This is a genomic window from Rhizobium sp. NXC14, from assembly GCF_002117485.1.
In the GTDB taxonomy this organism is placed as follows: Bacteria; Pseudomonadota; Alphaproteobacteria; order Rhizobiales; family Rhizobiaceae; genus Rhizobium.
In genome coordinates this window covers 4,350,677-4,407,061 of sequence record NZ_CP021030.1, presented here as the reverse complement: position 1 = coordinate 4,407,061, position 56,385 = coordinate 4,350,677, and the positions used below count along the sequence as shown (strand labels likewise).

General features: G+C 61.5%; 53 protein-coding genes and 1 riboswitch (2 of these 54 only partly in view). Of the genes, 16 read left to right on the top strand and 37 right to left on the bottom strand.

Features of this window, described 5'->3' with window-relative positions; genetic code table 11:
* From NXC14_RS21475 to NXC14_RS21465, 3 genes are all read right to left on the bottom strand, one after another.
* A protein-coding gene (locus tag NXC14_RS21475) for an aldehyde dehydrogenase family protein (RefSeq protein ID WP_085779849.1) crosses the window boundary here: on the bottom strand, positions 1-256 show its 5' end (the start). The gene continues 1,283 nt to the left of window position 1, outside the view; only the first 256 of its 1,539 coding nucleotides appear in the window; its start codon is at positions 254-256; its stop codon lies off the left edge, out of view.
* A 45-nt stretch (positions 257-301) separates the two neighbouring features.
* Positions 302-1,585 (bottom strand): FAD-binding oxidoreductase, encoded by a 1,284-nt coding sequence (locus NXC14_RS21470; RefSeq protein ID WP_085779848.1) that lies wholly within the window; start codon positions 1,583-1,585, stop codon positions 302-304.
* Between the two features lie 66 nt (positions 1,586-1,651).
* A complete protein-coding gene (locus NXC14_RS21465; RefSeq protein WP_085779847.1) occupies positions 1,652-3,064 on the bottom strand; it encodes a VOC family protein in 1,413 nt (470 codons plus the stop codon).
* 101 nt (positions 3,065-3,165) lie between these two features.
* Here NXC14_RS21465 and NXC14_RS21460 point away from each other — a divergent pair, with 101 nt between their 5' ends.
* The 3 genes from NXC14_RS21460 to NXC14_RS21450 all read left to right on the top strand — a co-directional run bounded on the left by NXC14_RS21460 (position 3,166) and on the right by NXC14_RS21450 (position 5,701).
* Positions 3,166-4,074, top strand: coding sequence for a LysR family transcriptional regulator (locus tag NXC14_RS21460; RefSeq protein WP_085779846.1), 909 nt, complete (start codon positions 3,166-3,168; stop codon positions 4,072-4,074).
* 68 nt (positions 4,075-4,142) lie between these two features.
* On the top strand, positions 4,143-4,379 hold the full coding sequence (locus NXC14_RS21455; RefSeq protein ID WP_003567502.1) for an Lrp/AsnC ligand binding domain-containing protein: 237 nt from the start codon (positions 4,143-4,145) through the stop codon (positions 4,377-4,379).
* Positions 4,380-4,522: 143 nt separating this feature from the next.
* Positions 4,523-5,701, top strand: coding sequence for a glycosyltransferase family 4 protein (locus NXC14_RS21450; protein ID WP_085779845.1), 1,179 nt, complete (start codon positions 4,523-4,525; stop codon positions 5,699-5,701).
* Positions 5,702-5,723: 22 nt separating this feature from the next.
* Here NXC14_RS21450 and NXC14_RS21445 read toward each other — a convergent pair whose 3' ends face one another.
* The 9 genes from NXC14_RS21445 to epmA all read right to left on the bottom strand — a co-directional run bounded on the left by NXC14_RS21445 (position 5,724) and on the right by epmA (position 18,632).
* The gene (locus tag NXC14_RS21445; protein WP_085779844.1) at positions 5,724-9,035 is read right to left on the bottom strand and encodes an alpha/beta fold hydrolase; all 3,312 of its coding nucleotides are present in this window, start codon (positions 9,033-9,035) and stop codon (positions 5,724-5,726) included.
* Between the two features lie 191 nt (positions 9,036-9,226).
* The gene (locus NXC14_RS21440; RefSeq protein WP_085779843.1) at positions 9,227-10,405 is read right to left on the bottom strand and encodes a glycosyltransferase family 4 protein; all 1,179 of its coding nucleotides are present in this window, start codon (positions 10,403-10,405) and stop codon (positions 9,227-9,229) included.
* A gap of 42 nt (positions 10,406-10,447) precedes the next feature.
* Positions 10,448-12,928 carry a glycoside hydrolase family 2 protein gene (locus NXC14_RS21435; protein ID WP_085779842.1) on the bottom strand — a complete coding sequence of 827 codons (2,481 nt, stop codon included), beginning with the start codon at positions 12,926-12,928 and terminating at the stop codon, positions 10,448-10,450.
* 16 nt (positions 12,929-12,944) lie between these two features.
* Positions 12,945-13,922, bottom strand: a complete 978-nt coding sequence (locus NXC14_RS21430; protein WP_198175483.1) for a DUF1839 family protein — start codon at positions 13,920-13,922, stop codon at positions 12,945-12,947.
* Complete coding sequence (locus tag NXC14_RS21425) at positions 13,913-14,821, bottom strand: amino acid--[acyl-carrier-protein] ligase (RefSeq protein WP_085779841.1); 909 nt, start codon at positions 14,819-14,821, stop codon at positions 13,913-13,915. Before NXC14_RS21425 ends, NXC14_RS21430 begins: the two co-directional genes overlap by 10 nt.
* A 4-nt stretch (positions 14,822-14,825) precedes the next feature.
* Complete coding sequence (locus NXC14_RS21420; protein ID WP_085779840.1) at positions 14,826-16,007, bottom strand: acyl-CoA dehydrogenase family protein; 1,182 nt, start codon at positions 16,005-16,007, stop codon at positions 14,826-14,828.
* Positions 16,007-16,258, bottom strand: a complete 252-nt coding sequence (locus tag NXC14_RS21415) for an acyl carrier protein (protein WP_085779839.1) — start codon at positions 16,256-16,258, stop codon at positions 16,007-16,009. The genes NXC14_RS21420 and NXC14_RS21415 overlap by 1 nt, the downstream gene beginning before the upstream one ends.
* Before the next feature lie 263 nt (positions 16,259-16,521).
* A complete protein-coding gene (locus tag NXC14_RS21410; RefSeq protein ID WP_085779838.1) occupies positions 16,522-17,574 on the bottom strand; it encodes a lysine-2,3-aminomutase-like protein in 1,053 nt (350 codons plus the stop codon).
* Entirely contained in the window at positions 17,571-18,632 is a 1,062-nt protein-coding gene (epmA, locus tag NXC14_RS21405) for an EF-P lysine aminoacylase EpmA (RefSeq protein WP_085779837.1), read from the bottom strand. Before epmA ends, NXC14_RS21410 begins: the two co-directional genes overlap by 4 nt.
* A 147-nt stretch (positions 18,633-18,779) precedes the next feature.
* Between epmA and efp the strand changes: the two genes are divergently transcribed.
* Positions 18,780-19,349: an elongation factor P gene (gene efp, locus NXC14_RS21400; protein ID WP_064696465.1), complete on the top strand. Its 570-nt coding sequence runs from the start codon at positions 18,780-18,782 to the stop codon at positions 19,347-19,349.
* Positions 19,350-19,518: 169 nt separating this feature from the next.
* Here the strand turns inward: efp and NXC14_RS21395 are convergent, their stop codons facing one another.
* Positions 19,519-20,187: a GntR family transcriptional regulator gene (locus NXC14_RS21395; RefSeq protein ID WP_157131437.1), complete on the bottom strand. Its 669-nt coding sequence runs from the start codon at positions 20,185-20,187 to the stop codon at positions 19,519-19,521.
* Positions 20,188-20,335: 148 nt separating this feature from the next.
* On the opposite strand from NXC14_RS21395, the gene NXC14_RS21390 reads away from it, so the two are divergent.
* The 4 genes from NXC14_RS21390 to NXC14_RS21375 are packed head-to-tail and all read left to right on the top strand — an operon-like array spanning position 20,336 to position 24,064.
* Positions 20,336-21,253, top strand: a complete 918-nt coding sequence (locus NXC14_RS21390; protein ID WP_085779835.1) for a transporter substrate-binding domain-containing protein — start codon at positions 20,336-20,338, stop codon at positions 21,251-21,253.
* A 9-nt stretch (positions 21,254-21,262) separates the two neighbouring features.
* The gene (locus NXC14_RS21385) at positions 21,263-22,006 is read left to right on the top strand and encodes an amino acid ABC transporter permease (protein WP_085779834.1); all 744 of its coding nucleotides are present in this window, start codon (positions 21,263-21,265) and stop codon (positions 22,004-22,006) included.
* A gap of 3 nt (positions 22,007-22,009) precedes the next feature.
* On the top strand, positions 22,010-22,810 hold the full coding sequence (locus NXC14_RS21380; RefSeq protein ID WP_085779833.1) for an amino acid ABC transporter ATP-binding protein: 801 nt from the start codon (positions 22,010-22,012) through the stop codon (positions 22,808-22,810).
* Between the two features lie 57 nt (positions 22,811-22,867).
* Positions 22,868-24,064: an FAD-dependent oxidoreductase gene (locus NXC14_RS21375; RefSeq protein WP_085779832.1), complete on the top strand. Its 1,197-nt coding sequence runs from the start codon at positions 22,868-22,870 to the stop codon at positions 24,062-24,064.
* Positions 24,065-24,113: 49 nt separating this feature from the next.
* Here the strand turns inward: NXC14_RS21375 and NXC14_RS21370 are convergent, their stop codons facing one another.
* The 6 genes from NXC14_RS21370 to metA all read right to left on the bottom strand — a co-directional run bounded on the left by NXC14_RS21370 (position 24,114) and on the right by metA (position 30,006).
* Positions 24,114-24,842, bottom strand: a complete 729-nt coding sequence (locus NXC14_RS21370; RefSeq protein WP_085779831.1) for an SIS domain-containing protein — start codon at positions 24,840-24,842, stop codon at positions 24,114-24,116.
* 17 nt (positions 24,843-24,859) lie between these two features.
* The gene (nagA, locus tag NXC14_RS21365) at positions 24,860-26,011 is read right to left on the bottom strand and encodes an N-acetylglucosamine-6-phosphate deacetylase (protein ID WP_085779830.1); all 1,152 of its coding nucleotides are present in this window, start codon (positions 26,009-26,011) and stop codon (positions 24,860-24,862) included.
* A complete protein-coding gene (locus tag NXC14_RS21360; protein ID WP_085780237.1) occupies positions 26,011-27,042 on the bottom strand; it encodes an SIS domain-containing protein in 1,032 nt (343 codons plus the stop codon). Before NXC14_RS21360 ends, nagA begins: the two co-directional genes overlap by 1 nt.
* Positions 27,035-27,811 (bottom strand): GntR family transcriptional regulator, encoded by a 777-nt coding sequence (locus NXC14_RS21355; protein WP_085779829.1) that lies wholly within the window; start codon positions 27,809-27,811, stop codon positions 27,035-27,037. Before NXC14_RS21355 ends, NXC14_RS21360 begins: the two co-directional genes overlap by 8 nt.
* Positions 27,812-27,941: 130 nt before the next feature.
* The gene (locus NXC14_RS21350) at positions 27,942-28,964 is read right to left on the bottom strand and encodes an aldose epimerase family protein (protein ID WP_085779828.1); all 1,023 of its coding nucleotides are present in this window, start codon (positions 28,962-28,964) and stop codon (positions 27,942-27,944) included.
* Positions 28,965-29,082: 118 nt separating this feature from the next.
* On the bottom strand, positions 29,083-30,006 hold the full coding sequence (metA, locus tag NXC14_RS21345; protein WP_085779827.1) for a homoserine O-succinyltransferase: 924 nt from the start codon (positions 30,004-30,006) through the stop codon (positions 29,083-29,085).
* A 49-nt stretch (positions 30,007-30,055) separates the two neighbouring features.
* Positions 30,056-30,133: riboswitch (SAM riboswitch) on the bottom strand.
* A gap of 113 nt (positions 30,134-30,246) precedes the next feature.
* On the opposite strand from metA, the gene NXC14_RS21340 reads away from it, so the two are divergent.
* Positions 30,247-32,145, top strand: a complete 1,899-nt coding sequence (locus tag NXC14_RS21340) for an ABC transporter ATP-binding protein/permease (RefSeq protein WP_198175482.1) — start codon at positions 30,247-30,249, stop codon at positions 32,143-32,145.
* 61 nt (positions 32,146-32,206) lie between these two features.
* Here NXC14_RS21340 and NXC14_RS21335 read toward each other — a convergent pair whose 3' ends face one another.
* The 3 genes from NXC14_RS21335 to NXC14_RS21325 all read right to left on the bottom strand — a co-directional run bounded on the left by NXC14_RS21335 (position 32,207) and on the right by NXC14_RS21325 (position 35,273).
* On the bottom strand, positions 32,207-34,027 hold the full coding sequence (locus tag NXC14_RS21335) for an ABC-F family ATP-binding cassette domain-containing protein (RefSeq protein ID WP_085779825.1): 1,821 nt from the start codon (positions 34,025-34,027) through the stop codon (positions 32,207-32,209).
* Between the two features lie 2 nt (positions 34,028-34,029).
* Complete coding sequence (locus NXC14_RS21330; protein WP_085779824.1) at positions 34,030-34,680, bottom strand: thiamine diphosphokinase; 651 nt, start codon at positions 34,678-34,680, stop codon at positions 34,030-34,032.
* A 65-nt stretch (positions 34,681-34,745) separates the two neighbouring features.
* Positions 34,746-35,273 (bottom strand): MarR family winged helix-turn-helix transcriptional regulator, encoded by a 528-nt coding sequence (locus NXC14_RS21325; RefSeq protein ID WP_085779823.1) that lies wholly within the window; start codon positions 35,271-35,273, stop codon positions 34,746-34,748.
* A 115-nt stretch (positions 35,274-35,388) separates the two neighbouring features.
* Here NXC14_RS21325 and NXC14_RS21320 point away from each other — a divergent pair, with 115 nt between their 5' ends.
* Complete coding sequence (locus NXC14_RS21320) at positions 35,389-36,927, top strand: MDR family MFS transporter (protein WP_085779822.1); 1,539 nt, start codon at positions 35,389-35,391, stop codon at positions 36,925-36,927.
* 381 nt (positions 36,928-37,308) lie between these two features.
* The gene (locus NXC14_RS21315; RefSeq protein ID WP_085779821.1) at positions 37,309-38,853 is read left to right on the top strand and encodes a M48 family metalloprotease; all 1,545 of its coding nucleotides are present in this window, start codon (positions 37,309-37,311) and stop codon (positions 38,851-38,853) included.
* A gap of 50 nt (positions 38,854-38,903) precedes the next feature.
* On the opposite strand, the gene NXC14_RS21310 is transcribed toward NXC14_RS21315, so the two are convergent.
* The 5 genes from NXC14_RS21310 to NXC14_RS21290 all read right to left on the bottom strand — a co-directional run bounded on the left by NXC14_RS21310 (position 38,904) and on the right by NXC14_RS21290 (position 45,227).
* On the bottom strand, positions 38,904-39,767 hold the full coding sequence (locus NXC14_RS21310) for an RNA polymerase factor sigma-32 (RefSeq protein ID WP_011427212.1): 864 nt from the start codon (positions 39,765-39,767) through the stop codon (positions 38,904-38,906).
* Between the two features lie 372 nt (positions 39,768-40,139).
* Positions 40,140-40,712, bottom strand: a complete 573-nt coding sequence (locus tag NXC14_RS21305) for a CarD family transcriptional regulator (RefSeq protein ID WP_011427211.1) — start codon at positions 40,710-40,712, stop codon at positions 40,140-40,142.
* Between the two features lie 393 nt (positions 40,713-41,105).
* Entirely contained in the window at positions 41,106-41,444 is a 339-nt protein-coding gene (gene fdxA / locus NXC14_RS21300; protein WP_011427210.1) for a ferredoxin FdxA, read from the bottom strand.
* Positions 41,445-41,637: 193 nt separating this feature from the next.
* Positions 41,638-42,042, bottom strand: coding sequence for an RNA-binding S4 domain-containing protein (locus NXC14_RS21295; protein WP_085779820.1), 405 nt, complete (start codon positions 42,040-42,042; stop codon positions 41,638-41,640).
* A gap of 2 nt (positions 42,043-42,044) precedes the next feature.
* Positions 42,045-45,227 carry a helicase-related protein gene (locus tag NXC14_RS21290; RefSeq protein WP_085779819.1) on the bottom strand — a complete coding sequence of 1,061 codons (3,183 nt, stop codon included), beginning with the start codon at positions 45,225-45,227 and terminating at the stop codon, positions 42,045-42,047.
* Between the two features lie 796 nt (positions 45,228-46,023).
* Here NXC14_RS21290 and NXC14_RS21285 point away from each other — a divergent pair.
* The 3 genes from NXC14_RS21285 (at position 46,024) to NXC14_RS33085 (ending at position 46,812) form a co-directional block, all read left to right on the top strand.
* Entirely contained in the window at positions 46,024-46,179 is a 156-nt protein-coding gene (locus NXC14_RS21285; RefSeq protein ID WP_003543790.1) for a DUF3309 family protein, read from the top strand.
* Positions 46,180-46,205: 26 nt separating this feature from the next.
* The gene (locus NXC14_RS21280; protein ID WP_009991900.1) at positions 46,206-46,466 is read left to right on the top strand and encodes a glycine zipper domain-containing protein; all 261 of its coding nucleotides are present in this window, start codon (positions 46,206-46,208) and stop codon (positions 46,464-46,466) included.
* Positions 46,467-46,653: 187 nt separating this feature from the next.
* Complete coding sequence (locus NXC14_RS33085) at positions 46,654-46,812, top strand: hypothetical protein (RefSeq protein WP_198175481.1); 159 nt, start codon at positions 46,654-46,656, stop codon at positions 46,810-46,812.
* 69 nt (positions 46,813-46,881) lie between these two features.
* Here NXC14_RS33085 and NXC14_RS21275 read toward each other — a convergent pair whose 3' ends face one another.
* Complete coding sequence (locus NXC14_RS21275; RefSeq protein ID WP_064805631.1) at positions 46,882-47,607, bottom strand: beta-ketoacyl-ACP reductase; 726 nt, start codon at positions 47,605-47,607, stop codon at positions 46,882-46,884.
* 67 nt (positions 47,608-47,674) lie between these two features.
* Positions 47,675-48,856, bottom strand: a complete 1,182-nt coding sequence (locus tag NXC14_RS21270) for an acetyl-CoA C-acetyltransferase (protein WP_085779818.1) — start codon at positions 48,854-48,856, stop codon at positions 47,675-47,677.
* A gap of 237 nt (positions 48,857-49,093) precedes the next feature.
* Here NXC14_RS21270 and phaR point away from each other — a divergent pair, with 237 nt between their 5' ends.
* A complete protein-coding gene (gene phaR, locus NXC14_RS21265; protein ID WP_085779817.1) occupies positions 49,094-49,669 on the top strand; it encodes a polyhydroxyalkanoate synthesis repressor PhaR in 576 nt (191 codons plus the stop codon).
* Here phaR and NXC14_RS21260 read toward each other — a convergent pair.
* From NXC14_RS21260 to mtgA, 5 genes are all read right to left on the bottom strand, one after another.
* Positions 49,664-50,071, bottom strand: a complete 408-nt coding sequence (locus tag NXC14_RS21260) for a hypothetical protein (protein ID WP_085779816.1) — start codon at positions 50,069-50,071, stop codon at positions 49,664-49,666. The genes phaR and NXC14_RS21260 overlap by 6 nt on opposite strands.
* A 140-nt stretch (positions 50,072-50,211) precedes the next feature.
* The gene (gene rpmF, locus NXC14_RS21255; RefSeq protein ID WP_085779815.1) at positions 50,212-50,397 is read right to left on the bottom strand and encodes a 50S ribosomal protein L32; all 186 of its coding nucleotides are present in this window, start codon (positions 50,395-50,397) and stop codon (positions 50,212-50,214) included.
* 156 nt (positions 50,398-50,553) lie between these two features.
* On the bottom strand, positions 50,554-51,201 hold the full coding sequence (locus NXC14_RS21250) for a glutathione S-transferase family protein (RefSeq protein ID WP_085779814.1): 648 nt from the start codon (positions 51,199-51,201) through the stop codon (positions 50,554-50,556).
* A 13-nt stretch (positions 51,202-51,214) separates the two neighbouring features.
* Positions 51,215-51,937 carry a DUF1868 domain-containing protein gene (locus NXC14_RS21245; protein ID WP_085779813.1) on the bottom strand — a complete coding sequence of 241 codons (723 nt, stop codon included), beginning with the start codon at positions 51,935-51,937 and terminating at the stop codon, positions 51,215-51,217.
* A gap of 96 nt (positions 51,938-52,033) precedes the next feature.
* A complete protein-coding gene (mtgA, locus tag NXC14_RS21240) occupies positions 52,034-52,771 on the bottom strand; it encodes a monofunctional biosynthetic peptidoglycan transglycosylase (protein WP_198175480.1) in 738 nt (245 codons plus the stop codon).
* Between the two features lie 136 nt (positions 52,772-52,907).
* On the opposite strand from mtgA, the gene NXC14_RS21235 reads away from it, so the two are divergent.
* Positions 52,908-53,822 carry a polyprenyl synthetase family protein gene (locus NXC14_RS21235; protein WP_085779812.1) on the top strand — a complete coding sequence of 305 codons (915 nt, stop codon included), beginning with the start codon at positions 52,908-52,910 and terminating at the stop codon, positions 53,820-53,822.
* 8 nt (positions 53,823-53,830) lie between these two features.
* Here the strand turns inward: NXC14_RS21235 and hisC are convergent, their stop codons facing one another.
* The 3 genes from hisC to NXC14_RS21220 form a co-directional block, all read right to left on the bottom strand.
* Positions 53,831-54,892, bottom strand: a complete 1,062-nt coding sequence (gene hisC, locus NXC14_RS21230) for a histidinol-phosphate transaminase (protein WP_085779811.1) — start codon at positions 54,890-54,892, stop codon at positions 53,831-53,833.
* Between the two features lie 16 nt (positions 54,893-54,908).
* A complete protein-coding gene (ispG, locus tag NXC14_RS21225) occupies positions 54,909-56,159 on the bottom strand; it encodes a flavodoxin-dependent (E)-4-hydroxy-3-methylbut-2-enyl-diphosphate synthase (RefSeq protein ID WP_085779810.1) in 1,251 nt (416 codons plus the stop codon).
* Between the two features lie 95 nt (positions 56,160-56,254).
* Positions 56,255-56,385, bottom strand: partial view of an MFS transporter gene (locus NXC14_RS21220; protein WP_085779809.1) — the 3' portion only. The gene runs 1,063 nt beyond the window's last position; only the last 131 of its 1,194 coding nucleotides appear in the window; the start codon falls outside the window, past its right edge — the gene reads right to left on this strand; its stop codon occupies positions 56,255-56,257.

Below are 56,385 nucleotides of genomic sequence, written 5' to 3'. Positions count from 1 at the left end.
GCTCCTCGCCGAGCAGGCGGATCAACTCGCCGCGCTTCGGCGCCGGCACATTACGCCATTCCAGGAAAGCCTTGTGCGCCTCTTCGATCGCCGCTTTCGTTTCGGAAACGGAATTTTCTCTCAGTCTGCCGATCTCCTTGCCGGTGACGGGCGAGGAGACGGACAGCGTGCCGCCCTGATAGCGGCCGGCATCGACGCCGAGTTCGGCAAGCAGCTTGGCGGTTTCGGTGGCGAGATCGAGGACGGCGATGGTCATTGTCGTGTTTCCAATCTTATTGTTCTCAGAAGCGCTTGTCGGTTCTCAGAGGCGGGCATCGGCGAAATGGGCGACCTGAGCGCCGGCTTCGTACCATAGTTCCTTGAGCGCACGAAAGCTCGGCTCGGTGGGTGACGTCAGCGGAAGCGGCAGATCGGCCTCGGCTAGCCGGCCGAGAATATGCTCGGCCAATGTGCGGCCGAAGACCGTGCCCGGGGCTATGCCGCGGCCATTATAGCCCGAAAAGCCGATGACATTGGGGGCGAATTTGTGGAAGCGCGGCAGCGCATTGTCGGTCATGCCGATCTGGCCATACCATTCGCATTCGAACTCGACATCGCCGATAACGGGAAAGAGCCGCTTCAGGGCGCGCTTAGCCCAGCCCTTGTGCACCGCAAGGCCGGTATTGCGCAGCGCGCCGACGCTGCCGAAGACGAGGCGCCCAGCCCGATCCATGCGGAAGGAGGAGAGAATGTCCTTGGTGTCCCACGCGCCTTCCCGGCCCGGCAGGATCGACTGACGAAGATTGTGGCCGAGCGGTGCGGTGGCGAAATTGAAATAGGGCAGGTAAACCTGCTCGTTGCGCACCTGCTCGAAGGGGCCTGTGCTGTAGGCATCGGTCGCAACGATGATCCAGTCTGCGCTGGTCTCGCCGCCGTCCGTCTTCACGGCCCAGCGGCTGCCTTGGCGCTCCGTTGCGGTCACGGGGCTCGATGTATGAATGGCGACGCCTGCCTTGACGGCGGCATGGGCGAGGCCGCGTGCATAGGCAAGCGGCTGCAGCGTTCCGGCGCGCAGATCGAGCAGCGAACCGGCATAAGCCTCGCTGCCGATGCGCTTGGCCGTCTCAGCCGCATCCAGCAGTGCGACGGGCGCGCCGCGGGCCGACCATTGCGCCGCGCGCTCCTCGATCTCCTTCAGCCCCTCGGCGCCGACGGCGCAGTGCAGCGTGCCGTTGCGCTCGAGTTCGCAGGCGATCCCATGTTTGTCGATCAGTTCCATGACGAGCTTCGGCGCATTTCCGAGCAAATCGAGCAGCCGTTCACCATGGACTGGGCCGAGCACACCGGGGAGGTCGTTGGGCATCACCCACATGCCGGCATTGATCAGACCGACATTGCGCCCCGCACCGCCGAAGCCGATCTCCTTCGCCTCCAGCAGCACCACCTTCGAACCGGCCTCGGCGAGATGCAGGCCAGCGGAGAGACCGGTATAGCCGCCACCGACGATGACGACGTCGGCCGATACCGCGCCTTGGAGAGGCGAGGTCGCCGGCGGTTCGCCTGCGGTCTTTTCCCAGAGGCCGTGGGAGCGCGGATCATTCAGCATGGCACAGTCCGATCGGATGAAACCGGTGTACTCTAGCGCATAAGAACAGGGGTTGAAGCGGTGATTTCACGCAACGGTCCTCAGCCGCAGATCCGCGAGCCCGAGCGCCTTCATCGCGGCATCCAGCGATGCGGCCTGCCGTTCCGCGTAAAGCGCCAGCTCGTCCTGAACGGTCGCTCCGAGTGCGGTCTCGAAGGCGTCGCGGTTCGATCGTGTCGCATAATTCTGCTGCTGATCGGTGCCGAGATTCGACTGGAAGATGCCGGCCGCGCTGACGGGCAGGAAGTCTTCATAGACGATCGGCGCGAAAGCGAGATAGCCCTTGGCGAGGAGCGCTTCGGGATCGCGCGGCAAGGTCCCGGCGATCGCGGCGGCAATGCCCGCGGGCGTGGCGGAATAACGAAAGAAGGCGAGATCCTGGCTGCGCAGCTCATCCCAGCTGTCCGGCAGCGCGTTGAAGCGCTCAGCCAGTTCCTGGTCATAGGCGCCGGCTTTGGCGCCGCCGGCGCCGACCTGCACTTCGCCGCGAACCGAGGCAAGCAGTCGGTCGTAGAGCGCCCGGCCCTTGGCCGTCAACGCCACGCCGCGCTGTTCGATCTCGCCGAAGCGGGCGGTATGCGTGCCCTGGACCGCACCCTCGTCACCCGAGAAGACGATCGCCTCCTCCAGCGCCTTAAAGCTCGTCTGCCGCAGCAGGATATCGCACTGCCGGCGCGGCGGCCCTTCGATGACTGCCTTCGGAGTGATGCCGCGTTCCGGCATGCCGGCCTGCACCGCATCGATATCGAGCGTGCGCGGCGTCAAGTGGTTGATGTGCGGCCCCTTGAAGCTGACGACATCGGCGATCAGCCGATGCGCGTCGTGCAGGCGCTTGTAGGTTTCGGCACTAACGGTGGCTTCGCCGTGCCAACGGAAGGTTTCAAGCGCCTCGGCGACGAATTCAGTCGCTTCCGCCTCGGTCAGGCCGCCATTCTGCTCGTGACGCTCGATCAGCGCGATGGCACGCGGCGTATAGATGCGCCGCTTGGCCAGAATGGCCTCGGCCTCCCGCCGCAGGCTTTCATCCTCGATCAGTTCCAGGCGCAGCAGAGAGGTGAAGACGCGGAACGGATTGATGTTGAGCGCCGCCTCGTCGATCGGACGGAAGCAGGTGGAATGAACCGGCACGCCGGCGACCGAAAGATCGTAATAGCCGACCGCCTGCATGCCCATGACGGCAAACAGCCGGCGGATGGTGAAAAGCTCTTCCGCCGTACCGAGGCGGATGGCGCCGTGACGCTCGACATCGATGCGTTCCAGCTCGCCGGCGCGGGCCAGGCGTTCGCGCAGATCCGGATTGCTTTCGAGGCAACCGGCATTCACATCCGCCACGAGCTCGATCAGCGTGCCATATTGCGGCACCTCCGTCCGGTACATCTGCGACATCGCGTCGGTGAAGAGCGAGCGGATACGATCTGTTGAAATGAAGGCTTGTGGCATCTAAGGTTCCGGCTCATTCCGATTTTGCAGGATGAAACTCTTTACAAGCACCGCAAAGGCCGAAATATCGACATTTCGGAAATAGCTCATTCTGAAACGGAATGATCATGCTCGCTTCAAGGCGTTTTCTGCCGTCGACTTCACATCTCGCCGCCTTCGAGGCGGTCGCCCGCACAGGCAGCGTGACGGCGGCGGCGCGCGAACTCGACCTGACGCAGAGCGCCGTCAGCCGTCAGGTCAGCGCATTGGAGGAGCAGCTTGGAGTCGAGCTCTTCTTGCGTGAACGCCAGACCATGCGGCTGACGCTGGCCGGCGACAGTTATGCCCGCGAGATTCGCGAGGCGCTGCGCCGGATCTCGAGCGCCTCACTGAACCTGCGCGCCAACCCACACGGCGGCACGCTCACTCTCGCCATCCTGCCTACCTTCGGCACGCGCTGGCTTGCGCCACGCTTGGGGCGCTTTCTCAGCGCCAATCCCGGCGTAACGATCAATCTCGCGACCCGTCTTTCACCTTTTGACTTCCGGCTCGATTCGATTGACGCCGCGATCCATTTCGGCCACCCGCACTGGCCTGGCGCGGAACTCACCTTGCTGATGTCGGAGCGTACGGTGCCGGCCTGCAGCCCTGATTTTCTGAAACAGCACAGGATTTCGCAGCCAGAGGACCTGCTTACCGTTCCACTCCTGCATCTGACCACGCGCCCCGATGCCTGGGAGCAATGGTTCGCCGGCAACGGCGTTTCCTTCGAAAGCGTGCACGGTATGCTCTTCGATCAGTTCGCCACCGCAGCGCAAGCGGCGATCGCCGGCCTCGGTGTCGCCCTGTTGCCGACATTCCTGATGCAGGAAGAACTCAAGCGCGGCGATCTCGTCGCCGCCGTCGACCGGGAGATGGAGAGCCGCGAGCGCTATTATCTCGCCTGTCCCAGCGAGCGCGCCGATTATGCGCCGCTTGCCGCCTTTCGCGACTGGATCGTCGCCGAAGCGGCGGCCGGAGGGACCGTGTGAGGAACGGCTTGCATCGGCACGGCGCTTTCGACCATTATGCGCGCCAAACAACTTTGCAGGAAATCTCCATGAAACCGATCTTCGTCCAGCTCCAATGCGCCCCCGGCAAGACCTATGAGGTCGCCGACGCCATCTACCAGACCGAGCTGGTCTCGGAGCTCTATTCAACGAGCGGCGATTACGACCTGCTGTTGAAGGTCTATATCGAGGAAGGCCAGGACATCGGCAAGTTCATCAACGACAATATCGCCAATATTCCTGGCATCGTCCGGTCGCTGACGACCCTCACCTTCAAAGCCTTCTGAACACCGTCAGACACGATTAACCCTGTTGCGAAGAATCGCCTCCGCAGGACGTCGCTCAAACCACGCCTTAACGCCTGAGATATCTGGTCGTTGCTATAAATCCGCGTCAACACGCGTTTGGCATACGCAGCGATAGGTAGAAAATGGCGATCGTCGAGGCAGACAGGGTGCGCGAGAATCCGCAGCCGCAAACGGCTCCGCTGATCGTCCATGTCGTGCGCCAGTTCCTGCCCAATCGCGGCGGCCTGGAAGACGTCGTCGCCAATCTCAGCCGCCAGACCCTTCGGCGTGGCTATCGTGTCCGTGTCGTTACGCTGAACTCCCTGTTTACCGCGCCAGAGGACAGGCTGCCGTCGCGCGAAAATATAGACGGCATCGAGGTGGTGCGCATTCCGTGGTCCGGCAGCAGCCGTTATCCGCTGGCGCCGCAGGTTTTTCGCCATCTCGGCGACGCCGATCTCGTGCATGTCCATGCCATCGACTTCTTCTTCGATGCGCTCGCCTGGGGCCGGATGCTGCACGGCAAACCGATGATCGTCACCACCCATGGCGGTTTCTTCCACACCCGGAAATATGCGGCGATCAAGAAGATATGGTTCCGCACGCTGACCCGCGCCTCGGCGAGGGCCTATCGCCGTGTGGTTTGCTGCAGCGCCTCCGATCTCAAGCAGTTTTCCGAAATCGTGCCGGACAGCGTGCTGGTCGAGAACGGCGCCGATATCGGCAAGTTCGCCGACACCGCCTCGCGTCGCGCAAGACGCCGCATCGTCACCATCGGCCGATTTTCAGTGAACAAGCGGCTGGACCATCTGCTCGACGCGATAGCCGTTCTGAAGAGCCGCGATCCGGAATGGCATCTCGACATTGTCGGGGCCGAATCCGACCTGAACCGGGTGGATATCGAGGGCGAGATCGAAAGCCGGGACCTGACCGGCCGCGTCACCCTGCATGTGTCGCCAGACAATGAGACCATCCGCCGGATCATCACTGCGGCTTCGCTCTTCGCCTCCGCTTCGGAATATGAGGGTTTCGGCCTGGTCGCGCTGGAGGCGATGAGTGCCGGCCTGCTGCCGGTGCTGAACGCCAACGACGCCTTTCAGACGCTCGCCGATCGGCACCGCGTCATCAGGCTTGCCGATTTCACCAGCCCGGAGAGTGCCGCGACCGCCGTGGAATTGGCCCATGCCGACCTTGCGGGCCGACCGGATGTCCTTCGCTCTGAGCTTCTCGACGCCGCGCGCGGCTATTCCTGGGATATCGTCGCCGGGCGTTACATCGATCTCTACAGATCGCTTGATATCGCCGCCGCGGAAAGCCTCTGACCTACCCCGACAGAAGATCCGCTTACGCCCGCGCGAGACGAATGATCTCGTCGAGGACGAATTTGCGCGATTGCGGTGGCGTCAGATTGTGGTCGGCATCCGGCAGCATCAGCAGCCGCACGTTCGGATAGCGGGAAAGCCTGGCGCCGCGCGGGCCGAAATGGAAATAGACATGGTCGAGGCCGACGTCGCCTTCGCTGTAGATCAGTGTCAGCGGCACCTTTCGCTTGCCGAACAGCGCGAAGGACTGCCGGATCTCACGGGCAATATGGCGCCGGTCGGGAAGCAGTTCGAGCAATGGCGCGACGAAGGGCGACAGCCGCCGGCCACCGGCGATAACGATATTGCGCAGCGCAGACACCACGTCGACTTGACCGCGCAGCAGCCGCTTCAACGTGTCGAGCCGCGCCAGACGCTGGCCGTAATCGTCGAGGCTGCGGGGAACGGAGACGACATGCTCGCGGCGCACCGGCACCTTCGGATCCCAGTAATAGACGAAGGGATTGATCGAGACGACCGCCTTCAGCCGCTCGTCGGCGACGCCGGCGCGGAAAGCTACATAGCCGCCGCTGCAGCGGCCGGCGACCATGATAGGGCCAGCAACGACATTTTCGAGCAGATCGAGCGCGGCGATCGCATCGGCGGTCTGCGTCATCGAATACAGCACCTGCTCCGGCGCATCCGGCCGCGGCGGGCTGTCGCCGACATTGGCGGAATCAAAGCGCAGCGAAACGACGCCATGGCGCGCGAGTTCGCGTGCCATGTCCACCGTTGTCCGTCCCCAGCCGGCATGCCGGTCATAGGCGGTCGACAGGAAGAGCACGGCATTGCCCCTGATCTCGCCAAGCGGTCGGCTGACGACACCGACCAGATGATCGTGACTTCCGAAACGCACCGGCGTTTCCAGGAAACCGTCGCCGGCAAGCGGGATGGTTTCGATCGCGGCCGGCGAATGAACGGCGGATGTCTCCGCGGTCGCCGTCTTCAGCCAGGCCGTCAAAAGCTCGACCACAGCCATGGGTGTCTTGGCGAAGAGCGGATTGGTGACGAGTTCGTCATAGCCGTCGAACACTTTCTGCTCGACATTGGCGCCAAGCGCCTGCAGCGCATCGGCAAAGCCAGTATCTTCGGCCCTAACAGGGCGTTCGAGGATCAGATAGCGGGACGCCGCCAGCCCCTGCGGCGCGACGATGTTGAGCTTGCCGAGCTCGGCGGCGATCTCTTCCGGCATGACGAGCCCGGCGATCTGCACCTTTGCAGCCTGCACATGCTCATGGCCGAGGCCGAGATCGGCGTCGATGATCTTCGACCACATGTTGAGCTCACGCAGATAGGCGCGGCCGCTCAGCACCGGCGCCAGCATGACGAGGCTATCGACGCCCTCGATCGAGGAGCCGATCCGCTGGGCAAGGGTCGCGCCGAGACCTTGGCCGATCAGGATGATGCGGTCGCAGCCGGTAAGCGATTTCAGCTTGGCGGCCGCCGCGCGGATGGAGTTTTCCCAGGTTTCCAGCCTTGCCGGCAGCGCACCAAAATCGAGCGCATCGCCGGTGCCGCGATAATCGAAACGCAGACTGGGCACGCCTATATCGGAGAAATGTTCAGCCGCGACCCGGAAGAACTTGCGGCTGCACATCTCCTCGAAGCCCCATGGACTGACGAAAAGGACCGCGGCCGAGCGCTTGGCAGCTTCAGGATTCTCAGGCATGAACAGCCCGATCGTCCCATCGAAGACAACGGGCAGGGCGGCGCTGCGTCCGGCACCCTCAGCCGGTTCGAGCGAAAATTCGCCGGGCGCCACCTTGGCGCGGTCTGGATCGCCGGGGCGCCCCGGTGCAATGAAGTCGATTACGCGGCTGACCTGCCGCCGCAGTGCCGACGGCATTTTTTCGACAATGGAACGCATCACCTCGACATCCTCGACGGGCACGGCGCGCAGCACTCGGAGTGCGGCGAAATGCGCAATCGTGCCGGCGATTATCGCGAAGATAAGACCGATCGGGCCATGGACGAATTCCAGCACTGAAATCGCCGCGCAGGCGCACAAGACGGAGGCGAGCGTCACCTTCGTCAGGCTTGCGTAGAGACCCGAAAGCTGGGACCCGAATCCTGTCTGTCTGATCATCATCACCGACATCGCAACGAACACGAGAATGCGTACGATTGCGGCCCCCTCGGCGGCAAGCCTAGGTATGATCAGTAAACAACCCGCTACCATGAGGATGCCACCTATCACACTGATGTTGAGGCGGGAGCGGGCCTTGTCCATCGACAGCAGATAGAGGCTGAGGATCTGCATGAATGTATAGGCGGGAGCGACGAGCGCGAGCAGCGCGACCACCGTGCCGCTGCGGCGGAAGGCTTCCCCGAACACGACGAGCACCAGTTCGCTGGAGATGGCAGCCAGCCCGAGGCTCATCGGCAGCACGATATAGGCCATGCTGCGGGTGACGGCGGCGAAGACCTCGACCGGCAAGGTCGAATCGTCGCTGCTGTGCCGCCGTTCGGAATAATAGGGCAGCAGGCTGCCGGTCATCTGGATCGGCAGTTGCAGAGCGATATTGGCAATCGACAGGCCGACCGCATAATAGCCGACCATTTCCACCGACCAGAACTGCTGCAGGAAGAGCAGTTCGAGACGGTTGAGAAAGATAGAATCGATGATGAACTGGATCGACAGGATGATGGAGGAGGAAGCGAGGTACTTGAGTGAAACCCCGCACCAGTCGCGCCGCGCCAGAAGGATCGGCAGTGTGGCGAAAAACAGCACGAGCTGGCCGAGCGCATAACCGACGAGAACGCCCTCGACGCCATAGAGCACGGCGCCGGTGGCGACCCCAGCGAGCTGGATTATCGAGACGGCGACGGTCAGCTTGAAGAAGCTGCCGAGCTTCTTTTCGCCGATCAGGTAGAATTTGACGAAAGATCCGATCGCCTGGATGAAAAACAGCGCGCCGGTGACGAGCGCAACGGAGGGCGCGGTTTCTGCCCAGTGCATCTCCTCCGAAGTCAGGAAGAACAGGGCGTAGAGCGCCAGCAGCAGCACTGTCGAAAACATCATGAAGCTGACGAGGATGGCGGCAAAGCCTCGCCGGCGGCGCGCGTCATAGCCCTCCGCCGAAAGCTGCGGCAGGGTCTTGAGCAGCGTGATGCTGGAGCCGAGTTCGGCGATCGAGGCGCCCGTCATCACCAGCCACAGCGAGAAGGCAACGATGCCGTTGGCCTCCGGCCCAAGCAGGCGCGCGGTGATGATCGAGGAGACGAAGCCCGTCAGCAGCAGCAGCATGCCTGCCGCCGCATTCATCACCGAATTTGCGATAATACCCTTCGACATCTGTCCATCCGCGGGGATCAGCCTAAAGCGCGTCGCGATCTTTCAGATTCGCTCCTCGCGCTTTAGGTTTTTGTTTTACGCATGTCGTTATCGCAAAACTGCTGCACACTTTTGCGCAACATGCTTTGCGGCCGCATGCCCGTCATCACTAATGCGAAAATGTTAAAATAAAGCGGAGTGGTGACCTCACCTTAGCTCGCCTGCATCGCCGCCAGCTTCTGGAGCGCCTTCTCATAACTGTTCTCTGCGAGGTAGCGCAGCAGGAACTCGCGCGCCTTGTCGGCCTTCTCTCGCGCGCGCTCGGGCGCACGGAAGATGTCGCCGAGATGCGCAGCCGCGATTTCGGGAGAAGGATCCGCCCAAACCGCGCCCGGCAGCCCCGCAAATTCAGGATGGGAATCGACGACGGGGATGAGGGGAGAGGCGACTAGCCAGCTGTTCTCGGGGTCGCAGAAATCTTCTGTGCCCGACCAAGCGGTTGATATGACAGGGGTACGATGCATGATCGCCTCGGCAACCGTCAGCCCGAAACCTTCTGAGCGATGCAGCGAGAGATAGGCATTGGAAGAGCGGATGAGGCCGTTGATCTCGGCATTCGAGAGCTTGTCGGTGATGATCCGGATACGGCTATCGCCAGCGACCGAAGCAATCAGTTCGCGTAATCCCTGATCCTTGCCGATATCACCGCTCGCCTTCATCAGCAGAAAGGCGCTCTGGCATTCGGCGCTGAACAGTCTGAAGGCTTCGATGACGGCTTGCGGGTTCTTCCGGTTGATCGAGGAGCCGGCGCTGAAGATGAAGCTGACGAGAAAGGCATCTTTCTCGATGCCGAACTTCTCCCGCATGCCCTCTGCGGCCGGCTTCTCGGTGACGGGATGCGGAACCACGATGACGGGCGCCGCCGTCAGCGGTGCAATCGTCCGTCTGGTGAATTCCGAGGGTACGAAGACGGCATTCATGTAGCGCAACCCGTTGCGCCACTCCGCCGGCGCGACTTCAAGCTCCCAGGCGAAATAGCCGATGTTGAAGGCGCGGGTGAAATTGGCGACACCCATCTTCAGGATGGCGCGCGGCAGCATCGGCGGGTTGAGATGCCAGATACGGCTTCCCGGCGGTTCGGCCGGAAGGTCCGACGACACCCAGCCGTCAAAGGATTTTTCATCCGGATGCGTGCTGACATCTGAGAGCGAAATCGCCCGTCCCGCTTGGGAAAGCGCCCCGGCACAAAGCCTTGCCGATTCACCGACACCAACGGGCATCGAGAAATAGCCGATGATTTCGACCGGCTTGCGCGGATTGAAGGCGAGACGCGACCGCGGGATCAGCCGCTGCAGGAGATGGGCGCGTAGATAGCGGTATATCGTTCTCAAATCACGATCTTTCCGGTGAGCTTGCATTGTTCCCTGCGAGCCTCAGCCCGCGAACCCGGCCCGACGCGAACTGCCTAGACTTCTGATTTCGCCCGTTGGCGGGACATCGCTGTCCGTGCCGGAGAGCGCGGAGAGCTTCACGCGCCGTGCTCGGCCGGGAGCAAGATGGAACCAGTCGTCGTCGGCCCTGTAGCCTTCGACGTCGATATGCACGGATTGCGCCAGCCGGTCGGTCTTGAGATCGATGACCCAGCTGTCGCCGTCTCTGCCGAGTGACGCCTCGATGCTGGCGTCGTGCAAGGCCTTTCCGCGTCCGCAGGGGAAATTGAAGCTTTCCGCGAGAACGACGCCATCGGCGAGGGAGCGCAGGCGCGCCACACTGGCATCATGGGCCGGCGGGCCGAAACGGAAGGCATAGGTCGTATCGAAGAAGGCGCCGAACAGCGCGGTGGTGGCAAAGCGTTCGGCGCCTCTTGCAGCCAGCTTGAAAGCCATGTTGCCGCTGACGACCTGCTGTTTTCCATCACTGAGGCAGAAGACCTCGAGTTCCAGGTCGAGATCGGTGTCCGTCTCGTTGACGACATGCACGTCGAGACCGTTGGTTCCCTCATCGGTGAAGATCGCCTGAACCGGCCGGAAGGCTCGGCGCATCGCATACCAGACAGGTTTCGGCTCGCCGGTGGAATCGATCACGCCCCAGCCGGGGCCGGGCAACAGATCCTGCAGCGTCCAGACGAGTGCTCCGTTGCAGCCGGAGCCCTTGCGCCGCCATTCGGCGAAGGTCTCTTCGATCACCTCGCCGGTCACGGCGCGGGAAAGATCGAGGTAGCGCTCCTGATCTTCGCGGCGCAGCCGGGCCGGGTCGAAACCGTAAAGAAGCTTCAAATAATAGTCGCGAACATCCTCGAAATCCCAGGATGCGCTGCGATCGCGGGGCACACGCGCCTTCCACAGCGGGCTGTGGACGGGGGGCACATCGAGATGGCGCTGCAGCGTCCTTTGCTGCGGCACATGCGCAAAGGCGAGGCTTTCGGAGGCAAAGCGCACATTGGCGCGGCGGGCATCGGCAATCGGCCGCATATAGGCGCCGACCCCGTAATAATGCGCAATGCCGGAATTGGGCGAAAAGGGCATCGCTCCGCCATAGGGCGAATTCGGCACATAGGGCACGTCGGGACGCATGCGCGCGGCGATGGCCGGGATGATTTCGTCGGTCACCGGTCCGCTCCAAAATTCCATGGGCAGGCCGAGCATCGCCGCCTGCTGATGAATCTCGCTGCCGCCGCAGAGAACCGCGAGCGAAGGCGACGCCTGGACGCCGTGCAGGAATTCCTCAACCTCGGCATGCACATGGCCGAGGAAAGCCTTGTCGTTGCGCGGATAGTCGAAATTGGCGAACATGAAATCCTGCCACACGAACAGACCGAGCTCGTCGCAGAGCGCAAAGAAATCGGGCGTCTCATAGGCCATGGTGCCGCCGATGCGGATCATGTTCATGCCGGCTTGGCAGGCAAGCCGCAAGAACGGCTCATAATCCGCGCGCCCGCCCGGCAGCTGCGCAATATCGGCGGTCGTCCAGACCGCGCCGCGGCAGAAGACACGCTCGCCGTTGACAAGGAGCGCGAAGTCTTCGCCATCCGCACCACGGTCGACGTCGATGCGCCGGAAGCCGGTGCTGCCGAGCGAATATTCCTCGCCGCCGGAAACCAGCGTCAGATCGTAGAGACGTGGCGTGCCGTGCGTATGCGGCCACCAGGGCTCGATGTCGGACAGCTTGAGGATAGCCGAATAATGATTTTCGCCGATCTTCTCGAAAGGCTGTTCCATGCCGCCGCAGCGCAGCAGCATTGCCGGGTCTTCTGTATTGTTATGCAAGGAAACGCTCAGCCGGCCGGCGCCGCTTTCCTCCAGTACCGCGCGGATGCAGACATTGTCGATCGATTTGGTATCGCGTTGCACCAGTGAAATCGGCCGCCATGGCCCGACGGCGTGGATATCGGGGCACCAGCCTGGCATATGGCCGAGCAGCGTCGTGCGGAAATTCTTCAGGCCCGCCGGCGTGATCATCTGCGGCCGCCAGCGCGCCCGCGGACCGGGTTCGGACAAGCGGGGGGCGAGCGCCCGGAAGCAGAGCGCCAGCTCGTCGCCACCCGAAAGCGTCACCGGGAGCTCATGCGCCGTGAACATGCTTTCGGAAAAGAGGATTTCCTGACCGTTGAGGAAGACATTGCAGATCGTGGCCAGCCCGCGGAAACGCAGGATGGCTTCGCCGGGCTCCGCATCAAAAAGCCGGCAGAGATACCAGGCGTCTTTCGTATTCAACGGTTCGGGATTTTCGCGATCGAAGAGCCCGGCTTTTTCAAGCGCTGCCGCAACCGTGCCGGGAACGGGCGCAGGGATGAACTGCGCGGAAAGAGGAATATCGTGTGGTACGGCGCAGGCACCCGGCTCCGTCAGGATCAGATTCCAGCCTTCGGAAAGCACGCTTTCCCGGGCTCCGATGCTTGCCAAACGCCCCCGCATTGTCTGATCTCCAGCCTCAGATTCGCTCCGCAAGCGATGCCATCATGGAATCCCATGCATCGGCGGCCGGATCAAGTGCCGCCTGCAGCGGCTCGAACTTCCTGCGGGCAACGGCGCGGGCAAGCTGGAACTGCACGGACTTCGCCGCGTCTGAAATGCGTCGCGCATCCTCGGCGGCGGCCGTAAATTCGGGAGAGAGCCAGAGCAGATGATCGGCCGCCAGCTCGAAATTGGCGCCGACCTGTCGAAGCGTGTTGAAGGCGTATTTGTGGAAGAAGCCAAACGGCCGCTCCGCCACCGCTTCCACCTGCTGGGGGAAGACGCGCGCGAAGGCGCGGATAGGGTTTTCGCGGGGACGCCTGGCGAAGTGAAAACCCGCAAGCCGCCGTGCGGTCGCGCGCAGATGCGCTTCGTCGGCGGGCTTTTCCGGAAACCGGGCAAATTCCGTATAGGGCAGGAAGGGGGCGTCGTTCTCCGTCAGCTGCTGCTGGAACAGCCCATCGAAATCCTCGCCTTCGAGGCGGAAATAGCCGGCATTGTGAAAATACTCGACGCGCTTTGCCGCAACGTCCAGCCGGTTGACTGCAACCGTCGTCTTGCCATGCTCCTGCCGATAGGAGGTGCCGCGCGTATCCGGCATGTAGAAGGAATCCATCTCGATCAAGCAGAGACGACCGCGTGCGATCTGCACTTCGACATGCCTTTCGACGCGGTCGTAGATCGCAAGCTCGGTCGCGCGGATGCCGTAGAGCGCTTCGAGATCTTCGAGCGGCACCTTGAAGAAGGTGAACTGGTCGCCCTCGAAATCCTGCGCCAGGGTGAAGCCCAGCATCGCCTCAGGGGCGACGCCCGCCGTCGCCAGCACCTCGATCCAGAGATCGACATAGCAGTTGGTTTCCGGCCAGGCACGTTCGCCGGAATGCAGCGCGTGCTGCCGGTAGCTTTCCGGTCTGATCCCCGGGAAAACCGATGCCATTGAGTTCATCAGCCCCATAGCGCTTTCCGCACGCTGGCCGGCCACTGCTTCACGTCGAGCCCGTGATGATGGAACAGGGCGAGCGCGATACGCTCCAGGCCGAAGCCGACGCAAGCGGTGTGCGCAACGCTGCCGTCTTCCAGATTGAGACCCCACTTCAGGCCGAAGGAATCCTGGTGATAGTTGAAGCTCATGCAGGCCGTCGGCTTGGCAACTGAGGTAATCGGGATCAGCAGCTCGAACTTCAGGTTCTGGTCACGCTGGTTGTTGACCATCATTTTGCCGGCGCGGCCGAAGAACGGGTCGTTGGCAACGTCGATGGTCACATCGAGGCCGAGTTGCTTCATCATCTCGACACCGCGATCCATCCATTTCTGACGGAAATCGGTGACGTGCTGCTCCGTTCCCATGCAGACATATTCGCGCATGCGGAAGAGCTGCTGGCGGGCCGGGTCCTTGGACGGCTCGTGACGGAAACAATAGGATTGCAGATCGAACAGGCCGCCCGTCTTCGGCAGGTCGCCGCGCTTGGCGACCGTCGGATAGAGCGGGTAGCAGGCAGCCGGTGTCAGCACGATATCGGTCGCTTGCTGGTCCTTGGTCCAGTCCTCGCCGACCTCCATGCATTCAAGCAGGCTCATATGGTCGAGCTCGCTGCCGCAGAAACTGTGCACCGTGCCGGCAAGCTGCGGGAAGCTTTTCATATAACCGCTCTTTTCGAAGAGCGCGCGGTTCATGCCGGGCGGGAAACGCATCGCCTCGGCGCCGTCGGCACCGCCGAACCTGTCGATCAGCCGTTCGAAGGCTGTGATGACATCTTCGAACTGGCCGCTGCGGCCATAGAGACCGTCAACGCCGGTATCGATCAGCAGGCCGGACTCGAAGAGCCGGTCCAGAAACGAGGTCTGCATATCCATGGCTTTACCCCAGTAGGCTAGTGTCCTGCTTGTGGACGAGAAGCATGCTCGATGTGTTGGCGAGGATGCGGTCGTTCGAAATCATGAGCTGTGCGGAATGGGCGTCGCGCAGATGGCGTCCGAGGCTGAAGGGCGTGCCGTTCTTGTAGCCCATGATGCCGCAGATCAGCATGGCGTGATTGACGATCTCCAGGATCGTCTCGGAAGAGGCAATCTTGACGTTGTTCATCGCCACCGCAAAACCCATCGACGACAGCCTGTCCGGGTCTGATTTGGCGTCCTGATAGGCCTTGAGCCCAGCAACGACGTTGGATTTCACCATCTGCAGCAGGTTCGAGACCTCGGCGAGGCGCATCGCGCCCGGCGGCTGGGCGTCTGGCGCCTTGCGGGCAGCGGCGCGCACAAAGGCTTGGGCGCGGGCGACGGCATCGACCGCGATGCCGTACCAGACGCCGCTCCAGAGCAGGTGCGAGGAAGCGAGCATGGATTGCGCGGCAATTTCCGCGAAAGGCTTCGGCAGGATCTGCCGCGCCGGCGCTTGGCCTTTGAAGAGGAAGCCGTCGGAGCAGGTGCCACGCATGCCGAGCGTATTCCAGACATGCGTTTTCTCGAGCGTGTACTGGTCCTTGAGGAAGGCCGTCAGCACCTGATCGGAGGAGGCCGCCTGCGGATGGGCACGCGAAGTGATAAGGATGGCGTCGGCATGCGAGCCGTAGGAAATGACGGTCGCATCCTTTTCGAGGCGGCAGGTATCACCGTCGATCTCGATCGCGCAAATGCTGTTGCGCAGGTTTCCGCCGATGCCGCCTTCGGTGGTGGCCGACGCGATCAGCAGCTGGTCGGCGGCGATGCCGCGCATGAAGCCGCGGTGCCATTCGCTCTCGGCGCCGTGTTCGACGAGGCTGGACAGCTTGATATGGTGCATGGCGAAGACCATGGCGCTTGCCGCGCAGGCCTGGCCGAGCATCGAGCATAATTCGGCGATTTCGGTGGTCGAGGCCGATTCACCGCCGAGCTGGCGCGGCACCTGAATGCCGAGCAGCCTCTCGGCCTTCATCGCATCCACGGCTTCCCGCGGGAAGCGGCCTTCGATGTCGACGGCGTCCGCATGTCTCGCCGCAACTTCGGCGACACGCGCGGCCCTTGCGACAAGACCGTCCTCTATGATCTTGACGGGGAAGTTCATCAGGCGACCTTCCGACCATCCTGGATAATATCGACCGTCTTGGCGATGGCCGAGATGCTCGCGAAGGATTTGCGGTTCAGCAGATTGTCGGGAAATTCGATGTCGAACGCCTCTTCAATGCCGAGCATCAGCTGCACCGAGGCAAAGGACGTCAGACCTGCCGCATAAAGATCGGCGTCGTCGGCGATCTGGTCAACCGGCGTAGGAAGTTTGCCGAATTTGGCTACGAGGTCGCGGATTGTCTTATTCATCCCATCACTCCAAGGTTCTCATGATCCCGAACCGGCGTTCATCGCCTTGTCATGAGCGTCCTTTTAGTGCGGAAAACAGAACATTCCGCTAATAGGTTGGGTTAAAGATGATGGGTCCTCATAGTTAGGATTTTAACGATCCTTCCGGTGACGGCAGGAATATTCATTTTACATCAATGAACTAAGATCATTTCAATGGAAATGCTCGACGCGGCTTCCGACGCGGCGAGTACAGAAATGATACGCAAAAGCGCGACCTCGGGTCAGTCAGCCGGCGGATAGGAATGCTCGCCGCCGCGGTAATCCGAGATGGAATAACACCCGTCGCCCGTCGTCCGAACAGTGCTTCCGCTGACAACGGCTTTACCATGGCCGCCCGGGATGTCGAGAATGTAAGTCGGCTGGCAGAGGCCGGAAATCCGTCCGCGCAGCGCCGCGACGATCCTCTGCCCCTCCTCGATTGTCAGTCTGAAATGGCTGGTGCCGGGCGCGAGATCGGGATGATGGAGGTAGTAAGGTTTGACGCGGATTTCGACGAAAGCCTTCATCAGTTCGGCAAGAATCGCAGGGTCGTCGTTGATACCCTTGAGCAGCACCGATTGGCTGACCATGGCGATGCCGGCATCGACCAAGCGCGCGCAGGCCGCCCGCGCTTCCATCGTCAACTCTCTGGCATGGTTGGCGTGCAGCGCCACATAGATTGTCTTGCCACTTGCCTTCAGCGCGGCAATGAGCGCCGCATCGATTTTCTCCGGATCGACGACGGGGACGCGCGTATGGAAACGCACGATCTTCACATGGGCAATATCAGCGAGCGCCTCCATGATCTCGCGGAGTCGGCGCGGTGAAAGCACCAGCGGGTCGCCGCCGGTCAGGATGACCTCCCAGATATCCTGATGACTCCCGATGTAATCGAAGGCTGCCTCCATCGCCGCCGCATCGAGCGCGCCGAGACCCTGCGGCCCGACCATTTCGCGGCGGAAGCAGAAACGGCAATAGACCGGGCAGACATGCACGGCCTTCAGCAGCACCCGGTCCGGGTAACGGTGCACAATGCCCTCGACCGGGCTGTGGGCGTGATCGCCGATCGGATCGGCACGTTCTTCGAGCCCGACAATGAGTTCGGCCGCATCGGGCACGAATTGCCGGCCGATCGGGTCGCTGGGATCGGCGTGATCGATCAGCCTGGTGACGGTAGGCGTCAGCGCGATGGCGTAACGCGCGGCGACCGCCTCGAGCGCTGCGCGGTCGGCAGGCGCGGCAAGCCCCGCCTTCACGAGATCGTCGACGCTCTTGATCTGTTTGACGGCATTCATCTTCCGTACTCCGCAACCGGCGCCCACAGCACTTGGTCGATCCGCGACGCCCCCGTGGCCAGCATCACCAGCCGGTCGAAGCCGAGCGCGATGCCGCTTGCCTTGGGCATCAGCGACAGCGCGGCAAGAAAATCCTCATCAATCGGGTAAGTCTCGCCATAGATCCGCGCCTTCTCGGCCATTTCGATCTCGAAGCGCCGCCGTTGTTCGCCGGCGTTGGTGAGTTCGCCGAAACCATTGGCAAGCTCGACGCCGCAGGCATAGAGCTCGAAGCGTTCGGCAACCCGGGGGTCGCGCGCCGAGGGACGTGCAAGTGCGGCCTCCGAGACCGGATATTCGTCGAGAATGGTGATACGGCCGAAGCCGAGATGCGGCTCGATCTTTTCGACCAGCACCCGGCTGAAGAGATCGGCCCAGCCGTCGTCATCGGCGACGCGCATGCCGACACGCCTGAGTTCGGCCGCCAGATGCTCGCGATCCGTCGAACCGTCGGCGGCAACGGAGGCAAGAAGATCGATGCCGGCATGCCGCTCAAAGGCTTCTGCGACGCTGATCCGCTCCGGCCCGGCGAAGGGATCGCTTTCGCTGCCACGATAGGAAAGTTTGTCCGTCTTCACTGTTTCGGCCGCCAGCGCCAGGATCCGCACGCTATCCATCATCAGGCTCTCATAGCTTTCACCGGCCCGATACCATTCGAGCATGGTGAATTCTGGATGGTGCAACGGCCCGCGCTCGCGATTGCGATAGACATGGGCAAAACACGAGATGCGTTGTTCGCCCGCAGCAAGCAGCTTCTTGCAGGCGAATTCCGGCGAGGTGTGCAGATAGAACGGTGCCGCCTGACCGTCCGTCGTTATCGCTTGCGTCGCGAAGGCATGCAGATGCGCTTCGTTGCCGGGGGAGACCTGCAGCACCGCCGTGTCGACCTCGATGAAATCCTCGCGCGCGAAAAACCCGCGCAGCGCAGCCTGAATCGCATTGCGCCCGATCAGGAATGGGCGGCGGTCGGCATGCACGGACGGGGTCCACCAGGGGGACGCTTTGGCCGAAAAGTTCATTCCAAGCTTTCTTCGCCGGAGAAGCCGGTATGGGGGTGGCTATTTCCCGGATTTTAGGTTAGTTGCGCCCCCAAAGAAAAACATTTGCGTCTTGGGGCGTCTCGACAGTCCTCTACGACGCCGAAAGCCGAGTTACAAGGAAGTCTTATGGTCAAGGTCATCGCCTCTTCGGTCCGCAAGGGCAACGTTCTCGACGTGGACGGTAAGCTCTACGTCGTTCTCACCGCCCAGAACTTTCATCCGGGCAAGGGCACGCCGGTCACCCAGGTCGACATGCGCCGCATCGTCGACGGCGTGAAGGTCTCCGAACGCTGGCGCACCACCGAACAGGTCGAGCGCGCCTTCGTCGAAGACGTCAACTTCCAGTACCTCTATGAAGATGGCGAAGGTTTCCACTTCATGAACCCGGCGACCTACGACCAGGTGGTCGTCAGCGCGGAAACCATGGGCGACCAGAAGGCCTATCTGCAGGAAGGCATGACCTGCATCCTGTCGATCCACGAAGGCATTCCGCTGGCGCTCGAACTGCCCCGCCACGTCACGCTCGAGATCGTCGAGACCGAACCGGTCGTCAAGGGCCAGACGGCATCCTCGTCCTATAAGCCGGCCATGCTCTCCAACGGCATCCGCACCTCGGTCCCGCCGCATATCGACGCCGGCACCCGCGTCGTCATCGCGACGGAAGACAATTCCTACGTCGAACGCGCCAAGGACTGATCCTGGTTTTCATCGATTGAAGAGGCCGGCTCACGCCGGCCTCTGACTGAAATGTGGAATGCAGGCAGGTGTCGATGCCGCGTCCACTCGCAGCGCGCGATTGTTTCGGACTGCTCGTTTGCCGGAGTATTTTCGCTCAGCCAAAGCTGCACCAATTCCAAGAGCCGAATCAGATTACCTTTCGGACCTCGCTCTCGAAGCTCATGACATGAGCCATTGCGATCTTTTCAGCTTCATCTGAATCCCCTCTGCATACCGCCTCAAGCATGAGGACCTGGTCATGCAACACGTCCTCGAGGCGCGGCACCAAGGTCGGAAACCGTTTCATGGCGACGTACAAAATTCTCAGCGACAGATTGTGGTAGTGATCCAGCGTAGCGGACAAGAAAGGGTTTTTCGCCACCCTGTAAATGAAGCGGTGAACCCGGCGATCTAAAGCAAGGATATCATCCAGCGCCATCGGACCGGTTGTTTGCTTGAGCTCATCGATCAGTTGCCGCGCTTCTTGCCGCTCGAACTCGCGCAGCCTTTCCGCAGCCAGTCGGGTTGCCCAGGACTCGATCCGAGCCCGTGCCTCATAGACCGCCGTAAGATCATTGATATCGATCTTACTGACAAATGTGCCGCGCCGCGCGCTGACGACAACGAAACCATCATACTGCAGACGCTGAATCGCCTCCCGGACCGGCGTGCGCCCGACCTCCATGCGTTTCATGATCTCGGCTTCCCGCAGAAGCGTGCCTGGAGGAAGCAGTGTCGTGATGATGTCGTCTCGCAACCGAATATAGGTCCGCTCCGCCAGCGTTGATTCAGCCGCTTCGTAATCCACTTCGAACATATTCGGCGCGTTCCTCTCTCTGTCCATTTCCGCGCAGCTAAGCACTATTCCGCATAGAAAAAAGGCGGTTAACGAATCTGCTTGACTTCATATCATGTCTGCATATTCTTAATATATCAGCAATATATAACGACCAAGAGGGGTTCAAATGAAACATGCTGAATTGACGAAAAAAGCGCAGGGGTTCGTTCTGGCAATCCTGGGTTTGGGGTTGTTGGCGACGGCTGTGCCGTCCGCGGCCAATGCCGACGATCTGGAACTGATGAAGCCGGGCACGCTCGTCGTTACGGTCGAGCCTTACATGCCCTATACGGCGGTCAAGGATGGAAAGCTGGTCGGCCTCGACAGCGATATCCTGACGGCCGTGGCCGATAAGCTTGGTCTCAAGATGGAAATCAACGTCACCGACTTTCCAGGCATGCTCGCTTCCGTGCAGACGCAGCGGGCTGATATAACCATTGGCGGAATTGCATGGTCCGATGCGCGCCAGAAGGTCGGCCTGTTTACGGATCCTCCGTATTATTCGCCGCCGGCTATGGCCGTAAGCGGCACGACGAGTTTTCCGGATGTTGCGAGCCTGGAAGGCAAGAATCTCGGCACTGTGACGGGGTATGTCTGGGCGAAATCGATCGCGCAGGTCCCTAACGCGTCACCTCATACCTTCCCGAGCGCCGAGGGTGTGTTCCAGGATATTTCTTCCGGGCGTCTGGACGTCGGCTTTCTCGATCCGCTGCTGATCACCTATCAACAACAGCAGCGCCCCGACATGAAGGTACGCATCGAATACCTGAAGCCGCCGACAAACGAGCAGGTGGCCGCTCACCCCGATTACAAATACTTCCAGGCCTACATGACCGGATTCTACCTTCCCAAGCAGTCGCCGAAGCTGGCCAAGGCTGTGTCCGATCAGATCGACGCCATGTACAAGGACGGATCCCTTGCCGCCTTGATCACGAAATGGGGCGGTGATCCCAAGCAGTTCCTGGTTCCATCGCCCGAAATGGCGGCACAGCGGCGCGGCGTTGACCGTCCCGCCGACTGGAACCCGCCCTCCATCGAAAAGTGAGATCGAAGCATGACGGCGTTGTCATCCCTCACCGATATTTTCCAGGTGCCCTGGAATGACTACGTCGGAAACATTGTCGTGGGTCTGCTCAGGACCCTCGGCTACACCGTGGCCGGGTTCATCGGCGCGACGATCCTTGGTCTTGCCCTTGCGCTGATGAGGCTCAATCGGCTGCGCCTGGTCCGTGTCCCCGCAGCCTTTTACACCGAGCTCTTTAAAAACGTACCGCTTCTGGCGATCATTTTTCTCACCTACTTCGGCCTGCCTTCCGTAGGCGTCAGGCTGGAGGTTTTCGAGGCCGGAGTGTTGAGCTTGGTGCTCTTCTACGCCGCTTATCTGTCCGAGATCTTTCGGGCAGCTATCGCCGGCGTACACCAAGGCCAGCAAGAGGCGTCTCAAGCTCTCGGGCTAGGGCGAGGCAAGACATTCAGCCATGTCGTCCTGCCGCAGGCGGTTCGGCTGGCGCTTCCCGGCACCAATACGATGTTCGTCGACTTGATCAAATCGACCTCGCTGCTTGTGACGATCTCCGCTGCTGAACTGATGACGCAAGCACAGTTGATAGCCTCGGAAACATTCCGGGCGCTTGAAGTTTATCTCGTGATCTCCGCGGCCTATTTCGCCATCTGCTACCCGGTGTCACAATGTCTGCTTCTGCTGGAGCGCAAGATCCATGCCGGCGCGCCATTGTCATTGGCCAGAAGGCGACGGCTCAAGTTAGCCAGAACCTATCTCGCCCAGGGGAGAGTCTGACCCATGACGACCACTCCTGCCAAAACCGTCTTCGTATCAAACCAGCCGGCCGGTCGCCCCGCCGTCAAAATTAGCGGATTGCGCAAGTCTTTCGATGGGCGCCTGGTGCTCGACCGCGTCGATCTCGAGGTTCCTGTCGGCAAAATCATAAGTATCATTGGCCAGAGCGGCGGAGGAAAGACCACTCTCATGCGCTGCGTCAATCTGCTTGAACGTCCCGATGAGGGAACGATCAGCGTCGGCGATGAGACGATCTTCGCCGACGGCCAGGTGACCTGCCGCAATCTTGCAAAGCTTCGGCAGCGCGTCGGCATGGTGTTTCAGCGTTTCAATCTGTTCCCGCATCTGACGGCCGTCGAGAACGTCGTTCTCGCTCAGATGCACGCAGCCGGGATCGGCGAGAAAGAGGCTGTGAAACGGGCCGTGAAACTTCTGACGAGAGTGGGCCTTGCCAAACGGGCGATGGCCTATCCGGAACAGATGTCGGGCGGCGAGCAGCAGCGTGCGGCGATTGCACGCGCCTTGGCGCTGGAACCGACGGTTTTGCTGTTCGACGAGCCGACATCGGCGCTCGATCCTGAATCGACCGGCGAGGTCCTCCGCGTCATGCGGGAGCTTGCTGCCGACGGCATGACGATGATCCTCGTCACCCATGAGCTGCCCTTTGCGAAGGAAGTGTCGGATTGGGTCGTTTTCATCGACGGCGGCCTTATCATCGAGCAGGGAACCGCCGCAGATGTGCTTGACCGCCCAACGGAAGCACGCACGGCCGCCTATGTCGCGCGCTACGCTTCGCCAGGTTAGCTCTTGGTCTGATCAGGCATCCAAGCCTCGTTTCACTAAAAGATAAATCCACATCTCATGAACAAGCTAACAACAGATATCGCCGTCATCGGCGGCGGCGTGATCGGCGTGGCAACCGCTCTGCGGCTGCGTGCCGACGGTCGCGATGTCGTCCTGATCGAACCCAACAGACCCGGTTCGGGCGCATCTTACGGCAATGCCGGAACGATCGCCGATTATGCAATCATTCCCGTCGGCACGCCTGCTGTTCTGAAGAACCTGGCCTCGCTGCTGCTCAATGCCGACAGCCCGCTGTCCATCCGCAAGGCGGCATTGCCGACATTGTTTCCATGGCTGATGCGTTTTGCCTACGAATCCCTTCCTCACAGATACAGAGACAATGCGAGCCGCATCGCCGACCTTCTGTCCGACGCTTCATCGGAATGGCTCGAGCTTGCAGCAGAGATTGGCGCCTCCGATCTCTTGAGCGCGAAAGGATGCCTCTACCTCTACCAGACTCCCGAGGCCTTCAAGGCGGCCGCTTCGGATGTCCAGCTTCGCCGAAACTACGGGATCGCGCAGCAGCTTCTCACCCCCGATGAAGTTCATAGCCTGGAGCCTCGGCTGCCGCAGGCCCACGGCGGCGGGCTTTTCTTTCCGAAGGCGATAAACTTCGCCGATCCTGGCGAGGTCATGAGCGTGATGGAAGCCGCCGCCAGACAAGCGGGCGTCAAGTTCGTCCGGGACTCCGTGATATCGATTTCGCGGGAGCGGAACGGCGTGAGGATGATGGCTTCAGCCCACAGCATTCGCGCCCGAGCCGCGGTGATCGCCGCCGGCGCTCATTCCCGCGGTCTGGCTCTGCAGCTCGGAGAGCACATACCCCTGGACACCGAGCGTGGCTATCATCTGGAATTCGATATGGAAACACCGCCGGTGGAACGACCGGTGTGTCCGACGCATCATGGATTTTACTTTTGCCCGATGCGTGGCCGGCTGCGCGTCGCTGGCACCGTGGAACTCGGAGGCCTCACCGCGCCTTCGAACCCGAGGCGCCTCGAAGTGTTATTGGCAAACGCCCGCAGGATCTTCCCGACGCTTGGTGAACCAAGCCGGAGCTGGATGGGCTTTCGCCCTTCCATGCCCGATTCCGTTCCCGTCATCCGGCCTTCAAGAGGTGGAAGGGATGTCGTGTTTGCTTTTGGACACGGGCATATCGGCTTTACGCTGGCACCGCGGACAGCCCGCATGGTCAGCTCTATTCTTGCCGCTTGATCGCGTCACGAATCGTGCCTGCGACATCAGCAGGCCTTTATCCTCGATCTCACAGATGCGGGTTGCGCGGCCGGTATTTCTTGACGAGCTTCTGGTTGATCTCGGCTGCACCCGGCATGTTGGCGCTGAGATAAACCGGCGCATCGCCGGCTTTCGAAAGCTCCGAGGCAACTTCGGCAAAGATCGCATTGATGATGGTCACCCCGACCGCCGTCGAGACCGGTCCGACCCGAAGTCCTGTTCCTTCGAGATCGACAACGGCGTCACCCGGCGGCAATCCGTTGTCGAGCACCACGTCGGCGACGTCGGCGAGCCGGCGGCGACCATTGGCGATCGCCGAGGAATAGGCGATCGACGTGATGGCGATGACCTTTGCGCCGATGTCGCGCGCATAGTCGGCCGCCTCGATCGGCGCGGCGTTCACACCCGAATTGGAGGCGATGATGATAACGTCGCCCGGCTGCATGCCGTAACGCTCCAGCATCGGCCGCACAAGGCCCTGTGTGCGCTCATAGACCGAACTGATGACGGCGCCCTCATGCAGCATGGCGGAGCCGACAAGCACCGGCACGGTGAAGGCGAGCCCGCCGGCGCGGTAGTGCACCTCTTCCGCCAGCATGTGCGAATGGCCGGTGCCGAACACATAGACGCGCTTGTCGTCGCGGGCGGCATCGAGGATGACCGCCGCGGCCTGCGCCATCGGTTCGGCGAGCGCCTGCCTCAACGTCTCCAGCCGGCCGATCAGGTTGGAGAAATAGGCATCGGTAATGTCGGTCATCCCGCTTCTCCTTGCGTTCAGGCTGCCTCGCCGGCAAGCCAGGTGGCGGTGACAGTAAGCGCATCTGTCAGATGTACGAGATCGGCGCGCGCGCCCGGCGAGAGATGGCCACGATCGGCAAGCCTCAGGAAACGCGCGGGATAGAGGGTCGCCATGCGCAAGGCCTCGGCGAGCGTCAGGTCGAGATAGGTGACGCCGTAGCGGATCGCCGAGATCATATCGACGTCGGAGCCGGCGAGCGTCCCGTCGGAAAGCACGAGCTTCGAGCAGAAGCCGCCCCTTTCGCGCCGAACGGTGCGTCCGTTCAGCGTGAACGAGTCCTGTTGCGAGCCGACAAGCGACATCGCGTCGGTGACGAAGAACAGCTTGCCTTCGCCGCGCTTGGCGCGCAGCGCCGTGCGCAGGGCCTTCGGATCGACGTGATGGCCGTCGGCAATGATGCCGCACCAGGATGCGGGATGATCGATGGCCGCGCCGACCAGGCCCGGAGCACGGTGGCCCATCTGGCTCATCGCGTTGAAGAGATGCGTGACCCCGCGCGCTCCGGCATCGAACCGTTCCTCCGCCGCCTCGCTGGAACAATCGGAATGGCCGATGCTGACGGTGACGCCGGCTTCGGCAAGCTCGCGCACCTGGGCGACCGTCACCTGCTCGGCGGCGATGGTGACGAGCAGCGTGCCGATCGACTCACGTGCCCGGATGAAGGCCTTGATGTCACTATCCTCCACCGGCCGCATCAGCTCGGCCAAATGAGCGCCCTTGCGGGCTGGCGCCAGATGCGGGCCTTCGAGATGCAGGCCGGCGACGCCGCGGTTTTCTTTCACAGCCTCCTTCGCCGCTTCGATAGCGGCACTGGTCGCCTCGGATGTGTCGGTGATCAAGGTCGGCAGCAGCGACGTCGTGCCGTAAGGCCGATGCCCGCTGGCGATGATATCCATCGACGCTGGGGAAGGCTCATCGTTCAACATTCGGCCGCCGCCGCCATTGACCTGCGCATCGATGAAGCCGGCCGACAGGATGCCGCCCGCAAGAGCGACCGTCTCGCCATCGGGCAGGTCGTTTACCGCGATGATCGCTTCGACGCGGCCGTCGGCAACGATGAGCGCCTTGTCGTCATGGAAGCGCTCGCCGTCAAAGATGCGGGCGCCGACGAAGATCTTGCGGACCATCAGATCGTCTCCGTCACCTTGAGTAGGTTCGCCGGCCGGTCGGGATCGAAGCCCTTGCGGCGTGTCACCGATTCGATCAGCCGGTAGTAGACGAGCAGCGACACCAGCGGATCGATCAGGCCATTGCCCGTCGTCGGCACGCGCAGATTGATGCCGGGAAGCGGCTGTGCCGAAAAACCGACGGTGGTGGCGCCGAGCTTCTGCAGCCGCTCCAGCGCCTGGCCGTTATTGGCGAAGGCCGCATCGTCAGGCGCGAAGGCGACGATCGGAAAGCCGGGCTGCACCAGGCGCATTGGACCGTGCATCAGTTCCGCTAGCGAAAAGGCCTCGGCATGCAGGCCGGAGGTTTCCTTCGCCTTCAGTGCCGCTTCTAGCGCGATCGCAAAGGCCGGGCCGCGGCCGGCCGTATAGAGCGAGGTCGCATGGAACAGCACCTCCTCGACCGCCGCCGTTTCGATACCTGCGGTCGCCGAAAGCGCCTCCGGCAGTTTTTCAAGCGCTGCCTGCAGGCCGGACGCGCCGCCGATCGCGGCCGTCACGCCGGAAAGGGCGGCGACGGAGGCAATGAAGGATTTGGTCGCCGCCACGCTTTTTTCCGCGCCGGCGTTAAGACCGAGAACGATATCGGCCTGTTTGGCAAGCGGGCTGTCGGTGACGTTGACGACGGCGATGGTCGTCGCCCCACCCTTCTTCGCCGCCTCCTGCAAAGCCACGATGTCAGGGCTGGCCCCCGACTGCGAAACGGTGAAATGCACACCGCCCTTCAGATGGAGGGCAGCGCCGTAGACGGAAGCGATTGACGGTCCCACCGATGCGACCGGTACGCCGCAGGTGATCTCGAAAAGATATTTGAAGAAGGTGGCGGCGTGGTCCGAGGAGCCGCGCGCCGCCGTGGTCACCACGCTCGGGCGGGCGGACGAAAACAGCCGGGCGATTTCCGCAAAGACCGGTTTTTCCTTTTCGAGAAGCGTGGCCACCACCACCGGCGACTGGCCGGCTTCCTGCAGCATCAGCGACTGGTTCTCACTCATGGTCATCTCCAATTCTCAATTCGGCAACGAAATCATAGGCATCGCCGCGGTAGTGCGAGCGGGTATATTCGACGACGCGCTGGTCTTCCAGGCGCGAGACACGTTCGATCAGAAGCGCCGGTGCGCCTGCCTTGACGTTCAGCATCGCGGCATAGGACGCATCGAGCGTGACGGCGGTCAGCCGCTGCAGCGCACGCACCGGTCGGTGGCCATTCGCCGCCAGCGCATCATAGAGCGATCCCTCGCCGCCGGCGTTCTCCCCCAGAAACTTGACCGGCACGACGGCCCGCTCGATCGCCAGCGGCAGGCCGTCGGCGAGGCGCAGACGGTCGAGTCTCAGAACCGGTTCGCCGGCGCCGAGGCCGAGCAGAAAGGATTCCTCCGGAGACGGCGTGTTGACCTCGCGCGACAAGATGCGTGCGGCCGGGAGACGCCCGCGCGAGCGCATGTCGGCGGAGAAGGAGGAAAGCCGCCAGAGCGACTGTTCCATGCGCTCCACCCTACCCGATACGAAAGTACCGCTTCCGTGGCGTGATTCCAGTGCGCCCGCCGCCATCAGGTCGTGATAGGCAGCGCGCACGGTGACGCGGCCAAGCTTGAGAGCCTCGGCAAGGTCGCGCTCGCCCGGCAGCGCCGTGCCGGCCTTCAGCAAGCCCTCCTGAATGAGGCTGGTCAGCGCCTGCGCCAGCCGCTTGTAGAGCGGCCCGGCCAACGCTTCGTCGCGCAGGCCGCGTCTATTGAGTTCAGCTACTAGACTGGTTCTATCCATGGGCAGACAATAGAACCTATATAGAACCAATCGGCAAGTCTGAATCGGACAAGGCATAAAAAAACCCTCTCCGGCAAACCGAAGAGGGTTCATAACGGTCAAATTTGACAGCCGTGCGTCTCTAGAATGCTCAGCTCTTGGTGAAGATGTAGTCCGTCTCCTGGCGCAGCACTTCGCCGGGGCGCAGGACCGCATTCGGAAAGCCTTCGTGATTGATGGCATCCGGCCAGACCTGCGTTTCCAGGCAGAAGCCGGCGAACGGGCCGTATTTGCGCCCGCCGAGGCCGGGAGCACCTGTATTGAGCTTGAAGCCGGCATAGAACTGCACGCCCGGCTCGGTGCTGCGCACTTCCAGCGACACGCCGGAATAGAGGCTGCGGGCGAGTGCCACAGTCCGCTTGGCGGTGCGTTCGCGAGACAGGCAGAAATTATGGTCGTACAATGCCTGTTCATTGCCGACGAAACGCTTCATCGGAGCCATCTCGCGGAAATCGAATTCAGTGCCGGCAACGGGCCGGATTTCGCCGGTCGGCACCTGCTTTTCGTCGGTCGGCAAATAGTGATCGGCGGCGATCATGATGTCGTGGCCCAGCGCATCGTCGCGGCCGTCGAGATTGAAATAGGCGTGCTGGCAGACATTGGCGAGCGTCGGCTGGTCGCTGGTGGATTCGTAGGTGATCGACAGCTCGCCGTTGCCATGCACCCGGAACATCGCCTGGATGGTGCAATTGCCGGGGTAGCCGGCGCGGCCGTCGGGATCGACGATCTTCATCACCAGCCGGTCGACGTCATGCTCGACGATCGTCCAGTTGCGCTTGCCGATGTTGTCGCTGCCGCCATGCAGATGCGTCACGCCGTTTTCGTTCCGCTCGAGCTGATAATCCTTGCCGTCGAGCGTGAACCTGCCGCCGCCGATGCGATTGGCGCAGCGGCCGGGCGTTGCGCCGAAATAGGCCGAGTAGAGCGGGTAGTTGTCGAACTCCTCGAAGCCAAGCTGCAGCGGCGCGTCATGTCCCGCAAGGCGCAGATCCTGGATGACCGCGCCCCAGGTGATGATCTTGGCCGTCAGGCCGCCGCCATTGATGACGACGCGATAGACGGTTTCGCCCGCCTTCGTCTGCCCGAAAACATCCCGCTCCAACTTATCCGACATAATCGACCGTCCGTTCCTTTGCGCGTCCGATAAGACGCGCGGCGCTATAGAGTTCCGGACCGGAACCTGCCCGCATTTGCTCCAAACCGCAACCGGGCAGGTCAGAAAGAAATGCCGGTCAAAGATCCATGCCGATCTCTTCGACGTCATAGGGCGTCGTCTGGTAAATCTCATTGATCCAGTTACCGAACAAGAGGTGCGCATGGCTGCGCCAGCGGTTCTGCGGCGCAAGCGTCGGATCATTATGCGGGAAGTAATTATGCGGCATCTTGATCGGCACGCCGGCATCCACATCGCGGAAATACTCATCCGAAAGCGAGGTGGAATCATATTCGACGTGGTTGAACATGTAGAGCCGCCGGCCCCTCTTCTCGTGCACGAGGCATACGCCCATCTCGCTGGATTCCATTAGGATTTCCAGGCTTGCGGATTTCTCGATATCTTCGCGGCGCACCTCGGTCCACCGCGACACCGGAACCTCGAAATTGTCGGAAAAGCCGTTCAGATAGATGGATGAAGGCTTCAGGTTTCGGTGCCGGTAGACGCCGAAGGCCTTTTCCTTCAGCTGATATTTCGGAACGCCGTGGAAGTGATAGATCGCCGCCATCGCGCCCCAGCAGACGTTCATCGTCGAATGGACGTTGGTCTCGGTCCAATTAAAGATCTCCTGCATCTCTGCCCAATAGGTAACGTCCTCATAGGGCAGAAGCTCGATCGGCGCTCCGGTGATGATGAAGCCGTCGAACTTGCGCTGCTTCACCTCTTCCCAGGTCTGGTAGAAGGCGAGCAGGTGATCTTCGGATGTGTTCTTCGCCTTGTGGCCGCCGATGCGGATGAGCGACAGCTCCACCTGCAGCGGCGAAGCCCCGACGAGGCGGGCCATCTGCAGTTCGGTCTTGATCTTGTTGGGCATCAGGTTGAGCAGGCCGATCTGCAACGGTCTTATATCCTGACGGATCGCCATCGTCTCGGTCATCACCCGCACACCTTCCTGAACCAGGGTTTCGAAAGCGGGCAGCGTATCGGGGATCTTGATGGGCATTTGCGGTCAACTCGATCGAAAATAAAAAACCGGCGGCGAAAAAATCGCTACCGGTCCGCACGCGGCCCTTTAGCGACTTCTTTAACGTGGCTGCAAGCCGGCCGGCCAAATCACCACGGAGTGCCTTAATTAGTCCCAGTTGAGCCGCGAATCAACTCCGAATGCATGCAGGAGCGGAGCGTCAAGAATCATCACAGTTTAATGACTGATAAAATCTGTTGATAGACCGGTAACGCCACCATGTTAATAATGACAGTATGGGCGGTTTGGAAAAGCATGATGGCAGATAAGATTGAGGGGAGGCCGGGCACCAGGAGGCAGGATAAGGTTGGTTACGACTTCAGCCTGACATATCGCCTCGGAGTAATGTTCTCGGCATTCTGGAATTCTGAAGTGCGTGGCAAGGTGCTGTTTCTGGCAACAGTGCTGATCCTCGTCATCCTTCTGACAGCTTATGGCCAGGTCATTCTGAACGAGTGGAACGCCCCCTTCTATGATTCGCTCGAGCGCCGCGATCTCGGCGAATTCTTCCACCAGCTCGAAATCTTTGCGATGATCGCCGGCACGCTGCTGCTGCTCAACGTGCTGCAGGCCTGGCTGAACCAGATGACCGCGCTCTATATGCGCGAGGGCCTGTCGCGCGATCTCGTCAATCAATGGCTGAAGCGCAAGCGGGCGCTGCGGCTCGCCTCGAGCGGCCTGATCGGCGTCAATCCCGACCAGCGCCTTCACGAGGATTCCCGTAACCTCGCCGAAAGCACGACAGGGCTCGTTCTCGGCCTCTTACAGTCAACCATTCTTCTGGTGAGCTTCATCGGCGTGCTCTGGGAGCTGTCGAGCGGCTTCGTCTTCCACATCAGCGGCCACAGCTTCTCCATTCCAGGCTACATGGTCTGGGCAGCGATTTTTTATGCCGCCTCCGCCTCGGTGCTGAGTCAGGTCGTCGGCCGCAAGCTGGTCAAGCTCAATGCCGACCGGTTCTCGAAGGAGGCCGAGCTTCGTTTCACGCTGATGCATGCCAATGAGAACATGCCGGCAATCACCGTCGCTCGCGGCGAAGAGAATGAACGCCGGCGCATCAACACCGACATCAGTTCGGTGCTGAGGGTGGTCAAGCGGCTCGCCATGGCCAACACCAATCTCACCTGGGTTTCGGCCGGCTACGGCTGGCTCGTGATCGTTATCCCCATTATCGTTGCCGCACCCGCTTATTTTTCCGGCGGCCTCACCCTCGGGCAGCTGATGATGTCGGTCGGCGCCTTCAACCAAGTCAATACGGCGTTGCGCTGGTATGTCGCCAATTTCGGCCCGATCGCCGAATGGCGTGCCACGCTGATGCGCGTCACCGACTTCCGCCAGGCGCTGCTCGACATGGACGAGGACTTTGGTGTGAAGGGCAGCATCGCCTATGAAAACACCACCCCCGACAGGCTGACGCTGAAGGATGTGGTGATCAATGCCAAAATCGGCGAAGACATCGAGGAATGCGGCGGTTTTCGCCTGCGTGAAACCGACATCGTGATCAAGGCCGGCGAAAAGATCATGATCAACGGCGATCATAGCGTCAACCGCAAACTGCTGTTCCAGGCCTTGGCCGGGCTCTGGCCGTGCGGCAGCGGCACGATGGGTCTGCCGCCGATCGACGACATGCTGTTCATTCCGCAGATTGCCTATATTCCGGGCGGCACTTTGCGCGAGGCGCTTGCCTTCCCCGAAAGCCCGGATGCCTACGAGCAGGCTGCCGTCGAGGCGGCCCTTGAAAAGGCCGGCCTGCACTCTCTGATCGCAAGGCTCGATACCCGCGCCCGCTGGGACAAGCTGCTCGACAGCGATGAACAGAAGGCGATCGGCTTCGCGCGCCTGCTGCTGGTGCGCCCGCGTTGGATCATCTTCGACGAAGTGCTCGAGGGCATGGAGCCGGAATGGCAGGAGACGATGTGCAGCGTGCTGACTTCGATACCCGAAACGGGCATGATCTATATCGGCCGCTCTGAAACCTATCTGGAGGCGCTGCAGCCGCGGGTGCTGCATCTGCAGGCTCTGCCTTCGAGATCTGAAGAGCCGCAGCAGCAGGTCGCCCAGACCACCGGCGCCAGCGCCAGTGCGGGCGCAGCCGTCGTCCCCGCGCCGGCGCTTTAAGACCTCCCCATCAGCAGGAGTTTTACCTGCAGCGTGACGCGAGCGGCTGAGTGCGAGAGTCTCAGCCTTCGAGCTCTTCGCGCAGCATTTCGAGCTCCAACCATTCCTCTTCCATCTTGGACAGGCCGGCGCGCAGCTTTTCCATCTCGCTCGCAAGTTGATTGAAGGCGGCGGGGTCACGCGTGAAGAGACCGGGATCGGCCATGACAAGTTCGCGCTTGGCGAGCTCGGCCTCGGCTTTGGCCATCTCCTTCGGCAGATTTTCCAGCGCGAATTTCTGCTTGAAGGAAAGCTTGCCCTTCGAGCCTCCGCCGGAAGCTGTTATCTCCTGCGTCTTCGGCTTCTCCGCCGCCTTCTCGGCCTTCCGGCGCTCTTCGATCGCGCCTTTGCGCTGCGCCAGCATGTCCGTGTAACCGCCGGCATATTCGATCCATCGGCCGTCGGGCGCATCCGCTACGGCGGGCGCGATCGTCGAGGTCACGGTGCGGTCGAGGAAATCGCGATCGTGGCTGACGAGAATGACGGTGCCGGGAAAGCCGGCGACGATTTCCTGCAGGAGGTCGAGCGTCTCGATGTCGAGATCGTTGGTTGGTTCGTCGAGGATCAGGAGGTTTGCCGGGCGCGCCAGGATGCGCGCCAGCATCAGCCGGGCGCGTTCGCCGCCGGAGAGGCTTTTGATCGGCGTGCGCGCCTGTTCCGGCTGGAACAGGAATTCCTTCATGTAGCCGGTGACATGGCGCTGTTCGCCGTTTACGAGCAGGTTTTCGCCACGCCCGTCCGTCAGGTAGTTTGCAAGCGTATCCTCGGGGTTCAGGTCCTCGCGTTTCTGGTCGAGGGTGGCGATCTCCAGGTTGGTGCCGAGTTTCACTGTGCCGCTATCCGGCGAAAGCTGGCCGGTCAGCATTTTCAGGAGCGTCGTCTTGCCGGCACCGTTCGGCCCGACGAGACCGATGCAATCGCCGCGATGTACGCGGATCGAGAACGGCGTGACGATGGCCCGGTCGCCGAAGCTCTTGGTGATCTTCTCGGCCTCGATCACCAGCTTGCCGGATTCCTGCGCGTCCGAAACCGTCGCCTGCACCGTTCCTTGCGGTCCCTTATGGCCGCGATATTGCGAACGCATCGTCTGCAGCTCGCCGAGGCGGCGCATGTTGCGTTTGCGCCGGGCCGTGACGCCGTAGCGCAGCCAGTGTTCTTCGCGCTCGATCGCCTTGCCGAGCTTGTGCTGCTCCAGTTCTTCGGCCTCCAGCACCTGGTCGCGCCATGCCTCGAAATGCGCGAATCCCCTGTCGAGCCGGCGCGAGGCGCCGCGGTCGAGCCAGACGGTTGCCGTCGAGACTTTTTCAAGGAAACGACGGTCATGCGAAATCAGCACCAGGGCGCTGCGGGTCTTCTGCAGCTCGCCTTCCAGCCATTCGATTGTGGGAAGGTCGAGATGGTTGGTCGGCTCGTCGAGCAGGAGAATATCCGGTTCCGGGGCCAGCACGCGGGCAAGGGCGGCCCGGCGCGCTTCACCGCCGGAAAGGGTGTTCGGATCTTCTTCGCCGGTCAGGCCGAGATGCGACAGAAGATAGGTGACGCGATAGTGGTCGTCGCCCGGTCCCAGCCCGGCCTCGGCATAGGCCTGAACGGTGCGGAAGCCGGCAAAGTCCGGGGCTTGTTCGAGATAGCGCACCGTCGAAGACGGATGGCGGAAGACCTCGCCGGACTGCGCCTCGACCAGGCCGGCGGCAATCTTCAGGAGTGTCGATTTGCCAGAGCCGTTACGCCCAACGAGACAGATCTTGTCGCCGGGCTCGACCTGCAGCGAAGCGCCCGCCAGCAGCGGTGCGCCGCCGAAGCTCAGGAAGATGTCATCGAGTTTCAGAATGGGAGGGGCCAAAATCAGACTCCGGAAAGATCATAGGGTCGGGCAAGCACGATCGCCCTGCCGCTCTCGAGCGAAAAGCGAACCTTGCCTTCCGCGACATTTGAAATGGTGCGCGATGAGCCGAAAGGCAGATGGAAATCCGTGAGCGGATAGCGCGCATTCTCGATGGAGAGCCCCTTCAGCTCGCTGAACGCGGGGACGGAAAACAGGGAGCCCTTGGGAAGGTCCAGTTCGATCGTGCCGGGGAGCAGCGGAACGGCCTCTTCCTTGCCCGAGGTCAGCAGGACGTCGAAACCCTGCTCAGCAAGGCCGACGGCCGACAGCAGGTGTTGAAGCGCATGGTCGGAGCGTTCGCCGCCGAGCGCGCCGGCGAGGATCAGCCGCCGGGCGCCTCGGGCGACCGCTTCCGATACCGCGATCTCTCCGTCCGTTGCCGCCTTTGCTGCGGGATAGGGTTGCTTTGCCACATCGAGAAAGCCCGCTTCGAGCTCGGGGGGCGTCGAATCGAAATCGCCGACCCAGAGCTCAGGCATGACACCAAGCGCCGCCGCATGCCGCATGCCGCCATCGGCCGCGATGAAACGGCTGCCGCCGATCGCGTGGCGCAGGCGTTCCGTCAGGCTGAGTTCGCCGCCGAGCAGAATGGTGAAGGTGGATTGGCTCATGGGCACTGCCCTTAGCGCAAACGGGGGGGCGAGGGGAAGGGGCACCGACGGACGGCGCTTTCGCCTCAACCGGGCGTGTCCTTGTCGCGCGAGAGAAAGATCGCCTCGTAGCCGCCAATGAAACGTTCGAACAGCGTCGCGAAGCGCTCTATATCTTCGCGCGGCCAATCGGAGACGATCTCGGAAATGATGGCCATTTTCTGCGCGTGGATCTCGGCAAGCAGCGCCTGGCCGGCCTCGGTGATGACGACGACGATCCGCCGCGCATCGGCCTGGGAGGCTTCGCGGCGCAGCACGTTGCGCCCGACCATCTCGGCCACGACCCGGCTGGCACGCGACGGGTCGATGCGCAGCATCTCCGCGATCAAGCCGACGGTAACCTCGCCGGGCGACTCAGCCCGCCGCACGGCGTCCAGCACGTCGAGATGGGAAAGCTCAAGGCCCGGTGCGGCACTCTGGATCGCCAGCCTGCCGATCAGCCGTCGGCCGGTCATCAGGCGCATGCGTGCCATGCTCTTGCCGATGCGAGGCAGGTTCTCATCGTCCGGCTCGGCCCGACCGTTGGACAGGATCTTCGTCAGCGTCTCATTCATGACGGCACCATAGCAGAGCGGAGGTTAAAATTGAATATGCCGGAGTCACTCATATGCCGTTGACAATTCCATGCTAATAGCACATAAAATAGATCAAACTCGGAAATATGCCCCCATGGACATGCAGCCCGCGCCTGCGCCGCTCGTGACGGATTCTCGTCGCCGGCTTATCCTCTTCTTCTTTCTGATGACCGCCATGTTCATGGCCACGCTCGATAATCAGATCGTCTCCACGGCCCTGCCGACGATCGTCGGTGAGTTCGGCCATCTCGAGCGTTTCGGCTGGATCGGCTCGGCCTACCTGCTGGCGCTCAGCGCTGTCATGCCACTCTACGGCAAGCTTGGTGATCTCTTCGGCCGCAAATATGTGATGATGACGGCGATCGCAATCTTCACCACGGGCTCCGCGGTCTGCGGCCTCGCCGTCTCGATGAACACGCTGATCACCGCCCGTGTGCTGCAGGGCCTCGGCGGTGGCGGCATCATGGTATCGATCTTTGCCGTCAACGCCGATCTGTTCGAGCCGCGCGAGCGGGCGCGCTATCAAAGCTATTCCAGCCTCGTGCTGATGGCTTCAGGCGCGATCGGCCCGGTGCTCGGGGGAACGATGAGCGATCTCTTCGGCTGGCGCTCGATCTTCCTCGTCAACGTGCCGATCGGTTTCATCGTGCTCACCGGCCTTGCCTTCATGCTGCCCTACCGCAAGCCGCATCGGCGCCCGAAGATCGATTATGCCGGCGCACTCCTGATCGCGCTGACGACGACGAGCATCGTGCTTGCCACAGACAGCAGCGAATTGTTCGGGGCGTTGATCTCACCACAGAGTATCGGCATCGTCGCCTTCGGCGCAGTCTGCGCCGTCACCTGGGTGTTCGTCGAGCGCCGCGCGCCGGAGCCGATCGTTCCCCTGCAGCTCTTCCGCAATTCGACCTTCAGCCTCCTGCTGCTAATATCGGTGATGGGCGGCGCGATCGCCATCGGCATGGTCAATTATCTCGCTCTCTTCCTACAGACGACGACCGGCCTTTCCCCATCGGTCGCCGGCCTTCTGTTCATTCTGCTGACCGGTGGTCTCGTCTGCGGATCACTGTCCGCCGGGCGTATTATCTCGATGACCGGCCGCTACAAACCCTTCGCCATCGCGAGCCTCACCTGCAGCGCCATTGCCTTTGCGCTGATGTCACAGGTCCATGCCGGAACGCCAATCGCCTTCATCGGCGCGATCATGATGCTGCATGGCATCGGCATCGGCCTTGCGCAGCAGGTCCCCGTCATCGGCGTGCAGAATGCCGCCCCCGCTCGCGACGTCGGCGCCGCGACCGGCTCGGTGACGCTCTCGCGCATGGGCGGCGCCTCAATTGCCATTTCGATCTATGGCGCGATCATCGCCTCCGGGCTCGGCAAGGTCGGCGCTCCCATTCCCGGTGTCGCCGATATCGAACAGCTGACGCCGAAGATGATGGCCGCCCTTCCCGAAGCAAGCCGCCAGGCCGTCGCAGATGTCTATGCCGCCGCCTTCTCGCCCCTTTTCATGACTTCCTGCGCCATTGCCCTGATCGGCCTTGCTGCCGCAATGATGCTGAAGCCCGTGCAGCTGCCCCTCACCGGGGAAATGAAGCGACCGCAATCGGCGGCGGCGGAAGCGGCGGAGTAGGGGCATAACGGGAATATTCACCAGCAGACGTTCCATTACCCCGTAAATAAATTAGAAGTTGCGATTTTCTGGCAGGACTGCCATTTACCAGCCTGTCACTCAATCGTGCCGTTCTTTTTCCGTGCCGGCGACAAATCTATGCCTGGTGACGGAACTTTCGCCATAATTTCATCCGAGCGAAGGGAACCTCGATGCCTGAGGCTTGCTAAAATGCAACGGCGCCACAATTAAACAGAGTCTCGCTATGCAACCGATGCGTAAATCAGTTACAGCAACGACGTGTATCGGCTTAGCATGCGGCGCGAGATCAGGGGTGCGCACCCGTTGAGTTCCCCTTGCCAAGGCCGGTCCCCATCTGCGGCAAACCGGCAAAACAGCGACATGATGCGGAGAACCAGACTGGACAGCTTGACGACGTGGAAATCGCCCGCGCTTTCCAGTGATGCCATCTCTGCGACGCGGCGCTTCGTCCATCGCCTGATGCTGCTTTCAGCCGTCGCAATGGCGCTGAACGGGTGTCAGCCGCTGATCGAACAATCCTACCAACCGAGCATCTCGCCTTCTTCCAATCCCCAGATCGTCGACGAGGTGCAGAAGAACGATCCGCGGGCGGCGATGGGCGCCCGCGAGCATCCGCGTATCGTGGCAAGCTACGGCGGCGAGTATAAGGATGCCAGGACCGAGCGCCTCGTCGCGCGCATTGCCGGCGCACTGACGGCAGTGTCGGAAAATCCGAGCCAGTCCTACCGCATTACCATCCTGAACTCGCCTGCGATCAACGCCTTTGCGCTGCCGGGCGGGTATCTCTACGTCACCCGCGGCCTGCTCGCGCTTGCCAACGACGCCTCGGAAGTCGCCGCTGTGCTGTCGCACGAAATGGGCCACGTGACAGCGAACCACGGTATCGAGCGGCAGAAGCGCGAAGAAGCCGAAGTCATCGCCAGCCGCGTCGTCGCCGAGGTCCTCTCGAGCGACATTGCCGGCAAGCAGGCGCTGGCCCGGGGCAAGCTCAGGCTTGCCGCCTTCTCCCGCCAGCAGGAGCTGCAGGCCGATGTCATCGGCGTGCGCATGCTTGGCGAAGCCGGTTACGACCCCTATGCCGCCGCCCGCTTCCTCGATTCCATGGCGGCCTACAGCCGCTTCATGGCGGTCGACCCGGAAGCCGACCAAAGCCTCGACTTCCTTTCGAGCCATCCGAACTCCGCCCAACGCATCGAGCTTGCCCGCACCCATGCGCGCGCCTTTGGCCAGGAGGGGACGGTCGGCGACAAGGGCCGCGATTATTATCTTGACGGCATTGACGGCCTGCTCTACGGCGACAGCCCGGAAGAGGGCTACGTGCGCGGTCAGACTTTCCTGCATGGCGGCCTCGGGATCCGCTTCGACGTGCCGGCGGACTTCAAGATCGACAACAAGGTCGAAGCCGTGATGGCCACCGGCCCCAACGACATCGCCGTCCGCTTCGATGGCGTCGCCGACAACCAGAACCAGAGCCTCACAAACTATATCTCCAGTGGCTGGGTGACCGGTCTCGACCCATCGACCATTCAGCAGATTACCGTCAATGGCATGGAAGCAGCCACTGCGCGCGCAAGTGCCGACCGCTGGGATTTCGATGTCACCGTCATCCGCAACAATGCGCAGATCTTCCGTTTCCTGACCGCCGTGCCGAAGGGCAGCGATGCCCTCGAACCGACGGCCAATGTTCTGCGCGCCAGCTTCCGGCGCATGACACCGGCGGAAGCTGCCTCGCTGAAGCCGCTGCGCATTCGCGTCGTTACCGTGCGGCCCGGCGAGAACATCTCGACGCTTGCCGCCCGTATGATGGGCACCGACCGCAAGCTCGATCTCTTCAAGCTCATCAATGCCCTGCCGACGGGTGCGGCCGTTTCCCCCGGCGACCGCGTCAAAATCATTGCCGAATAAAAAAGCCCGGCTGGCGCCGGGCAGTCGGTGCTGCTGGAGCGGAAAGACGTTCAAGCGTAGGCCGCCATATGCGGATCGGCGCTGACCAGCGCGCTGCGAAGCTTTTCCATCGCCCGGCTTTCGATCTGGCGCACGCGCTCCTTGGAAATGCCGAGATCGGCGCCGAGTTCTTCGAGCGTGGCGCCGTCTTCCGCCAGGCGCCGGGCGCTGATGATCTTCATCTCGCGTTCGTTGAGATGTTTCAGCGCCGAGGCGAGCCAGACGCGGCGCCGCTCGCCGTCGATCATATTGGAAACCTGCTCGTCCGGCAGCGGATCGTCGCTGACGAGGAAATCCATCTTCTCCGCGCTCTCGGCATCGCCGGAGACGGAAGGCGCCTGCAGTGAGGCGTCGTTGCCGGAAAGCCTGGCATCCATGGTCTGCACATCGGCGAGGCTGACGCCGAGAGCCGCCGCGATTTCCTGATGAATGGATTGCAGTGTCAGTTGCGTATCGCCCCTGGCAAGCTTAGCGCGCAGGCGGCGCAGATTGAAGAATAGCGCCTTCTGGGCCGAACTGGTGCCGCCGCGCACGATCGACCAGTTGCGCAGGATATAATCCTGGATCGACGCCCTGATCCACCAGCTGGCATAGGTCGAAAAACGCACGTCACGTTCGGGTTCGAAACGTGCGGCGGCTTCCAGCAGGCCGACATAGCCCTCTTGCACGAGGTCGCTCATCGGCAGACCGAAATTGCGGAACTTGCCGGCCATGGAGATAACCAGGCGCATATGCGCCATGGCGATTTGGTTGCGCGCACCGCGATCGTCGTGATCTTTCCAGCGAGTGGCGAGATCATGCTCTTCCTGGCGGGCGAGATATGGGGCGGCCATCGCGATTTTGATCATGCGCCGATCTGCAGACATGTTCTTCATTTCGATCTCCCGAAACAGGCCTTCGCCCTCAAAATGAACAATAAAACTCACCTTCCGGAACATCGCTGTCCGGACTGAATGGGTGCCAAATGCAAAAGGGCCTCACCCTAGACTTCTCAGGGAAAGGCCCTATTTCTTATCATGTGCCGCTAAGACGGCTGGGTCGGACCTGTTTCTTCACGTTGCCGAACGGGCAATATTGAAAAGGCATGAGCCGCTCCTCACCGAATATTGACGGAATAGCAGTTCGCCCGAGCCAGCGCCCGACGAGCAGTCCGCAATTACGTGTGATAAACGCGTCAGTCAGGAAAAAGTTCCAATAAAAAACCCGGCGCGAAGGCCGGGTTTTTTCATGGGAGAGACAGGCTTGCCTTAAGCGGCTTCGTCCTGCGAATCGTCTTCTTCGATCGCCTTGCCGCGCTTCGGACCCTTATTAAGGTTGGTCTCGACGAGGCGGACGGCTTCGGTTTCCGACATCTTGTTGACGGCGGCAATTTCGCGCGCCATGCGATCGAGTGCTGCTTCGTAGAGCTGGCGCTCGGAATAGGACTGTTCGGGCTGGTTCTCTGCACGATAGAGATCACGCACGACTTCAGCAATGGAAATCAGATCGCCGGAATTGATCTTGGCATCATATTCCTGGGCGCGGCGGGACCACATGGTGCGCTTGACGCGCGCCTTGCCCTGCACAACCTTCAACGCACGATCGACGAAGTCCGTTTCCGAAAGCTTGCGCATTCCGATGCTCATCGCCTTGGCGACCGGAACCTTCAGGCGCATCTTGTCCTTCTCGAAATCGATAACGAAAAGTTCGAGCTTCATGCCGGCAACTTCTTGCTCTTCGATAGCGGTGATGGTACCGACGCCATGAGCGGGGTAGACGATCGATTCACCGGTCTTGAAGCCGTGACGTGCTGTAGAAGGCTTTTTCTGCTGAGTCGTCATTCTATTCAAAAACTCCCTGTTACGCTTCCGGCGGCGGCCGGAGCCGGGTCAGTCAGGCCCGGATGAGACGGGTAGATCCGTCGGGTGACTTCACTCTGGTCCCATCAGGCAAAAGCAAATGTGTCTTGCGCGCCATCTTGGGATGCGACGCTCAAGGCGTTGATATGTCACGGAAACCGTGGGACGGATTGGTTTTGCTTTCGTGATGGTTTTGGGCATGCGTCATGCCACAAATGGAACAGTGCAGGGAACCTATCACAAAAATATGAGGAAATCAATAATTTGCTTCGCCTGAGTCATGCGAGCAACACAGATCACCCATATGCCAGACGCAGGATTTAAAACGTTTCACCGCATGGCCGCTCAAATGCAGCGGCCGAATCGCGCAGGGTCTTAGTCGCCGGAACCGGGTTTTTCGGAGAAGTATTTCTCGAATTTTCCCGTCTGGCCGTCCATTTCCTTGGCCTCCGGCAACGGGTCCTTCTTGACCGTGATATTCGGCCAGATGCTGGCATACTCAGTATTGATCTTCAGCCACTTGTCGAGGCCCGGCTCGGTATCCGGCTTGATCGCCTCGGCGGGACATTCCGGTTCGCAGACGCCGCAATCGATGCATTCGTCGGGGTGGATGACGAGAAAATTCTCGCCTTCATAAAAGCAGTCGACAGGGCAGACTTCCACGCAATCGGTGTATTTGCACTTGATGCAATTGTCGGTCACGACATAGGTCATGAAGAACTCCAGGATTTGATGCAGATGGGACCGGGCAACCTGGAACGTCGCGCCTATCCCCGTGCCGGGCGAAAAGCGTGGACAGGCTTGGCAGGCAAGCACGCTTCCGGCAGGTTTTCAGTGACCTATCGGCTTTAGCGGCGGATTTCAAGGATAAACGAACTGCAAAAGCCGCCACCACAGACAGAGTTTTCTAATCCTCGTCCGACATCAACCTGTCGACTGCACGTCTTTCCTTTTTGGTCGGACGGCCGGTACCGGTCGCACGGGTCGCTTGCTCAAACGGCGTGAGACGTTTTGTCTCATCCGGCGGCAGGGACTGGTCATCATAGAGCAGGCGAGCCTCTTCATAGGGACCCCGCCGTTCCCCGGCGAGACGCACGATGAGAATGAAGTCGCGCCGCTCCAGCGTCAGTTCGACGCGGTCGCCCGGCTTGACCGTCTGGCTCGGGTGACTGCAGCGCTCGCCATTGATGCGCACATGCCCTGACTGGACGTGGCTCTGGGCCAGCGAGCGCGACTTCACCACGCGCGTGAAGAACAGCCACTTGTCGATGCGCTGGCGCGAACCGCTTGCCGGCTGTGTCTCCCCGCCCATGACTACTTCTTCATCTGTTCCTTGAGGGCTGCGAGCTTGGCGAAGGGCGAATCCGGATCGATCGGCTTCTCCTTGCGCGGCGGCTTGGCCTCGAAGCGCAGCGGCTGGGCGCCGCGATTGTTGTTCCGGTCGTTACGGTCATTGCGATCGTTACGCTCGCCGCTGTCCTTCCGATCGCCACGGTCCTGACGATCACCGCGCGGCTGGTCCTTGCGCTCGCCCCTTGCCTGCTGCGGCCTGCCGCCGTCGCGGCCGCCACCATCCTTGCCGCGGCCGTGACGGTTGTCGCGCCCGTCGCCGCTGCGATTGCCCTCGCCGCCTTCACCGCCGTTCGGACGACGATTGCGCTCGCCGCGCTCCTGGTTCTGGCCGCCCCTGCGTTCGCCATGGCCGCCGCGTGCCTGGCGGTGATTGTCATTGCGACCGCCGAGACGCCACAAAAGAACCGGCTTTGGTTCCGCCGGCCCGCCAGCTTCCCCGGAAGCGGCAGTCTCTGCCGACGCGGCTGTCTCGGTCACTTCGGCCGCAGCGTCGTTGTCGGTCGCTTCTGGCGCGGGGGTCTCGGCTGCCGTCGACGCCGCCTCGGCTGCTGATGGCTCGGAAGCAGCCTCTTCCGTCGCCGCGTCGGCATCGTCGTGATCGGCTTTTTCTACCGCTTCTTCCCCGGACATTTCCGCGGAGGCGGCAGGGGCTGAAGCTGCGTCCTGCGCCGCAAGATGGGCCGACGCCTCTTCCGCCTTCACGGCATCGGCGCGATAGCCGAGGCCCTTGAGGATCTCTTCCATGTCCTCGAGCGTTGCCCCGAGAATCGACAGCATCGCCGTCGTCGTCGTGAAACGGCGACCGTCATAGGCGCCTTCCGGACGATTGTTCTGTCCGGGCTTCCATTGCAGCAGCGGACGGATGATATCGGCAAGCCGCTCCAGAATGTCGATGCGCACGGCGCGCTTGCCGAGGAAACGGAAGCCGGCGAGCTTGTAGAACATCCGCTCGAAGCTCGGATCGGTGACAACGGAGGTGCGGCCAGCGGCAAGCACGGGAATGAGATCGCCGTAGCCCGGCTTGTCGAGACCGTCGTTCTTCAACGCCCAGAGCAGCGTGATCAGTTCGGCCGGTGCCGGCTTCAGAAGGGCCGGAACGAAGATATGATAGGCCCCGAAACGCACGCCGTAGCGGCGCATGGAGGCGCGAGCCTCCTGATCCAGCGACTTCACTTCTTCGGTGACGTCGCGGCGGAAGAGCACGCCGAGATTTTCGACCAGCTGGAAGGCAAGACCCTTGGCAAGGCCCTGCAGGTCTTCGGCGCGCGACAGATCGTCCAGAGGCTTCAATACCGTGCTGATGTGATGATTGACGAATCGTTCGATGCGGGCGGCGACGTGATCGCGGGCATTGCCCGTCAACTGCTCGTCGGCGAGCAGGATCACGCGCGGCCGCATGACGTGATCGCTGCCGGAAAGCCGCGCCACTGGGTCGCCGAGCCAACGGATCAATCCATCCGAACCGATCGCCAGATCGCTGTTACCCGCGGCATGCAGCCGGGCTGCACGGGCCTCGAACTCGAGCGCCAGCGCCTTCTGCGACGCAGCCTGAACCGCCTTGGCATCCGGTCCATCCGTTCCCGCCACCGGGGTGAAACGGAATCCGCTCAACTGCCCTACATGATGTCCTTCAACGAAGACATCGCCATTCACACTGATTTCAGCTTCCAGCATCGCATTCTCTCTCAGGCGCTTCATGAGCACAGATGTCCTGCGATCAACAAAGCGTTTCGTCAACCTTTCATGTAACGCATCGGACAATCGATCTTCGATTTCCCGCGTCTTTTCCTGCCAATGTGTCGGATCGGCAAGCCAGCCGGGCCGATTCGAAACGTAGGTCCAGGTCCTTATCTGCGCGATTCGCGCCGAAAGCGTGTCAATTTCCCCATCAGTTCGATCCGAGCGATGAACCTGCTCCGCAAGAAACTGCTCGTTCACCGTGCCATAGCGCACGAGATCGGAAAAGAGGGTCGAAATAAGATCGGCATGTTGGGCCGGAGTGATACGCCGGTAATCGGGCAGCGCGCAAGCCTCCCAGAGTTTTTCGACGCGGGCCGGCCTGTCGGCGAGGTCCATTACCTCGGGGTAGCGCGAAAGCTGCTCGAGCGCCTGCTGGTCGACCGCCGGCAGCGCCCGCGTCAGCCCGGGCACGCGCGGCCCGGCCTCCAGGCTGGCGCGCAGCGACTGAATCGAGGAGAAGTCCATCTCCGTCGTGCGCCACTGCAGAACCTTGACGTTGTCGAATTCATGTCCCTCGATGCGCTGCACCAGTTCCTCGTCGAAAGGCGAGACCTGTCCCGTGACGCCGAAGGTGCCGTCCCGCACGTGCCGCCCGGCGCGGCCGGCGATCTGGCCGAGTTCGGCCGGATTGAGGTTGCGGAACTGATAGCCGTCGAATTTCCGGTCCTGGGCGAAGGCGACGTGATCGACGTCGAGGTTGAGGCCCATGCCGATCGCATCGGTCGCCACCAGATATTCGACGTCGCCCGCCTGATAGAGCGCGACCTGCGCATTGCGGGTGCGGGGGCTCAGCGCCCCCAGCACGACTGCCGCACCGCCGCGCTGCCGGCGGATCAGTTCGGCGATGGCATAGACCTCGTCGGCGGAAAAGGCGACGATGGCGGAGCGCTGCGGCAGCCGGGTGATCTTCTTCTGCCCGGCGTAAAGGAGATGCGAAAGCCGCGGCCGCTCGACGATGGTGATACCCGGCAGGATATGCTGCAGGATCGGCCGCATCGTCCCTGCACCCAGTAACAGCGTTTCATCGCGGCCGCGAAGATGCAGGATGCGGTCGGTAAAGATATGGCCACGCTCGAGATCGCCCGCGAGCTGTACCTCGTCGATCGCGACAAAGGCGGCTTTGGTCTCCCGCGGCATCGCCTCGACAGTGCAGACGGAAAAACGCGCATTGGGCGGCGAAATCTTTTCTTCGCCGGTGACCAGCGCCACGTTCTGCAAGCCGACCTTCTCCACCACCCGCGTATAGACCTCGCGGGCCAGGAGCCTGAGCGGCAGGCCGATCACGCCGGTCCCGTGTGCGACCATGCGCTCGATGGCATAATGGGTCTTGCCGGTATTGGTTGGTCCAAGCACCGCGGTCACACCGCGCCCGCTCAGAATCATCGGCTGCGAAGTCAGAGTCATGGTCCATGCAAGTGAGGCAGGCGCGCCCCGGGAAAAATTTTGCCATCTCGATGGAGGCACAGAACACATGGACAGCTACCGCCGCAAACGCAAGGGCAGATTTCAAAATGCCTCGGGGATTGCGACCTTTGCGAGTCGTCTCGACGGTGCGTATTTCCAATTCGGAACAGCGTGAGAACGAATCAGAGACGAATCACTGACTCCTATTGATTCAGCTTTTGTTCACGGCTAAGTATTGATTTTGAATCACTTTTTCCTACTAAATGCTGAATCGCGGAACTCTCTCCTGTTGGTATTTTGTGACCGTGCCGGAGGTCTGGCATACGCTTTCTGCCAAGTGAAAAATGCGTCGAAATAACATCTCGATCAAATCCGGAACAAATCAGCGACGAATCGCCGACTGCTCGGCTTTCCCCTTTCGTTCACGGCCATATCTGGTGGCGTCGCCATGTTCTGCCGCTAGATGCGGGGCAGGCGGCGAGATCTCGTCACGTCGGTGTTAATCTTCCGGCGAGCAAATTCACACAGCGTTAAGCCGGACCCGCTTGCCCAGTGGGGTCGATCAAAAACGGAACGAATCACCGACGAATCGGAGACAGCGAGACCTTCCTGCTTTGTTCACCGCAACATATTGTATTTAAATGCTTTTTTAACCATACGGACGGTTTGTGAGGGGTGACGGATCACAAACCATGAATCGCCTTGCGTGCTAATTTACGCGCCCAACCGGGAACAAAAATCGCCAATGCGTGTTTCTTGTCCATCCAGATTGCGGATGAAATGAAGGAAAAACACCATGCTTGGCACGATACTTCTCGTTATCCTCATTCTGCTCTTGATCGGAGCTCTGCCAAACTGGGGTTATAGCCGTGGCTGGGGCTATGGACCTTCCGGCGGTTTGGGGCTAGTTCTCGTCATTATCATTATCCTTGTACTAATGGGCCGCATTTAAAGCCCGACAACTTGGGGAGTTACGACATGATGAAGAAGATTGTTCTTATCGGCGCGCTCGTGGGCGCTCTCGCATCCTGCACGGCGACCGAACAGGGCACGGCGATCGGCGCCGGCACCGGTGCGGTCATCGGCGGCGCGGTCACCAACAGCTGGGGTGGTGCCGCTGTCGGCGCGGTTGCCGGCGGTCTGACCGGCGCCCTGATCGGCCAGTCGGTCGAACGCCGCGGCTACTGCATCTATCGCGACCGCTACGGCCGCCGCTACGAGGCTCGTTGCCGCTACTGACCGACAAGTCATATCGGACTCCCAACGGGCGCTTCGGCGCCCGTTTTCTTTGCCGGCGCGTTCGTAAATGTGACGTTGACGAACGGTCGTGAAAGTCAAATCTACCGGCGCCCACTAGCTTGGCGCATATTTCCTTCGTGAGCGCAGGGCAGGTACCATCGCCCGAGGCACTGAAAGGAATATTTGCATGGACCAGATTGTCCTGAATTCCACCGTCGCCATTCTCGTTGCCGCGGCTTTCCTGACATCAGCGGTCTCAGCTCTTCGCAGCGGAGGTCGCTCGCGGCAGCGAGTGCCTGTCAAGATTCGGGTTCAGCGGGACCGGAACACCGGCAAGCGCTTCTGAGCTCCCGGACAAAAAGCAAAGGCGCGTCCTGCAACGCGCCTTTGCAAATCAACAAACGTTCGTCCTGTCTTAAACGAAGAATTGCCCACCATTGGCCGTCAGCGTCGAACCGGTGATGAAACCAGCATCGTCGGAGACGAGGAAGGTGACGCAGCGGGCAATTTCTTCGGGCTCGCCGAGCCGGCCGACCGGGATCTGCGGAATGATGCGTTCATTCAGTACCTTCTCCGGCACGGCAAGCACCATTTCCGTTCCGATATAACCGGGGCAGATGGCATTGACGGTGATGTTTTTCGCCGCCCCTTCCTGAGCAAGCGCCTTGGTAAAGCCGAGATCGCCCGCCTTGGCCGCCGAATAGTTCGCCTGGCCCATCTGGCCCTTCTGGCCGTTGATTGACGAGATATTGACGATGCGGCCGAAGCTGCGGTCGCGCATGCCGCTCCAGACCTGATGCGTCATGTTGAACAGGCCGGTCAGATTGGTGTTGATCACCTCGTGCCACTGCTGCGGCGTCATCTTGTGGAACATCGCGTCGCGGGTGATGCCGGCATTGTTGACGAGGATTTCGACCGGCCCGATCTCGCGTTCGACCTTGGTGATCCCTTCACCGCAGGCAGCGTAGTCCGAAACATCCCATTTGAATACCGCAACGCCGGTGACGTCATGAAAGGCATGAGCCTTCTCGTCATTACCGGCATAAGTGGCCGCAACCCTGTAGCCGGCATTTTTCAGCGCCATGGATATCGCTGCGCCGATGCCGCGTGTACCTCCGGTGACCAGAGCTACTCTGCTCATGTTCCGCTCCCCTCTGTGTTTTCGCCTGCTCGTGGCGGCATTTAACCAATGACGGATCGTATGCTGTTTAAGGTGCTTCAAAGCACATGGCGACGCCCATGCCGCCGCCGATACAAAGCGTGGCGAGGCCCTTCTTCGCGCCGCGGCGCTTCATCTCGAACAGCAGGGTGTTGAGAATGCGCGCGCCGGAGGCGCCGATCGGATGGCCTATCGCAATCGCCCCGCCATTGACGTTGACGATCGACGGATCCCAGCCGAGATCCTTAGTGACAGCGCAAGCCTGTGCCGCGAAGGCTTCGTTGGCCTCGACGAGATCGAGATCGTTCACAGACCAGCCGGCCTTTTCGAGCGCCTTGCGCGACGCCGGGATCGGGCCGGTGCCCATGATGGACGGATCGACGCCCGCCGTTGCCCAGGAAACGATGCGGGCAAGCGGCTGAATGCCGCGCCGCGCCGCTTCCGCCTCGCTCATCAGCACGGCGGCGGCAGCGCCGTCGTTGAGGCCGGAGGCATTGGCGGCGGTAACCGTGCCTTCCTTGTCGAAGGCCGGACGAAGCTTGCCCATCGCCTCAAGCGTCGCGCCGTGGCGGATATATTCGTCGGAATCGATGGTCACGTCGCCCTTACGCGTCTGGATAACGTAGGGAATGATCTCGTCGGTGAAGCGGCCGGCCTTCTGCGCGGCCTCAGCCTTGTTCTGCGAGGCGACGGCGAACTGATCCTGGTCAGCGCGCGACAGCTGCCACTGCCGTGCGATATTCTCGGCGGTGATGCCCATATGGTAACCGTGAAAAGCGTCGGTCAGGCCGTCCTTGATCATCGTGTCGACCATCTTCATGTCGCCCATCTTCGTGCCGCTGCGCAAATGCGCAGCATGCGGCGCCATCGACATGGATTCCTGGCCGCCTGCAACGATGATGCTGGCATCGCCGGTGGCAATCTGCTGCATTCCGAGCGCGACGGCTCGCAGGCCCGAGCCGCAAAGCTGGTTGACGCCCCAGGCCGTTGCCTCCTTGGGAATACCGGCCTTGATCGCCGCCTGGCGGGCCGGGTTCTGGCCTTCACCCGCGGCCAGCACCTGGCCGAGGATCACCTCATCCACCTCGCCGGCATCGACACCGGCACGCGCGAGCGCGCCCTTGATGACGGCCGCGCCGAGTTCATGCGCGGGGACCGTTGCAAAAGCGCCGTTGAACGAGCCGACTGCTGTCCGACCTGCGCTGGCGATGACGATGGATGAATTGCTCATGGGGTGGCTCCTCGTTTTTCGTCTTACTTACATAAGGGGAAACTGGCAAAGCTTTGAGCACAAGTCAAACGGGAAGACCGGTCGCCGCCATTTTTCGGCGGCAGCCGTCAAGGCCGATTCGTTTGATCTGCTAAAGGTTTGCCGCAACGCACAAAGAGATTGTCACCGGCCTTCTTTTGCGTTTACAGTCTGAAGTGGAGGAACATCCAAAATCAGACGGGGGTTCAGGAGACTGATATGGCGAAGAATGAGGGTCAGATTGTCATCAAGAAATACGCCAATCGCCGCCTGTACAATACAGGCACCAGCACCTATGTGACGCTGGAAGATCTGGCGGAGATGGTGAAGAAGGGCGAAGACTTTACCGTCCAGGACGCAAAAAGCGGGGACGACATCACCCATTCAGTGCTGACGCAGATCATCTTCGAGCAGGAATCGAAAACCGGCAATACGCTGCTTCCGATCTCCTTCCTGCGCCAGCTCATCACCTATTACGGTGACCAGATGCAGATGGTCGTGCCGAGCTTCCTCGAACATTCGATGCGCGCCTTCAGCGAACAGCAGGCCCAGATGCGCGAACAGGTAAACCGCGCCTTTGGCGAGACGCCGCTCGGCAAGAACCTGCAATTGCCGATGCAGATGGTCGAGGACCAGGTTCGCCGCAATACCGAGCTGTTTCAGCAGGCAATGCAGATGTTTTCGCCATTCATGGCGCCGCCAGCGGCCAAGGAAAGCCGCAAGGCCGAGGCTAAGGACATCGACGAGTTGAAGGAGCAGCTCCGCGCTCTCCAGAATAAACTCGACAACCTATAGTCCGATCGAAACATCCCGCCCGGCGCTCCGGATCGAAACGGCAAAACCGCCGATCACATCAATCAGAGCGATCGTCATCAAAATGAAGAACACCTGCGTCGCAGCGTCCTGGACGAGCAGGAACTCGACCAGGAAGGCGATGAAGACCAGCATCGACAATATGTGATTGAGCAGGTTGCCGGGCCCGGTTCGCGTTGCTTTCAGGATTTCGAAGAACAACACGACGAGGGCGACGACAATGAAGAGATCGCCAAGCGCCATGCTCCAGATCGCGCCCGAGAGCATCGACAGCACGATGATGTCATGCTGCAAGGCGGCGATGCCGCCGCCGCCCATCAGGCCGAGCATCGCCAGATTGTAAAGAATAAACGGAATAATCATCAGCGGCATTGCGGCTACCATCGGCAATCTCCTTGCGCGGCAAGAATACTGCCGCAATCCGCTGTCCTACTGCAAGTCGTTGCAAATATTATCTTGCCGAAATGCAAAAGGCCGGCATGAAGCCGGCCTTGAAACTTGCGATCAGACGAGCCGGTCGGAAGTTACGCGCCTTCCTTCGGCGTCAGAACCTGACGGCCGCGATACATGCCGGTCTTCAGATCGATATGATGCGGGCGGCGCAGTTCGCCGGAATTCTTGTCTTCGACGTAGGTCGGAGCTTTCAGCGCATCAGCCGAACGGCGCATGCCGCGCTTGGACGGGCTCGTTTTTCTCTTCGGTACAGCCATTTTTCTTACTCCACTTGCGGGCAAAACATTCCCACGGCCAGACTGGCGGCCGAAACGGACATGTCGCGATTTCGGAAATTTTGCGCGCTTATACATGCAAGGGGCGGCCTTGACCAGTCCCCATGCGTATTTTTTGCGAGGCCGATGATTCGAGCCTCAGACCTCGTCTTCCGCCACGATCCAAGGCTCGGCCCGGGCGGCCTCTTCCCATTTCCGCCAGGCCGGATGCGCCTTCATCGTCTCCATATAGGTGAGTGTTTCTTCCCGGCTGACGAGATCATAGACGTCAAACCGGTTGACCACAGGCGCAAACATCGCATCCGCGCCACTGAAGCGCCCAAAGAGAAACGGCCCGCCGGATTTCTGCAGAAGGTCTCGCCAGATCGTCTCGATACGGCTGACATCGGCGTCGACGTCGTCAGGCAATGCGATCGTCCCCTTCGGCCGGCGAATATTCATCGGGCAGGCATTGCGCAGGGCTCGGAAGCTCGAGAGCATTTCCATCGAAACAGAACGGGCGAGTGCCCGTTCGGCACGGGCGCGCGGCCAAAGGCCGGCGTCCGGATAAAGCTCGGCGGCATATTCGATGATCGCCAGCGATTCCCAGATCTTCAACGCGCCATGCTGCAGGACCGGCACCCGGCCACTCGGCGATATCGCCTTGATCTTGGGATTGCCGCCCGCATCATCGAAAGGGATCAGGATTTCTTCGAAATCGACGCCGGCGCTCGTCAGCGCCATCCACGGCCGGAACGACCAGGAAGAATAATTCTTGTTGGCGATGTAGAGCGTCGGTCTGTCCATAGGCCTCTCCCGTTCAGGCATCGAAATCGAAGATCAGCAGTTCGTGGAAATGGTTCATGTCCTCGTACACGCAGAATGCCGGTGGCGTCAGCTCGAAAACGGGGACTTTGCGGCTGACGTCCTCGACCACGTCGTCGAGCATCGCCTGCCAGCGCGGCAGGGCTTCGTCCTCCAGCCAGTCGATAGGATAGGCGAAAGTGACGTGGAACTTGTAGTCCGCATGGTTCGGCTGCCGATAGCCGAGAAGATCGGCAAAGGCGTCGCGCCAGGCGCGCATGATCCTGCGGTCCTTCTCCGTCGCCCCATCGACAAGCAGACCCGAGGGACGAGCACCGATGACCCCGACATTGAAGGGCTCGGCCATCGAAAAACTGTCGAGACGCGCGGCCAGCCGCGCGGTCATGTCGTCGATCGGCGTGTCGAGAGGGAGGTCCTCAGGCCAGCAGTCCTGCCGGCGCCTGGTCTCAATGACGCCTTCGAAAAGCGTCATGTGAAGGCTCGAGATCGGCGTGAAGAGAAATTGCGACGCCTCTGGCATCGCCAGATATTTTTCACGCGCCTCGATCAGTGCCGTGAGCGTCGTTGAACCTTTCTCGGGATGACAGACGATGGTGTTGCCGGCTTCGGGCAGGAAACCGCCGATCCTGCGATAGCGGCTGCCGAGATGGGCAGGTGGGTTTTGATTGTGCGTCTTCGAGTAAAGGAGAAGTTCGGGAGAAAAGGTCGGGGCGGTCATGGGCGACTCGGGGGCTCTGGTTGGATTGCATTCGCCCATACGGCAGAACCAAGAATGTCAGATGACGGCCACCGCTTCTAATGACAAGTTCTGATCTTATTCATAGATGCACTTGATGTAGTCGCCCGAACCCTGCGCACGCCTCTCGATGACGCCGGCAAGCCGGCGAAGGCCCCTTCCAGGCTTGCCCGCATTGCGGTCGATCGGGTTCGGCAGCGAGACGGCAAGCAACGATGCCTGGCGTCGCGTCAGCTTCGAAGCTGGCACCTTGAAATGATGCTGGGCCGCCGCCTCGATACCGTAAATGCCCGGACCCCATTCGGCGATATTGAGGTAGATTTCCATCAGCCGCCGTTTCGACAGGACGAAATCCGTGGTGACGGCGAGGGGAAGCTCCATCGCCTTGCGCACGAAGGAGCGGCTGTTCCAGAGGAAGAGGTTCTTGGCCGTCTGCATCGGGATCGTGCTGCCGCCGCGTGTCGCCTGACCTTTCAGCGTGTCCTCGACCAGCATCCGCATCTCTGCCCAGTCGACGCCGCCGTGGAAGCAATATTGACCGTCTTCCGACATCATCACCGATTGCACCAGGACCGGAGAGATCTCATCCAGCGACACCCATCTGCGGTCATAGCCGCGCAGCAGCACCAGATCGCGCAGCATCAGCGTCGAGACGGGATGGATGAAGGGCAGCAGGTAGAGGAAGATCAGCGCGTAAGGAACGATCAGCACGGCCAGAACGGCAAGACCGACGCGTCTCAGCACAGGCCGATCTTCGAACCATCGCCGACGGGCCGGCATGTCGGCGATATCCTCTCTCTCCGTCGCTATATCCAATGTCCCCAGCCCATTTCGCTCCCTTTCGTTCTCATAACGCCTGCGAGCCGCTTATGCCAGAGGACAAGGGAAATCTTGCGGCAGTCATCGACAATTCCGTTGCAAGCCCCGATGCCCCATGCCAAACAGCGCCCCCATGGACGCGAACCGGAACACTTTCGAGACGAGGCTTAGCGACAACGCCCGCGAAATCGAGGCGCTGCTCGATACATTGCTTTCGCCGAGCCCTCTTTCCGATGAAATCGTCAGGCCTGACACCCTGCGCAGCGCCATGCATTATGCCGTGCTGAATGGCGGCAAGCGATTGCGCCCATTCCTTGTGGCCGAAAGTGCGGCCCTTCTCGGCGGCGATGTGCAGGCGGCCCTTCGGGTCGGCGCCGCACTCGAATGCGTTCACTGCTATTCTCTCGTGCATGACGACCTGCCGGCCATGGACGATGACGACCTGCGCCGCGGCAAACCGACAGTGCACGTCAAGTTCGATGAAGCCACCGCGATCCTCGCCGGCGACAGCCTGCTTACCTATGCTTTCGACATCGTTGCCGCGCCGGAAACCGCCCTTCCCGATACGAGCAAAGCGGCGTTAGTGCTGGCGCTCGCCCGCGCAGCCGGTCTCGGCGGCATGGCCGGCGGCCAGGCGCTCGATCTGGCGGCGGAAAAGCAGGCTCCCGACGAAGCCGGCATCATCCGTCTGCAGGCGATGAAAACAGGCGCGCTGATCCGCTTCGCCTGCGAGGCGGGCGCCATTATCGCGGCAAGCCCGCCCGAAGATCGCCGCCGCCTGCGTGCCTTTGGCGAAAAGATCGGCCTCGCCTTCCAACTCGCCGACGACATCCTCGACCTGACCTCGGATGCTGAGACCATGGGCAAGGCGACCGGCAAGGATGCGGCCCGCGGCAAGGGAACGCTGGTGGCGCTTCACGGCATGGAATGGGCCGAGACCGAGCTCCGCCGGCATGTGCGCGATGCCGAGGACCTGCTCGCCCCCTACGGGGCGCGCGCCTCCACCCTCACCGCCGCTGCGCATTTCATCGCCGACCGCAAGAGCTGAGGCGAAGGTCAGGCCGCCAATATCTCTTTGAGGGCGGAAACCAGGCGGGCGCATTCCTCGTCGGTGCCGATGCTGATGCGCAGGAATTCCGAAATGCGCGGCTCGGCGAAACGCCGGACGAGGACGCCACGCTCCCGCAGCTCGGTCAGAAGTGCAACGCCCGGCCGGCTTGCGTGCCTCGCAAAAATGAAATTCGCCTGCGACGGCAGCACCTCGAAATCCAGTGCCTCAAGCTCCCGGACGAGGTTTTCCCGGCTGGCGATGATTTTCCGCCGGCATGTCTCGAACCAAGCCTCGTCTCTGATCGCCGCCGTCGCCCCGACCTGTGCCAGGCGATCGAGCGGATAGGAATTGAAGCTGTCCTTGACGCGCACCAGCGCCTCGATCAGGTCCCGGTGCCCCAGTGCGAAGCCAACGCGCAGACCTGCGAACGAACGAGATTTCGAGAAGGTCTGGATGACCAAAAGGTTCGGATAGCGAGAAATGAGCGGCACTGCGCTTTCGCCGCCGAAATCGACATAGGCCTCGTCGATCACGACGACCGCATCCGGATGAGCAGCAAGAAGCGTCTCGATCCCGGTCCGCGGCAGGCCGATACCCGTCGGCGCGTTCGGATTCGGGATGATGATCGCGCCGCACGGTCTGTCGTAATCGGACAGCTGGATCCGGAAGCGATCGTCGAGCGGTATCTCGATAGTCTCGACGCCATATAGCAGGCTATAGGTCGGATAGAAGCTGTAAGTCACATCGGGATAGAGAAGCGGCAGATCGTGGTTCAGCAGCGCCTGGAACGTATGCGCGAGAACCTCGTCGGAGCCGTTGCCGACGAACACTTGTTCGCTCGTCAGCCCCAAACGGGCGGCGATCGCCTCGCGCAATTCGGTGGCGGCGGGATCGGGGTAGAGCCGCAGCCGGTCGTCTGTCGCTTGCCTGATCGCCTCGATCGCCTTTGGGGACGGCCCGTAGGGATTCTCATTGGTATTGAGCTTGACCAGGCCGGGAATACGAGGCTGCTCCCCCGCGACGTAGGGCCGAAGCTTGCTGACATTATCAGACCAATACCGGCTCATTCGAACGCGCGGGCCTTCATTCCGCAGCCGTCCGCCGGCCGAAGCGCTTCTCGATATAGTCGACGACAAGCGCCTCGAAGTCGGCGGCGATATTGGGGCCGCGCAGTGTCAGCGCCTTCTTGCCGTCGATAAAAACGGGAGCGGCCGGCGTCTCGCCTGTACCGGGAAGCGAGATGCCGATGTCGGCATGTTTGCTTTCGCCCGGTCCGTTGACAATGCAGCCCATGACGGCGACGTTCAGCGCCTCGACGCCGGGATATTTCTCGCGCCAAACCGGCATGTTCTTGCGGATGTCGTTCTGGATGTTCTGGGCCAGTTCCTGGAAGACCGTCGAGGTCGTGCGCCCGCAGCCGGGACAGGCGGCGACGACCGGCACGAACTGCCGGAAGCCCATGACCTGCAGGATTTCCTGCGCCACCTGGACCTCGCGGGTACGGTCGCCGTTCGGCTCGGGCGTCAGCGAGACGCGGATCGTATCACCGATGCCGTGCTGCAGCACGAAGCCCATGGCAGCCGACGAAGCGACGATGCCCTTGCTGCCCATGCCTGCTTCGGTGAGGCCGAGATGCAGCGCGTGATCGGAACGTTCGGCGAGCATGGAATTGACGGCGATCAGGTCCTGCACCTGGCTGACCTTGGCCGACAGGATGATGCGGTTGCGCGGCAAGCCGATCTCCTCGGCAAGGGCGGCCGAAAGCAGTGCCGACTGCACGATCGCCTCGCGCGTCACCTGCCGGGCCGACAGCGGCGAGCCGGCCTCGGCGTTCTGGTCCATCAGCGCCGTCAACAGGTCCTGATCGAGCGAGCCCCAGTTGACGCCGATGCGTACCGGCTTGTCAAAGCGGATCGCCATCTCGATGATCTCGGCGAACTGCTTGTCCTTCTTGTCCTTGAAGCCGACATTGCCGGGATTGATGCGGTATTTCGCCAACGCTTCGGCGCAGGCAGGATGATCGGCAAGCAGCTTGTGGCCGATATAGTGGAAGTCGCCGATCAGGGGCACGTCCATGCCGAGCCGCAGCAGCCGCTCGCGGATTTTCGGCACGGCGGCGGCACTCTCGTCGCGGTCGACGGTGATACGCACCAGTTCCGAACCCGCCCGGTGCAGGGCGGCGACCTGCGCAACGGTCGAATCGATATCGGCGGTATCCGTATTCGTCATCGATTGCACGACAATCGGCGCACCACCGCCGACGATGACGCCGCCGACATCGACGGCGACGGAAGCGCGGCGCGGTTTCGGATCAAAATCGGCGGCTGACAACATGCAGAGTTCTTGCACCCCTAGAAACAGTGCCTTTCAGGTGGATCAAGCCCGGCTGCTTGTCAACCGCCGACTATATCACTTTTGTTTGGAGGCGCTCAGTGGCCGCCTCCGGAGACCCCATCGGCATAATGGGCCAGCTTGGAGAACATGAGAACGAACAACAGCAGCACCGGCAGCGCCATGAAGACGACGGCAAAGCCGATATGTTCGGCAACGAAGCCGATCA

Excerpts from the sequence above, each read along its gene's own strand:
- NXC14_RS21445 (WP_085779844.1), bottom strand. The coding sequence starts at position 9,035 with ATGTCGAAGGGTATTATCGCAAATTCGGTGATGAATGCGGCGGCAGGC.
- NXC14_RS21410 (WP_085779838.1), bottom strand. The coding sequence starts at position 17,574 with ATGAATGCCGTCAAACAGATCAAGAGCGTCGACGATCTCGTGAAGGCG.
- NXC14_RS21460 (WP_085779846.1), top strand. The coding sequence starts at position 3,166 with ATGATCATGCTCGCTTCAAGGCGTTTTCTGCCGTCGACTTCACATCTC.
- phaR (WP_085779817.1), top strand. The coding sequence starts at position 49,094 with ATGGCGAAGAATGAGGGTCAGATTGTCATCAAGAAATACGCCAATCGC.
- NXC14_RS21245 (WP_085779813.1), bottom strand. The coding sequence starts at position 51,937 with ATGACCGCCCCGACCTTTTCTCCCGAACTTCTCCTTTACTCGAAGACG.
- NXC14_RS21305 (WP_011427211.1), bottom strand. The coding sequence starts at position 40,712 with ATGACGACTCAGCAGAAAAAGCCTTCTACAGCACGTCACGGCTTCAAG.
- NXC14_RS21450 (WP_085779845.1), top strand. The coding sequence starts at position 4,523 with ATGGCGATCGTCGAGGCAGACAGGGTGCGCGAGAATCCGCAGCCGCAA.
- NXC14_RS21470 (WP_085779848.1), bottom strand. The coding sequence starts at position 1,585 with ATGCTGAATGATCCGCGCTCCCACGGCCTCTGGGAAAAGACCGCAGGC.
- NXC14_RS21360 (WP_085780237.1), bottom strand. The coding sequence starts at position 27,042 with ATGAGTGAGAACCAGTCGCTGATGCTGCAGGAAGCCGGCCAGTCGCCG.
- NXC14_RS21380 (WP_085779833.1), top strand. The coding sequence starts at position 22,010 with ATGACGACCACTCCTGCCAAAACCGTCTTCGTATCAAACCAGCCGGCC.
- NXC14_RS21385 (WP_085779834.1), top strand. The coding sequence starts at position 21,263 with ATGACGGCGTTGTCATCCCTCACCGATATTTTCCAGGTGCCCTGGAAT.
- NXC14_RS21375 (WP_085779832.1), top strand. The coding sequence starts at position 22,868 with ATGAACAAGCTAACAACAGATATCGCCGTCATCGGCGGCGGCGTGATC.
- epmA (WP_085779837.1), bottom strand. The coding sequence starts at position 18,632 with ATGAACTTTTCGGCCAAAGCGTCCCCCTGGTGGACCCCGTCCGTGCAT.
- NXC14_RS21395 (WP_157131437.1), bottom strand. The coding sequence starts at position 20,187 with ATGTTCGAAGTGGATTACGAAGCGGCTGAATCAACGCTGGCGGAGCGG.
- NXC14_RS21275 (WP_064805631.1), bottom strand. The coding sequence starts at position 47,607 with ATGAGCAGAGTAGCTCTGGTCACCGGAGGTACACGCGGCATCGGCGCA.
- NXC14_RS21455 (WP_003567502.1), top strand. The coding sequence starts at position 4,143 with ATGAAACCGATCTTCGTCCAGCTCCAATGCGCCCCCGGCAAGACCTAT.
- NXC14_RS21370 (WP_085779831.1), bottom strand. The coding sequence starts at position 24,842 with ATGACCGACATTACCGATGCCTATTTCTCCAACCTGATCGGCCGGCTG.
- NXC14_RS21415 (WP_085779839.1), bottom strand. The coding sequence starts at position 16,258 with ATGAATAAGACAATCCGCGACCTCGTAGCCAAATTCGGCAAACTTCCT.
- NXC14_RS21320 (WP_085779822.1), top strand. The coding sequence starts at position 35,389 with ATGGACATGCAGCCCGCGCCTGCGCCGCTCGTGACGGATTCTCGTCGC.
- NXC14_RS21350 (WP_085779828.1), bottom strand. The coding sequence starts at position 28,964 with ATGTCGGATAAGTTGGAGCGGGATGTTTTCGGGCAGACGAAGGCGGGC.
- NXC14_RS21260 (WP_085779816.1), bottom strand. The coding sequence starts at position 50,071 with ATGGTAGCCGCAATGCCGCTGATGATTATTCCGTTTATTCTTTACAAT.
- NXC14_RS33085 (WP_198175481.1), top strand. The coding sequence starts at position 46,654 with ATGGACCAGATTGTCCTGAATTCCACCGTCGCCATTCTCGTTGCCGCG.
- metA (WP_085779827.1), bottom strand. The coding sequence starts at position 30,006 with ATGCCCATCAAGATCCCCGATACGCTGCCCGCTTTCGAAACCCTGGTT.
- NXC14_RS21295 (WP_085779820.1), bottom strand. The coding sequence starts at position 42,042 with ATGGGCGGGGAGACACAGCCGGCAAGCGGTTCGCGCCAGCGCATCGAC.
- NXC14_RS21250 (WP_085779814.1), bottom strand. The coding sequence starts at position 51,201 with ATGGACAGACCGACGCTCTACATCGCCAACAAGAATTATTCTTCCTGG.
- NXC14_RS21355 (WP_085779829.1), bottom strand. The coding sequence starts at position 27,811 with ATGGATAGAACCAGTCTAGTAGCTGAACTCAATAGACGCGGCCTGCGC.
- hisC (WP_085779811.1), bottom strand. The coding sequence starts at position 54,892 with ATGAGCCGGTATTGGTCTGATAATGTCAGCAAGCTTCGGCCCTACGTC.
- efp (WP_064696465.1), top strand. The coding sequence starts at position 18,780 with ATGGTCAAGGTCATCGCCTCTTCGGTCCGCAAGGGCAACGTTCTCGAC.
- ispG (WP_085779810.1), bottom strand. The coding sequence starts at position 56,159 with ATGTTGTCAGCCGCCGATTTTGATCCGAAACCGCGCCGCGCTTCCGTC.
- NXC14_RS21235 (WP_085779812.1), top strand. The coding sequence starts at position 52,908 with ATGGACGCGAACCGGAACACTTTCGAGACGAGGCTTAGCGACAACGCC.
- NXC14_RS21310 (WP_011427212.1), bottom strand. The coding sequence starts at position 39,767 with ATGAAGAACATGTCTGCAGATCGGCGCATGATCAAAATCGCGATGGCC.
- NXC14_RS21425 (WP_085779841.1), bottom strand. The coding sequence starts at position 14,821 with ATGGATATGCAGACCTCGTTTCTGGACCGGCTCTTCGAGTCCGGCCTG.
- NXC14_RS21325 (WP_085779823.1), bottom strand. The coding sequence starts at position 35,273 with ATGAATGAGACGCTGACGAAGATCCTGTCCAACGGTCGGGCCGAGCCG.
- NXC14_RS21330 (WP_085779824.1), bottom strand. The coding sequence starts at position 34,680 with ATGAGCCAATCCACCTTCACCATTCTGCTCGGCGGCGAACTCAGCCTG.
- nagA (WP_085779830.1), bottom strand. The coding sequence starts at position 26,011 with ATGGTCCGCAAGATCTTCGTCGGCGCCCGCATCTTTGACGGCGAGCGC.
- NXC14_RS21270 (WP_085779818.1), bottom strand. The coding sequence starts at position 48,856 with ATGAGCAATTCATCCATCGTCATCGCCAGCGCAGGTCGGACAGCAGTC.
- NXC14_RS21435 (WP_085779842.1), bottom strand. The coding sequence starts at position 12,928 with ATGCGGGGGCGTTTGGCAAGCATCGGAGCCCGGGAAAGCGTGCTTTCC.
- rpmF (WP_085779815.1), bottom strand. The coding sequence starts at position 50,397 with ATGGCTGTACCGAAGAGAAAAACGAGCCCGTCCAAGCGCGGCATGCGC.
- NXC14_RS21430 (WP_198175483.1), bottom strand. The coding sequence starts at position 13,922 with ATGGGGCTGATGAACTCAATGGCATCGGTTTTCCCGGGGATCAGACCG.
- NXC14_RS21390 (WP_085779835.1), top strand. The coding sequence starts at position 20,336 with ATGAAACATGCTGAATTGACGAAAAAAGCGCAGGGGTTCGTTCTGGCA.
- NXC14_RS21340 (WP_198175482.1), top strand. The coding sequence starts at position 30,247 with ATGTTAATAATGACAGTATGGGCGGTTTGGAAAAGCATGATGGCAGAT.
- NXC14_RS21285 (WP_003543790.1), top strand. The coding sequence starts at position 46,024 with ATGCTTGGCACGATACTTCTCGTTATCCTCATTCTGCTCTTGATCGGA.
- NXC14_RS21420 (WP_085779840.1), bottom strand. The coding sequence starts at position 16,007 with ATGAACTTCCCCGTCAAGATCATAGAGGACGGTCTTGTCGCAAGGGCC.
- NXC14_RS21280 (WP_009991900.1), top strand. The coding sequence starts at position 46,206 with ATGATGAAGAAGATTGTTCTTATCGGCGCGCTCGTGGGCGCTCTCGCA.
- NXC14_RS21315 (WP_085779821.1), top strand. The coding sequence starts at position 37,309 with ATGATGCGGAGAACCAGACTGGACAGCTTGACGACGTGGAAATCGCCC.
- fdxA (WP_011427210.1), bottom strand. The coding sequence starts at position 41,444 with ATGACCTATGTCGTGACCGACAATTGCATCAAGTGCAAATACACCGAT.
- NXC14_RS21290 (WP_085779819.1), bottom strand. The coding sequence starts at position 45,227 with ATGACTCTGACTTCGCAGCCGATGATTCTGAGCGGGCGCGGTGTGACC.
- NXC14_RS21465 (WP_085779847.1), bottom strand. The coding sequence starts at position 3,064 with ATGCCACAAGCCTTCATTTCAACAGATCGTATCCGCTCGCTCTTCACC.